Below are 53632 nucleotides of genomic sequence, written 5' to 3' on the forward strand. Positions count from 1 at the left end.
GGGGGGGGGGGGGGGCGGGGGGGGGGGGGGGCGCCGGCCGCGCGCGCCCCCCCCCCCCGGCGCCCCGCCCCCCCGCGGCCCGCCGCGGGCGCGGGGCCCCCCGCCCCTCCTGCACCCAGATGCTGCCCAGCGGCCTGCTGCCGGCGTGCACGCCGACGACCAGCCTGCGGCGCACGCCCAGGTCGGGCCGCTCGGCGATGTCGACGATCTCCTCGCCGGCCCACAACCGCTGGTAGACGCCCCACTCGCGCAGGTGGGCCAGGTAGGCCTCCGGGCAGTTGCGGCCCAGGATCGACTGGCGGCGCAGCTCGTCCACCTCGTCGTCGGACTCCGAGTAGGCAAGCACGCGGTGCGCGGTGTCCTCGATCGTCACCGCGCCGCCGGTCAGCGTGGCGACGGTCTGCGCCAGTGAGAACAGGTCCTGATGGCTGTCGCCGTCGGAGCCCGAGCCCTCGATGACGGCGCGGGCGAGCGTCTCCACCTGGTCCCAGCGCGCGTCCGTGGCGACCCCGAGCACCGCGATCCCGGCCTGCCGCATCGCCTCGACCGGGGCGCCCTTCACCGCCACCGCCGCCGCGCCGCACCGGGCCGCGGCCTCGATCACCGGCACGGCCGCCTCGCCGCGCGCGCCCGCCACCAGCACCAGGTCGCCCGGCCCGACCGGGTCGCCCGGCTCGGCTATGACGACGGCACGCAGCTCGACGTCCAGGCCGCCGGGGGCGGTGACGAGCCCGGTCACCGGGCCGCTGAGCGCGGTCATGACCGCGCGCAGGGTCGCGCCTGTCTTCATGGACACCTCTCCGGGAACCAGGTTCGCATACGAGCAAGTACACAACCTAGTGAGCGTGGCGTCACGGTGCCGTCTCGTCCCAGCCGCGCTTCAGCACGTCGGCCGGTAAGGCACCTCGGGCAGGTGCCGCCCCCACTCCTCGGCCGTCAGCGGCCCGTAGCGCTCGCACACCCACGCCTCGGGCCGCGCCGGAGCGGCCGGCGCCGCCAGGTCGATGGTCAGGACGGTGCCGCGCCCCGCCAGCACCCGCAGCCACCGCCCGTCCGCCGAGATCGCCGCCTGCGCCTGCCGATCGACGGACGCGGGCACCCGCCGGTCGGCGATCCGCGTGCCGTGGTCGAGCCGCCACACCCGCACGCGATCGCTGTCGGTGCTGACCAGCAGCCGCCCGTCCCAGCTGAAGCGCAGATGGCCGGGGGAGGGCCGGTAGCGGCTGTTGTGGGTGGGCACGCCGTCCAGCCCGTAGATCTGGATGCCGGTCTCCTCGGCGATGGCCACCCGCACGCCGTCGGGGGCGAACGTCGTGTACTCCCACGGCATCCTGTCCAGCCACGGCGCCGGCGACGCCTTGCCGGACCGCCTGATCTGCGAGCGCCTGCCGTCGAAGACCAGCGCCAGCCGGTCGCCCGGGCCGATCACCGCGTACTCGCCGACGTAGGCGGCCCGGCGCGCCCGCAGGTCCCATGCCCACCGCTCGCCCGACTGCCTGGCCGCCGCGAACAGCAGCCCGCCTCCCGGGCTGAACCACGCCGACTGCTCGCCGGGCGTGCCCAGGCCCCGGCCGAAGGGGCGGCCCAGCTCGCCGGTACGCGGGTCGTACAGGTACGAGCGGTCCACGCCCACCAGCGCCAGCGTCGCGCCGTCCGGTGACCAGGCCATCGCCCGCACGCTCTGCGCGGGCCCTCCCGTGGTGGTCACCAGCCGGCCGGAGGCCACGTCGTACAGCCGCAGTGTGCTCTCGTCCAGGGCGGCGAGCGTGGCGCCGTCGGCGGTGATGGCGTGCAGCGTGCGCGGCCCCGCGTGCGGGTCGGCGAACACCTCCACCGCCGGATCGGGCGCCGTCAGCGCCCGCCTGCTCTCGGGGATCGGCGCCAGCAGCCAGGCCGCCAGGCCCAGCTTGCGCGCGGTCACCGGGTCGGCCACCCGCACCGCCTCGGCCCGCGAGGCCGCCACCCTGGCCATCGTCTCGTCCAGCCGCCCGTCCGCCACGCCGCGCTGCCAGAGCGCGAGCAGCACGGCCACCATGGCCACCGACAGCAGGCCCGCCGTGGCCGTGCGACGCCTGCGGGCGTGCCGCCGCGTCCGCCGCCGGGTCAGGGCGAGGCCCGCGTCCAGGAACGTCTGCTCGCCCGCGCTCAACGTCACCCGCCGTCGCCCGCCGGCCGCCCACGCCAGCGCCCTGTCCAGCGGCTCACCCTGGAACAGCAGCGACTCGCCGCGCCCGCCCGCCTCCCACCGCCGCGCCGCCTCCGCCAGCTCCCTGTGCACGGCCAGCCCTGCGCGCTCGCCGTCCAGCCACTCCCGCAGCCGGGGCCAGGCCCGTAACAGCGCGGCGTGCGCGATCGCCGGCGGCTCCTCGATCAGCCCGGCCTTCCCGTACGCGGCCAGCACCCCTTCGATCGCCGTCACCTCGTCGGGTTCACGCCCGGCGACCAGCTCGTCCCTGCCGACGCCGGCGACCGTGTCGGCGCCCTCGGAGTCGACGCCCACCAGCCGCAGGAACACGTCCGGCACCAGGTCCTGCTCGGCCGGGCTGAGCGTGGCGTGCACGGCCTCCGCGCGGACGCCGAGCGGCGGGTCGTCCACGGGGTCGGGAGGGAGCAGGCGGCCCTGCTGCGACGGGGGCGCGTCGAGGAGGGACATCAGGAGCTGGCGGGCGCTCGGGCGGCGCTCCGGGTCGCGGCGCAGCGCGGCGGCCACGAGGTCGCGTAACAGACGGTCGAACCGCTCACCGCCGTCCCACCGCCCGCCGTCCCCTGGCTCGCCGGGCGGCCCGTAGGCGGCGAAGACCAGCAGCCGCCCCCAGGCGTGCACGTCCGCGGGCGGCCCGCCACCGTCACCCGACAGCCCCAGCCCGACCAGCCGGGGCCCCTCGCCGCCCAGAACGATCTTGTCCGGCGTCAGCGCCCCGTGCGTGGCGCCCGCCTCGTGCACCGCCGCCAGCGCGGTGGCCGTGGCGGCGGCCAGCCGGTAGAGGTCGTCTCCCGAGTACGGCCCGCGCAGCCGCACCACCTGCCGCAGCGTCGGCCCCTCGATGTACTCGCTGACCAGGTAGGGCGGCTCCCCGTCCAGGCACACCGCGGTGACCCGGGCCACCGACAATGACCGGACCCGGGCGGCGGCCTCGGCGGAGGCGGCCAGCCTGGCCCGCGCGTCGGCGTCAGGCAGGCACGGCATGCCCAGCGCGTGGCGGGCTCCCGACTCGTCGTACGCCTCGCGCACGACGACCTGCCCGCCCCGGTCGAGCCGGGCGCCGAGCCAGTAGCCCCCCAGCCGGTCGGTCATGCGGGATGAGACGCCGCCCTTCTAAGAAAGGTTCACGAAGCGCGCAGCCGTTCGCGGTGCTGCGGCCATTCCTCTTCGAGGATGCCGAACAGGACGGTGTCGCGCCAGGTGCCGTCCGAGCGCTTGCGGTGCCGGCGCAGTGTGCCCTCGTGCACCCCGCCGATGCGCTTGATCGCGTTCTGCGAGCGGAGGTTGAGGTTGTCGGTCTTGAGCAGGACGCGGTTGTAGCCGAGGGAGAAGGCGTGGTCGATCAGCAGCAGCTTGCAGCTCGTGTTCACGGCGGTGCGCCAGACGGCCCTGCCGTACCAGGTCCAGCCGATCTCGATGCTGGCCTCGAAGCCGGGCACGTCGGCGTAGGTGGTCCAGCCGACGGCGCGCCCGCTCTCCTTGAGGATGACGGCGTGCGGCACGTGCACGTCGTCGTCGATCAGCTTCCTGGCGACCTTGCCCAGCTCCTCCTCGGTGCGCGGGGTGTCGATGGGCAGCCAGCGCCACAGCTCCTCGTCACCGCCGCCGGCGGCGAACAGGTCGGGAACGTGGTCCATGGTGAGCGGCTCGAGGCGGACGACGTCGTTCTCGAGCACGGCGGGCGCGGGCAGCTTCGCGGTCATGCCGCACACCCTACGAGACCACTTGTGCCACTTTTATGGCCACATGCCCCTTTTTGCGGGGAACCACCTGTCGACACGCATACCGGCCGGTCGGTAGGCTCACGCCCATGGACTTCGCCTTCGACCAAGTCACCGAGGACCTGCGCGAGCGCCTGCTCCGCTTCATGGACGATTGCGTCTATCCAGCAGAGCCCGCCTTCGAGGAACAGGCTCAGGCCAGCGGCTGGAGCCCGCCGCCCCTGCTGGACGACCTCAAGGACGAGGCCAGGAAGCGCGGCCTGTGGAACCTGTTCCTGCCCGGGGAGCACGGCGCGGGCCTGACGAACCTCCAGTACGCGCCGCTGGCCGAGATCATGGGCCGGAGTCCGTCCCTCGCCCCCGTCGCCACCAACTGCGCGGCGCCCGACACGGGCAACATGGAAGTGCTGTCCATGTTCGGCAGCGAGTGGCAGCGCAAGGAGTGGCTGCGACCTCTGCTCGACGGCGAGATCCGCTCAGCGTTCGCGATGACCGAGCCCGACGTGGCCTCCTCCGACGCCACCAACATCGCCACCTCCATCACCAGGGACGGCGACGAGTACGTCATCAACGGCCGCAAGTGGTTCATCTCCGGCGCCATGAACCCCAACTGCAAGATCTTCATCGTCATGGGGAAGACGAACCCGGACGCGCCCAAGCACCGGCAGCAGAGCATGATCCTCGTCCCCCGCGACACCCCTGGCCTGCACATCAAGCGCGGCATGCACGTCTTCGGCTACACCGACGCCGACCACGGGGGCCATGCCGAGATCGTCTTCGAGGACGTCCGCGTCCCGGCGGCCAACCTCATCGGCGAGGACGGCGGCGGCTTCGCCATCGCCCAGGCCAGGCTCGGCCCCGGCCGCATCCACCACTGCATGCGCCTGATCGGCATGGCCGAGCGCGCGGTCGAGATGATGTGCAAGCGGGCCCTGGCCAGAACGACGTTCGGCAAGCCCGTCGCGCAGCAGGGCGTCGTGCAGGACTGGATCGCCGAATCCAGGATCAAGATCGAGCAGGCCCGCCTGCTCGTACTCAAGACGGCCTGGCTCATGGACACGGTGGGCAACCAGGGCGCCCACACCGAGATCCAGGCCATCAAGATCTCCACTCCCATCACCGTGGAGTGGATCCTCGACAAGGCCGTGCAGGTGCACGGCGCGGGCGGCGTCTCCCAGGACTTCCCCCTGGCCGGCCTCTGGGCCGGAGCCCGCTCCCTGCGCCTGGCCGACGGCCCTGACGAGGTGCACAAGCGGTCGCTGGCCTATCGCGAGCTTAAGAGGTGGATGTGAACGAAGCTGAGATCAGGGAGCGCGTGGCGGCGTTCCTCGGCGAGCACGACCCGAGCGGGGACCGGCTGGAGTTCCTGCGGGCCAGGTTCGACGCCGGGCTGGCGTGGGTGTGGTTCCCCGAGGGGCTCGGCGGGCTGGGGGCTTCCCGGGAGCTGCAGCAGGTCGTCGAGCGGGAGCTGGCCGACACGCCGCAGATCAACGGCGGGAAGCAGGGCATCGGCCTGGGCATGGCGGCGCCGACGATCCTGGCGTTCGGGACCGAGGAGCAGAAGCGCCGGTTCCTGAAGCCGCTGTGGACCGGGGAGGAGATCTGGTGCCAGCTCTTCAGTGAGCCCGGCGCCGGTTCCGACCTGGCCACGCTGGCGACGCGGGCGGTCAGGGACGGCGGCGAGTGGGTGGTGGACGGCCAGAAGGTGTGGACGTCCGGCGCGCACCACTCGCGCTGGGCCATCCTCGTCACCCGCACCGACCCGGACGTGCCCAAGCACCGCGGCATGACGTACTTCGTGTGCGACATGCAGGCGCCCGGCGTCGAGGTGCGCCCGCTGCGGCAGATCACCGGTGAGGCCGAGTTCAACGAGGTGTTCCTGACCGGCGTGCGGCTCTCGGACGACCTGCGGCTGGGTGAGGTCGGCGACGGCTGGCGGGTGGCGCAGACGACGCTGATGAACGAGCGCGTCGCCATCGGCGGGGCGCCCACGCGGCGCGGCGGCGGCGTCATGGCGACCGTGCTGTCGGCCTGGCGCGAGCAGCCCGAGCTGCGCACCCACGAACTGCACCAGCGGCTGTTGTCGCTCTGGGTGGAGGCCGAGGTGACCCGCCTGTCGGGGGCACGCCTGCGCGAGCAGCTCGCCGCCGGGCAGCCGGGGCCCGAGGGGTCGGGGATGAAGCTTTCGTTCGCCCGGCTCAACCAGGCGCTGACCGGCCTGGACGTCGAGCTGCGGCGCGACCTGGGCTACGACGACTGGACCTTCCGCCGTTCTGAGGACGTCGACTTCTACGGCCGCGGCCCCGGCTACCGTTACCTGCGGGCCAAGGGCAACTCCATCGAGGGCGGCACCTCCGAGATCCTGCGCAACATCATCTCCGAGCGGGTGCTCGGCCTGCCTTCTGAACCCCGTGTCGACAAGGACGTGCCCTGGAAGGACCTGCCGCGATGACCCTGCTGTATTCCGAGGTCGAGGAGGAGCTCAGGTCCTCCGTGCGCGGGCTGCTCGCCGACCGCTGCCCGCCCGCGGCGGTGCTCAAGCGCGTCGAGTCGGAGCCTTATGACCTGGATCTGTGGAAGACGCTGGCCGGCGAGATCGGCGTGGCCGGGCTGCTGATCCCCGAGGAGCTGGGCGGCGCGGGCGCGTCGGCCAGCGAGGCGGCCGTGGTGCTGGAGGAGCTGGGCCGGGCGGTGGCGCCGGTGCCGTTCCTGACCAGCTCGGTGCTGGCCACGCGGGCGCTGCTGCCGACCCGTGACGCGCTGCTCGGCGAGCTGGCCGAGGGGCGGCGGACGGCGGCGCTGGCCGTGTCGTTCGCAGCGTCGCCGTACGCGCCGGGCCGCGGCTCGTCGGTGAGCGTGGACGGCGACGGGCGGCTGTCGGGGACCGTCACCGGCGTGGCCGGGGCGGAGGTGGCCGACGTGCTGCTGGTGCCGGTGGACGGCGACCTGTACGCGGTCGAGGGCGCCTCGGTCGAGGTCGTGCCGTCGCTGGACCTGACCAGGCCGGTGGCCACGGTGACGTTCGCGAAGGCGCAGGGGCGGCGGGTCGGGGCGTGCGACCTGGCGGCGGTGCTCAGGTTCGGGGCGGGGCTGCTGGCCTCCGAGCAGCTCGGCGTGGCCGAGTGGTGCCTGGAGACGACGCTGGCCTACGTCAAGGAGCGCCACCAGTTCGCCCGGCCGATCGGCTCGTTCCAGTCGATCAAGCACCGGCTGGCCGATCTCTGGCTGGACGTGGTGCGGGCCAGGGCCGCCGCCAGGAACGCGGTGGCGGACGCGTCGTCCATCTCCGTGGCCGTGGCGCAGGCGTGGAACGCGGGGGTGGCCGTGCACGCGGCCGAGGAGGCCCTGCAGTTGCACGGCGGGATCGGGATGACCTGGGAGCACCCGGTGCATCTGTATCTCAAGCGGGCCAAGGCGACGGAGATCGCGCTGGGCTCGCCGGGCGATCACCGGGCGGCGCTGGCCTCACTCGTCGACGTGCCCGGGCCCTCCTGACAGCGGGGCGTCGAGGGAGGTCAGGAGCAGGTCGGCGAAGTGCTTGCCCACCTGGGCGCCGGTCAGCGGCCCGTCCGCGTGGAACCAGGAGCCCAGGTGGTGCACCGAGCCGAAGAAGAAGTCGACGACCAGCTCGGCCGGGACGCGGGTGCTGAAGACGCCGGCGCGCTGCCCCTCGGCGACGAGGCCGCGGAAGCGCTCGTGGTAGCGGCGGCGCTCGGCCCGCACGGTCTTCTGCGTCTCGGGCGCGAGCAGGTGGATCGACCTGAAGAAGATCTTCGAGTCGTCGAGGTTGGCGGCCGTCGTCTCCACGACGTCGGCCGCGGCCCTGTGCAGCCGCTGCCTGACGGTGCCGCTGCCGTCGGCGATCTGCGTCAGCCGGTCCATCTGCATGCGCAGCACGCGGGCGTAGATCTCGTGGAGCAGATCATCCTTGGAATCGAAATAGTGGTACATGGCGCCCTTGGTGACACCCGCCGCCACTACGATCTCCTGCACCGAGGTGCTCTCGAAGCCGCGCTCGGCGAAGAGCCTGGTCGCCTCGGCCAGCAGGCGCTGTCTGACCGGTTCGTCTTTCACATCGTCCCCCTTGGTCACCGCCTTAGCATACCGACTGGTCGGTTGATGGTCTTGCGGGTACTAATTCCGTCACCTTAGGCTCGCCTTGGTTGGGGAACGGGTATCTCTTGACCGGCGAGGGATCTTCGGCGTGGCAGATCCTGCACAACACCTACTCATTCGGGGAGTTTGCCGTGCCCGGTGGCTCTATCTACGTGCAGCCCAACGAGAAGTACACAGGATCTTCCCCACAGTGGTGGTACGAGAAGTTCTGGCGCGAGGACGCGGCGAACCGGCGTAAGTACCGCTACGTCAAGGCCGGAGTGGGATTCGTCATCGGCGTGGCGCTCGGCCTGAGGTTCGACCTCACGGCCGCCTCCGTCCTGACCGGCCTGCTGCTCGCGGGGATCGTCTACGGCGGAGACTGGTTGCTCGACTGGTACTCCTTCTACCGCACGGCCGTGTGGCGGGGCGCCCGGCGCGGCGAGGCCATCACCGGCCGCCTGCTGCGCCGCTCGCTGCGCCGCCACGGCTACCAGGTCCTGGACGGGCGGGCCATCCGCGGTCAGGCCTCCATCGACCATCTCGTGATCGGCCCCGGCGGCGTATGGATCGTCGACAACGAGTCCTGGGCGCCCGACATCGAGATCGCCTGCTACGTGGGCCGGCTGTTCTTCGGCGAGAAGTACGGCAGCAAGACCGCCAAGGCGCTGGTCGAGAAGGCCGAGGCGTTCGCCGAGCTGCTCACCCGCGAGACCGGCGTGCCGGTCACGATCAACCCCATGATCGCGGTCCACTGCGGCATCCTGCCCAGGAACGGCGTGGTGTCCGCCGAGGGCCTCACCCTGCTCAGGCCGCGCACGGCGGCCCGGGTGATGAAGGCCGCCGACACCGGCGTGCTGAACGACTCGCAGATCGAGCTGCTCGCCCGCACCGCCGCCCGCGAGCTGCAGCGGGTCTAGGAGGTCAGGCCAGCGTCTCGATGAACGCGGTGAGCTGCGAGACGTTGCGGCACTCGTGCATGGGCACGACCGTGCCGTACTCGCTCGCGACCGAGTCGCCCGTGTCCCACTGCTGTCTCGGCTCAGGGTTGAGCCAGTAGGCGGAGCGGGTCCTCGACGCCAGCGACTTCAGCACGTCCAGGGCGGGCGGCTGGTAGTTGGAGCGGGCGTCGCCCAGGATCAGCAGGGACGTCTTCGGGCCGAGCGCGTCGGCGTACCGCTCGGCGAAGCCCTCCAGGCTGTGCCCGTAGTTGGTACGGCCGAAGCGCACCATGTCCGCCTCGTTCACCAGCCGGGTCATGGCCTCGACCACGTCGGAGCCGGGCTGGAAGAACCGGGTGATCTCATCCACGGTGTCCACGAACCCGAACGCCCGCACCTTCGTGAACTGCTCGCGCAGCGCGTACGTCAGCAGCAGCGTGAAGTGCGCGAACGACGAGACCGAGTCGCTGGTGTCGCAGAGGATGACCAGCTCGGGCTTGTGCGGCCGGGGCGGCTTGAAGTGGGTCGTCAGCGGCACGCCGCCGCTCTGCAGCGAGGCCCGCACCGTCCTGCGGAAGTCGAGCCTGCCCCGCCTGCCCTTGCGATGCTTGATCGTCAGGCGCGCGGCCAGCCGCCTGGCCAGCGGGTACACCTCCCTGCGCAGCCTGGCCAGGTCGGCCTTGGTGATGCGCAGGAAGTCGATCTGGTCGAGCGGCGGGCGCACGGCCGAGCGGGCGATCCGCTCGATGCCCCCGTCCTCGGCGATGCGGCGGCGCACGTCGGTGGCCACGGCGTCCTCGAAGCGCTTGATCCCGGCGTTGACCTGCTGGCGCACCGTCTTCTCCGCCAGCCCGCCGCGCTCGCGGCCCTGCAACACGTTGCGCAGGATGGCGGCCATCAGCGTCTCGGGCGACAGGGCGCGCATGACGCTGTAGGAGAACCAGTTCTGCCGGCCGGGCCCCGTCGCCTCCTGCCTGCCGAAGCGCTCCACCATGGCCTCGGCGAACTCGCGCATCTCCTGGTCGGTCGTCGTGCCGGACAGCAGGGCGGCGAGGTGCTCACGCAGCTCCTTGACGCTCGCCGTCGCCAGGTCGGTGGCCCGTACGGCGGACAGGCCGGTCGTCGAGGCCGGGAACCACAGGTCGAACAGCACGTCGAAGCCCGGCCGGTAGGCCGGCTTCTTCACCAGCGTCGCCGCGTACGCCGCCCGCAGCGACTCGCGGTCGGCCAGCTCGATCACCCGCATCGCGTTCGCCGCGTCCAGCCCCTCGGCCACCGAGACCGGCACCCCGGCTGCCCGCAGCGCGTGCACGAACCCGACGTGCCGGTCGACGAGCGACGCCTTGCCGGGCGCGGGCGCCACCGGCTCGGTGGACCCCACGGCCGCCGGCTCAGGCATCGGGAAGCCCCAGCTCCTTGGCCGCCCGCTCGTGGTCGGAGGCGTGCTTGAGCACCACGCCCAGCGTCCCGGCCACGGTCGCCTCGTCCAGCTCGTCGCGCCCCAGCGCCAGCAGCGTGTTGGCCCAGTCGACGGTCTCGGCCACGGACGGCGCCTTCTTCAGCTCCAGCGCCCGCAGCGTCGCCACCGTCCTGGCGAGCTGCTCGGCCAGCTCGGCCCGGATGTCCGGCACCTGCGCCAGCACGATGTCCCGCTCGCGCTCCGGGGTGGGGTACTCGATGTGCAGGTACAGGCAGCGCCGCTTGAGCGCCTCCGACAGCTCGCGCGTCGCGTTGGAGGTCAGCACCACGTACGGCCTGCGCGTGGCCGCGATCGTGCCCAGCTCGGGGATCGTCACCTGGAAGTCGGACAGCAGCTCCAGCAGCAGCCCCTCCACCTCGACGTCGGCCTTGTCGGTCTCGTCGATGAGCAGCACGGTCGGCCTGTCGGACCTGATCGCCTTGAGCAGCGGCCGCTCCAGCAGGAACTCCTCGCTGAAGATGTCGTCGTCGGCGCTGGTGGCCTGGATCCGCAGGAGCTGCTTCTTGTAGTTCCACTCGTACAGGGCCCTGGCCTCGTCGAGCCCCTCGTAACACTGCAACCTGATCAGGTCGGCGCCGGTCGTCTGCGCGACGGCCTTGGCGAGCTGCGTCTTCCCGACTCCCGCCGGGCCCTCGACCAGCAGCGGCTTGCCCAGCGCCGCGGCCAGGAACACCGAGGTGGAGATGGCGTCGTCGGAGAGGTAGTCCACGGCGGCGAGCCGCTCCGTCACTTCGGCGGGCGAGTCGAACATGCATGATCCTGTCTGCCGGGGCTGTTGAGCCTGTAAGCCTGTTCGGCTGTGAGCCGAACTTTATTCTAGCCGGTGATGTGGCACCGATACCGATTCGACCCGGATGCGGATCACCGGTATATTCCTTCCTGCAAGCGCCGCTAGCTCAGTTGGTCAGAGCAGCTGACTCTTAATCAGCGGGTCCGGGGTTCGAGTCCCTGGCGGCGCACCAGGAGCAAGGCCCAAGCCAGACGGCTTGGGCCTTGCTGCTTTGGCCGCGCCCGAGGCTCGCGTGTCGAGGTTTTGTGTATTTTTCTAGAAATTGTCGACCTGCTGGGCGCAGTAATTTGGGTTTGACCGAAGTGATTGCCGTGTAGGACGATTTCTTGGTACTCGATTGCGGGGAACCAAGGGGCGTCTGTGAACGAGAGAGTCCTCATCGCCATCCGCTCGGCCGTGGGTGAACGACGGCACCTTGAATTTACCTACAAAGGCCTCCCGCGCACCGTGGCGCCCTGGGCGCTCGGAGTCACCTCCGCAGGTCAGTGGCGAATGCGAGCCCTGCAAGTAGGCGGGCTGTCCGCCTCGGGCGTGGCCGGAGACGGCCGCCCACGGCTCTTCGACGTCGGCTCCATGTCCGCGGTGGAGTTACTCGCGGAGCAATTCGAGATCCCGGCTGAATATCGCCGTGGCGATCGTGTGTTCGCACACGTCGACATCGAGCTGTGAATTCTGTTCCAGGCAGTTGATCGGATGGCGGGGAAAGCGGTGCAGATCGATTCGTTCAGTATTTCCGGATTCCGATCGTTGGCGGATGTGACCGACATCCCCCTGAGGTGCCCGACGCTCCTCACGGGGCGCGATGACAGCGGCAAGACGGCGGCCCTCACCGCCCTGGCCTTCTTCCTCAAGGCGTACGACCTCACCCCGGACGACGTCCGCAAGGACGCCACGGACGGCCAGGTCGCCGTCACGTGCTCGGTGCGGCTGTCCGAGACGGAGAGAAAGGAGCTCGGTCTCGACGAGCTCGTACGGCTGCGCCGGCGGGGCGCCTCGGCTTCGCGGGCGCTCTACGAGGTGGAGCGTGAGGTGCCCAGGGAGCAGGCGCTGCGCGGTCTCGACGACTCCCTGCCACTGGCCGTGCTCAAGGACCGTGCGCAGACGTTGAGCATCGAGGTCACGGGCGCCAAGAACGTCAAGCAGTCCTACCTCGCGCCGCTGCAGGCACGAGCGGCGGAGGCGGAGACGGTTCTCGACTGGGTGGTGGTCGACGACAACGGTCTGGAGCTCCCCGAGTACTTCCACCTGTCGGGGACGGAAGGCGGCGCTCTGCGTACCCAGCTCACCCAGGCGTTGAGGATCACCTACCGCCGGCTGCTCTCGGATCCGGAGTTCACGGAGCGGGTGAGAGACCTGGAGACGGAGATCTCCCTCAAGCTGGCAGCGGAGCTCGAGGACCTGTGCCAGCTCATCGAGGAGCGGTGCGACGGCTACCGGGGAGTGGTGATCCACCCGATCGTGGCCTACAAGGACGTGCTGTCCGATGTGCAGATCATGGCCGAGCGGGATGGCGAGCGGGTGAATTTCGACAGCGTCGGCACGGGTAGGCAGCGGCAGCTCAACCTGGCGGTGTGGGAGTGGTCCAACGGGCAGTTGTCCTCGACCATTCACGATGGGGTGCGCAGCGGCGTGATCATCACGTACGACGAGCCCGATACGCACCTCGACTACATCCGCCAGCGGGAGTTCATGGACCTGATCAAGGTGCAGTGCGCGGGGCCCGACGTCAGGATGGTCGTCGCCACGCACTCGGTCAACCTGATCGACCGCGTGCCCCTCGAGGACGTCGCGCACCTGCGGTTGCTGCCCAACGGGACGACAGCGGTCGACCGCCTGGCCGACGACTCCGACTCGGGAGCCGGCCGGTTCGTCAGCCGGCTCTCCGACGAGCTCGGGCTGCCCACCAGCGCGGTGCTCTTCGAACGTTGCTTCCTGCTGGTCGAGGGCGCGACCGAGAAGGCGGCCTTTCCCCGGCTCTTCCAGCTCTCGACGGGGCGGCGGTTGCAGGAGTCGGGGATCGTCCTGTTCGATTCGGGCGGGAACAGCAACGTGCTGACCTTCGTCCGCTACCTCAGGGACCTCGGGCGGGACGTGCACGTCCTGGTCGACAGGGACAGCAAGCGCGATCAGCCCAAGATCTTCGACCGGCACAACCTCCTCAACAAGGGGGTCGCCGCCGACCGGATCGACTACGTGGGCGACCCCAACGAGTTGGAGGAGCTGTTCACCGACGAGCAGTGGGCCGCCACCGCCAATGACGCGTGGCCACGTACCGACGGCGCGCTCTGGACGGCCCAGGACATCGCGCGGCTCAGAACGGGCGGCAAGTTCAGCACCGCCCTGTGCGCGTTGCTGCACGACGGCTCTGGGATGAGAGTGCAGAAGCCCACCCTCTTCTCGCATCTCGTTCAGCGGCTGTCCAGCCGTGAGGAAGTGCCCGAAGCGCTGGTGCAGATCTTTCAGCGGCTCGCGGCCTGCTGAGCCGTGGCCTGTCAGGGTTCCCGAGCCCCGGGAACCCTGACGTGGGTCACCTGGGCCCGATGCCTTCCAGGGTGAAGCTCCTGTTCCACTCCCGCACCCACGTGCGGCCGAAGCCTTCCACGCTCTTGAGCGGCGTGGCGCGCTCGTCGAATTTACCGGTCGCCGGGTCGAAGGCCAGCTCGGCGGCCGTGGCCTTCTTCACGTTGTAGGAGTCGAAGTCCGGGTTGAAGGTCTTGTTGCTGAGCCCGCCCGCGTCATCCGTGTAGGCGAAGTCGCCCGTCGCGATGCTCACCGACCGCGTCAGCACGTTGCCCGCCGGGACGTAGACGGAGTCCGGGTCGCTCCACACGTACTCGTCGGTGCAGTCGGTGGTGCCGACCGCCGTGCACACCTGGCCCTGGGAGTCGACGGGGACGTACCAGTCGCGGATGTCCGGGTACTGCTTGCCGTACCGGCGGTACCACTTCTCGACGTTCTCGCGGGTGTTGGTGAAGCCGGTGCCGTCGCCGGCCTTGAGCATGTCGTTGAAGCGTTCGACGACGACCTTCGCGTTGGCCACCGGCAGGCGCTTGCCGCCCTCGTGGTAGAGCTTGTCGTGGCCGATGTACTTGACGTCCTTGAACACGTTGTCCGCCGCCACGTTGGCGTGACCGGACTGGTAGAACAGGCCGTGCTGGACGTTGTCGAAGAGGTTGTGGTGGACGACCATGCCCGACATGCCGTCGTCCATGTAGATGGCCTGGTTGCCGTCCGCGCCGATGTCCTTGAACAGGTTGTACGCCACCACGTTGTTCAGGTACGTGTAGTCCCGGCCCGAGTAGATGACGCCCTGGTCGGAGGCGTGCGTCACGAGGCGTTCGAACCTGTTGTGGCTGATCTCCATGTCGTTGCCCATGATCTGGATCGCCATGTGCGGCGCGTCATGGACGTGGTTGCGGCGGAAGGTGTTGCCGACGCCGTACATGTAGCCGGCCGGCGTGTAGGTGGCCAGCTTCGAGAAGTCGTAGATCTCGTTGTGCTCGACCACGTGGTTCCCGCGTTCGAGCGAGTCGCGGTCGCCGCCGGCCGTGAAGACGCCGCCGCCGCCCAGGTCGTGCAGCCTGCTGTCGACCACGCGGTTGCGGTGGCCGCCGCGGCTGGTGCGGTACTCGGCGATGGCCGTGATCGCGTCGCTGGCCTCGCCGATCGCGACCGCGTCCATGCTGACGTTGAGGATCTCCAGGCCGTCCACGGTGCACGACTCGGCGTCCAGCAGGCGGACGCCGGTGCCGGTGGTGCCGTTCAGCTTCAGGCCCTTGAGGGTGACGTTCCGTACGTTCTCCAGCTCGAAGAACGGGGCGTCGAAGGAGGTGAGGCTGATCTCCTTGCCTTCGACGGTGCCGCCGGGCGGGTAGTAGTAGAGGGTGTCGTGGCTCTGGTGGCGGTCGATGTAGTACTCGCCCTCGGCGTCGAGTTCGCTGAGGACGTTCTGGGCCACGAACGACGACCACTTGTCGGTGGCGACGTACATGGTGGGGTAGCCGGTGGTGATGTCGCCGCCGGCGGCCGAGGTGATGCGCAGGCGGTCGTTGGCGTAGTTGTTGCCGAAATATCCGGACAGCCAGCCGTCGGTCTCGTAGGCCGTGCTGTCGGTGCCGGCCCATTTCTCGTAGCGGGCGGCCAGCTCAGGGGCCTTGACCGTGTAGACGGGGCCGGGAAGCTTCAGCATGTCCTCGTACGGCAGGGTCGTGCCGTCGGCGGTCTTGTCCGAGAAGTAGTCGCGCGCGCCCTTGGGGGCTTGCTTGACGGTGAGGTCGTCGCGGTCGAGCTTGGTGTCACCGTTGGGGTACTGCGCGAGTGTCTGCGTGGCGTCGTCGGTGATCAGCGCGGGGGCGTAGGGCTGCGGCTTCCAGTTGAAGCCGTTCTTGTTGAGCGTGCCGGCGGGGATGCCCTCCGCGCCTAAGTCGTACACCCAGACGTTCGGGGCGGCGGCGGCCGGGACGCGGGTCTTCGACGACCATTTGGCCTCGTCCGCCGGGACGTCGGCGAGCCTGCGGAACTTGTCCGGCGCGAGGGTGGTGACCCCGGCCAGCTCGACCTGCTCGCCGGGGTAGGCGGCGTAGGTGACGTACGACTGGGCCTCGCCGGTCACCTCGATCGTCTTGGACGTCTGGTACACGCCCTCGCGGATGTGGACGGTGCCGGGGTTGCGCGGGCCGGTCTTGCCCGCCAGGGCGTCACGGGCGCGTTCAATCGTGGCGAACGGGTCTTTCGCGGTGCCTGTCGCGTCGTCGTGGCCGTTCTTGGCGACGTACACGACGTTCTTGGCGGGTGGGGTTGCGGTGGCAGGGGGCGTGCTGACGGCGGCTGTCATGACCGCTGCCAGCAGGGGGATCATCGCTCTGCTCGGCATGCTCGGTGCCTCAATCGGTAAAATACTACTGAAGTGACTTCTTGGTGAACCGTAATGCCGGGGGCGTCAGAGTTCAATGGTTTGAACGGGCTCGCTCTGTCGGTGGGGGCTGCTATTCATGGCTCCATACGAAAGGAGCCCCCCCATGGCCACGGTTACCTTCAGGGACGAGAGCGCGACCGGGAAGCCGCTCGACGAGTTCACGCTGCCTGATCTGCCTGAGCGCATCTCGGCGCGTGAGCTCGTCCGGCTGCGGGTGCGGGAGGAGGTCGCCCGGCACAACGGCGATCCGGGGTCCCGCTTCCGGGGGCTCGTCCGGCCGGCGGAGGCCGAGGTGGAGCTGAACGGCAGCCGGGCTCGGCGCATCGACTGGGAGTGTCAGGCGGACGTGGCGGAGCGGGCGTTTCAGCGCAACGGGTTCCTGCTGCTGGTGGGGGAGCGGCAGATCGAGGATCTGGCGGAGATGATCGATCTGACCGTCGATCCGGTGGTGTCGTTCGTCAAGCTCGTGCCGCTCGTCGGAGGGTGAGGGAGCCGTCGGAGGTGGGGGAGCCTACGTGCGTGTATGTGATCCGCGCGGGCGCAGACGCAGGCGCAGGCCGATGACCGCCGCCAGGGTGATCACCAGGCCGGTCAGCATCAGCGGCCGCCCGTCCGGGCCCGCCAGCCCTCCGGCGCCGGTGTCCACCCCGCCGGACGGGGTGTCGGCGGGGGAGGTGGACGTGGCGGTGTTGTCGGGCTCGCTGCCGGCCCCGTCCGGGTCCTCGGTCGTGCCGGCGTCGGCCTCCGGGGTGCCGGTGTCCGTGGGGTCGGAACCCGTCGCGCTGCCCGTGACGGTGAGCGGGTACTCCGTCAGGGCGCCCTTGTCCTTCACCTCGCACTCGACGAGGACGTCCTGAGGCGTCAGGCCGAAGTTGATCGCGCCCGCGTGGACGTTGCCGGTGCCCGGATTGCGAGGGGTCGTCGTCATCGAGGCCGTCGCGGGGATGGCGACCGGCTCGCCGGGGATGACGGTGCCGATGTCGGCGACGCCGGTGGCCGAGGTGAGGCCGTCGATGCCGCTGATCCCGGCGTACACGTACATGTTGAGCTCGCCCTCCATGCCCGTGGCGGGGGCCGTCAGCTCCTTGCCCGTGATGAACACGCCGCTCCACCCGATCGTGAGCTGCTGCCCCGTGGTCGCCTGTGCGGGCACGGTCAGCTCCACGTCCAGGCTGACCTCCTGGGTCTCGTTCGTGGCCGCGGTGGTGCACACGTAGACCACCGTGGCGGCGGCCGCGTGCGCGGGGGCGACGGCGCACGGCAGAATGGTGGCGGCGGCTAAGACGGCCAGGCGGACACGCACGGCGAGTCTCCCTTGAGCTGACGGTGCATGAGAGGGGACGCTCCAGGAGGATCGTATCGGCGCTGGTCGAAGTGGCGAAAAATCCAGAAGATTACGGCCCCGCCAAATGATAGGAAGAACGGCTATGACATCAGGTGTCCGACTTATTCGCAACGACCGGCTCACCGACCAGGTCGAGTACGCCTACGCCGCCGCCGTGGACGCCCCCGTCCGCTCCATCTACGTCGCCGGAGCCTGCCCCCTCGACCTCGACGGCAAGACGGTCGCCGTCGGCGACTACGCCGGGCAGGCCCACCAGGTGATGCGCAACCTCGTCACGGCGCTCGACGGCGCGGGCGCGTCCCTGACCGACGTCGTCAAGACCACCGTCTACGTGGCCTCCACCCGGCAGGCCGACCTGGTGACGGCGTGGCAGGTGTACCGGGAGTACATGGGGGAGCACGACGTCCCCAGCACGCTGCTCGGCGTCACCGTGCTCGGCTACCATGACCAGCTCGTCGAGGTGGAGGCGGTCGCGGTGATCGCCGGCTCGGCGGGGACGGCCTAAGAGGTACGGCTCCACCAGCCCCGCAGCCCGTCGCCTCGGTCGTGGAGGCGTTCGGGCGGCTGGACGTCGCACACCGGGGGATCCGCGTGAACACCATCCATCCCGGCCCGGTCGGCACCGAGTTCCAGCAGGCCGTGGAGCTGGCCGTCAACGGGGAACGCTCTCCGCGGGAGGCGGCGCGGCTCTTCGGCACGCACATCCCGCTGGGTGTTGTTCCTCGCGGCCGACGACAGCTCGTTCGTGACCGGCAGCACCGTGGCGGTGGACGGCGGGATGAGCAGCCAAGGAATGCCATCGTCACCTGTACGAAGAGTAATGTGACTGACACAATTTGCTCATGAGTCTGTTTCGGTCGGCTGAAGGACTGCCCGATCACGGATGCGGCGCGCTGGGCCGGGTGGCACACGGAGCGATGACGGCGCCGTCCGGCCGTCCACGCGAGGAGCCCCGGGGGGCCAGGCTCTTCCTCGGGTACAACACGCTGCCCGATCCGCCGTTCCCCCTCGCCGGGTTCATCGAGTACGAGATGGACCCCAGGACGGCGGAGTACGATCTCGGCTCGGTGCTGCGGCTGCTCACCGAGTCGTTCCGCGCCCAGCCGGTGCCACCGGAGGGAACCTACGACGACTCGCACCGGCGCCAGGCGGCCGTCATGCGGGTGGACGCCATGGTGGTCGTCTTCCCCGGGCGGGCCTTCAGCCCCGAGCACAGCCCGCCCGCCCGCGCCCTGTGGGAGAACCTGGTGGAGGGCTACTACCGCGACGGCGACGCGGAGGCGTGCGCGGGCGCCCGGCACGCGCTGGTGGGGCTGGGGGTGGACCGGGCGGACAGCCGGGTGATCCTCCTGGCCGAGCTGAGCGCCACCGGCGACCACGCGCAGCCCGAGCGGGTGGGCGAGTATCCGGAGGGCACGCTGTACGACCTGCTGGGAGAACTGCTCGACGCCCAGTACCGGTGGACGCGCGCGGCCTTCGGGCTCTGAGCGGCCTTCAGCTTCTGGGCGGCCTTCAGGTTCTGGGCGGGCTTCAGGTTCTGGGCGGGCTTCAGGTTCTGGAGGCTTTCCGGTTCTGGGCGGTGCTCGGGCTCATGAGTGGCCTTCGGGCTGGGGCCGGTGTCGCGGGCTAGGGTGCCGGTATGTCGTTCATCGTCACCACCGGCGCCACCGGACGCCTGGGCGGCCGGGTCGCCGCGCTGCTCGCCGCCGCCGGTGCCGAGCAGCGGCTCGTCTCCCGGCACGCCACCGCCGGCGCCCCCCGCCTCGACCGGGCCACGGCGGCCGACGCCGCGTACGGTGATCGCGCGGCGCTGCGGCAGGCGCTCGACGGCGCCTCGACCGTGCTGTTCGTGTCGGCGTCCGAGAGCGAGGACCGCCTCGACCAGCACCGGACGTTCGTGGACGCCGCCCGCGACGCCCGCGTCACCCACCTCGTCTACGTCTCCTTCTACGGCGCGGCGCCCGAGGCGACGTTCACGCTGGCCCGCAACCACTGGGCCACCGAGCAGTACATCCGCGGCAGCGGCCTCACCTTCACCTTCCTGCGCGACAACCTGTACGCCGACTTCCTGCCGGGCATGGCCGGCAGCGACGGCGTGATCAGGGGCCCCGCCGGGCAGGGACGGGTGGCGGCCGTGGCGCAGGACGACATCGCCGAGGCGGCGGCCAACGTGCTGCTGGCGCCGAAGGCGCACGAGGGCGTCACCTACGAGCTGACCGGGCCGCGGGCGCTGACGCTGGACGAGGTCGCCTCGGCCATCGGGGCGGCGACGGGGCGGGACGTCACGTACCACGCCGAGACGGTGCCGGAGGCGTACGCGTCCCGTGAGATCTACGGCGCGCCCGGGTGGCAGGTGGAGGCGTGGGTGTCGACGTACCTCGCCATCGCCGCAGGAGAGCTCGAAAGGGTCACCGGCGACATTCCCGCACTCACTGGGCACCCGGCCACCAGCCTGGAGGAATTGCTTAGCGCATTCTCCGATTGATCCGCTGCAAATGCGGGCGGGACGATAACCTTCAGGCGTTTATTCGACAGGGCGACGCGGTGGGTCATTGTTCTCATGGGAATTACGCGGGCTCGCCGGCGCGTGAGCGGGCGGGAGCGGTCCTCCGCCGTCATGGTGGCCTGGATCGGGGTGATCGGGGCCGTCTGTTCGGCTGTGATCGCGGGGACGTTCACGCTGCTCAACGATGAGGAGCCGGCGAAACCCGCCGGTGCCATCGGCGGCGACGACATGCGGACGATCGCCGACCCCACGCTGCCCGACGGCTCCAAGCTGGCCGCGGGCACCAAGGCCAGCAAGGTGTGGCTGGTCAAGAACATCGGCAACGCGCCCTGGCGCGGCCGTTACGTCGAGCGGGTCGGGGACGACCCGTGCGTCACCTCCGAGCGGCGGGTCGCCATTCCGGACGCCGACCCCTCGGACACCATCGCCGTCACCGTGCCGATCACCGTGAACGGCCACCCGGGTGACAGATGCGTCGCCGGCTGGCTGATGGTCGACCACCAAGGCCAACCCCTTTTCCCGCGAAAAATCGGCCAACCGCCGAGAAATGGCAATATGTGGTTGGATATCGAAGTTATTTCCACTAAACCCTAGACGGCGAACACCTGCGAGTCGTCCGCGAACGCCTTGAACTCCAGGGCGTTGCCCGCCGGGTCCAGCAGGAACATCGTCCACTGCTCGCCCGGCAACCCCTCGAACCGCAGATACGGCTCGATGACGAACGCGGTGCCCGCCTCCCGGAACCGGTCGGCCAGCTTGTGGAACTCCGGGATGGTCAGGATCAGCCCGAAGTGCGGGACCGGCACGTCGTGGCCGTCCACCGGGTTGTGCACCTGCTCGGTGCGTGCGGGGGCCAGGTGGGTGACGAACTGGTGGCCGTGCAGGTTCCAGTCGATCCAGCGGTCGGAGCTGCGGCCCTGGGCGCAGCCGATCAGCTCGCCGTAGAAGTGGCGGGTGGCGTCCAGGTCGTCCACGGGGACGGCGAGGTGGAAGCGAGGGAGTTCCATGCGGGACCTCTTTCCGATCGGTGGTCCGATTCGTACCCCTTAGTGGCCTTTGACTCTCACCAGCCCTCGTCGAAGTCGCAGATTTTCACCGAGAGGCTCTTCCGGCTGGGGTTCGGGGTGACGATCTCGAAGACCACCTGGTAGGTGCCTGCCTGCTTCCAGGTGATCGACGGGAGGAGGGGCTTGGAGGAAGCGGTGCCCTGCTGCCTGCCCTGGCTCTGGCCGTTCACCAGCCAGCGGTAGCTGTAGGTGCCGGACGCGGCGACCTTGGCCCAGATGTTCATGTCGTAGCGCCAGCAGTCGCCCAGCCTGATGCCCTCATAATCGAACGCCACCGACTTCACGCCCCCGGCCGTGGGCTTCGGGCTGGTGGGCGGCCGGGTCGTGGCCGGTGTCGTGCTCGGTGTTCTGGTGGGCTGCGTGGTGGGGGTCTTCGGCCGTACGGACGGGGTGGGGGTCCTGGTGGGGCGCAGGGGCTTGGCCGACTTCTTCGCCTTGCCCGCCGGGTGGGAGGCGGTGGTGGGGGTGGCGGGTGTGGCGGTGGCGATGGCGGCGGAGCTGGTGCCGTCGCCTGATGAGGTGGGCAGCAGGAACCACGCCGCCGCCGCGCCGCCCGTCACGATGATCGCCGTGCCGGCGGCCAGGAGGGCGGTGATCAGGCGGTCGCGGGACGGGTTGCGGACGGGGCCGGTGGGGGCCTGGGCTAGGTGGCCGTTCCAGGCGGGGGAGGGCGGGTGCGTGGGACCGGCGGCGATCCCACCTTGGCTCCCCACGGTCCCGCGCGGCCCAGGCCGTGCGCCCGCCCCGGGCGATTCAGCCCATGTGCCCTTCGACGGCAACCCAGCCGCATCGCCCATCCCGGGCAGCCCAGCCGCATCGCCGATCCCGGGCAGGCCTGCCGCACGGCCCATGCCGGGCAGCCCAACCCCATCGCCCATGCCGGGCACCCTCGCCCCCGCGAATCCGGGCGCACGGCCTGGATCGGCCGGCGGACGGCCCGCTTCGGCCGGGGCGCCGATGAGGCGGAAGAGGACGTCCTGCATGGCGGGCCGGGCGGCGGGATCCTTCGCGAGGCAGGCGTACACGATGGACCGCAGCGGCTCCGGCACACCGTCCAGGCGCGGCTCCTCGTACTGGATCCTCCTGAGCACGGCAGGCAGCGAGTCGTTGCCGAACGGCGGCGCGCCGGTGGCGGCGAACACCATCACCGACCCCCACGCGAACACGTCCACCGTCGGCCCTGCCACCGCCCCCAGGAACTGCTCGGGCGCCATGTACGCGGGCGTCCCCACAATCGTGCTGGTACGGGTCACCGCGTCGTCCATGGCCCGCGCGATGCCGAAGTCGATGACGCGCGGCCCGTCGCGTCCGAGCAGCACGTTGGCGGGCTTGAAGTCGCGGTGCACCACCCCGGCCCGGTGGACGGCGGCCAGCGCGGTGGCCGTGGCGACGGCCAGACGTTGCAGGTCCGCGCCCTGGTGCAGGCCCGCCGCCGCCAGGGACGGGCCCTCGACGTACTCGGTCACGATGTACGGCCGCCCGCCCAGCGACGCGTCCAGCACCTGCGCGATGCAGAACGGCTCCACCCGCCGCGCGGCGGCGATCTCCTTGGCGAACCGCCCGTCGCCCGCCACGCCCTCGCGCAGCACCTTGATCGCGACCCGTTTCCCATCGGGGGCCACGCCCAGGTACACCACCCCCTGGCCGCCCTCCCCGAGCTGCTCGACGATCCGGTACTGGCCGATGGCGTGGGGCGGCGTCATGAGTAGTCGTCCACGGGGCAGATGTTGATCGTGACGCTCTTGCTGGCGGCGGAGGGCTCCGTGACGCGCAGGGTGATGGTGTGGCGGCCTTCGTCCAGCATGTATTGGCCGGCCGTCACGAACGCCGTGTAGTCGTCCTCGGGGACCCAGGACTTGCGGTTCTCGCGGGTCTGGCCGTCCACGATCCACAGGTAGGAGACCCAGATGCCGGGGCGGGTCGACTCCACCATGGTCTGGAAGTGGATCGGTGGCATGTAGCAACTGCTGTCGGTGGACTGGCCGGGGCCGCCGAACAGCTCGATCTCCAGGATGCTGACCTTGGCGCTCGTGACCGGCTTCTTCGTGGTGCGGGAGGGGGCGGGGCTCCTGGTGGTCGGCGTCTGGGTGGGCTTCGGGGTGCTCCTCGGGGTGGGTGTCCGGGTGGGTTTCTGGGTTTTGCGGGTGGTCTTGCGGGGGCTCGGCGTTGACGACCGGTGTGTGCGCTTGTCGGTCGAGGTGGGGGACGTGGTGGGCGAGGCGGAGGAGACGGCGGCCAGCGACTCGGGGCCGGACTTCCTCGCCCAGGGGGACAACCAGACGACCCCGGCGACCAGCGCCACCACCATGACCACGGCCACACCAACGGCCGCCGGCACCCCAACCCGCGCCAACGTCCCCTTCGACGCCCGATGCCCCGGCCCGACCCCCACCCCGGGCATCGGCCCTTGGTTCGGCATCGGCCCTTGACCCGGCATCGGCCCTCGGCTTGGCACCGGCCCTTGACCTGGCATGTGCCCGGCGCCTTGCACGGGATGGCCGCTCGGCATCGGCCCGCCGCCCGGAATCGGCCCAGCGCCAGGCATCGGTGCGGCGTGCGACCCCAGCCCAGCGTGCGACCCCGGCCCGGCATGCAGCCCAGGCCCAGGGCGTGGTCCCGGCCCCGCGTGTGACCCCGGCCCTGTGTGCGGCCCCGGCCCGGCGTGTGCCCCTGACCCCGGCCCTGGTGTCGCGTTCTGGCCGCTGAGCAGCCGCAGCAGCACATCCCGCATGGCCGGCCGCCGAAGCGGATCCTTGACCAGGCACCCGTACACGATCCCCCGCAACGGCTGCCCAAGATCACCAAGCTGTGGTTCGTTGTGCAGGATCCGGTTGATGATCGCCGGCAACGTGTCCTGCCCGAACGGCGGCGTCCCCGTGCCCGCCCACACCATGACGGACGCCCACGCGAACACATCCGCCGCCGCCCCCACAGCCTGCCCCGCGAGCTGCTCCGGCGCCATGTAGGCAGGCGTCCCCACAATGCTGCTGGTGTGCGTGACCCCGTCGTCCAGCGCCCTGGCGATGCCGAAGTCGATGACGCGCGGCCCACCGGGCCCGAGCAGCACGTTGGCGGGCTTGAAGTCGCGGTGCACGATGCCCGCCTGGTGGATGGCGGTCAGCGCGGTGGCCGTGGCGACGGCCAGACGTTGCAGGTCGGCCCCCGTGTGCAGGCCGGCCTGCTGCAGGGACGGCCCTTCTACGTACTCGGTCACGATGTACGGACGCGGCCCGCTCAGCGAGGCGTCCAGCACCTGTGCGATGCAGAACGGCTCCACCCGCCGCGCCGCCTCGATCTCCTTGGCGAGCCGATCGCTGAGCCCGGCGTGCCCGTCGCGCAGCACCTTGACCGCCACCGCCCGCCCGTCGGGCGCCTGGCCGAGGTAGACGGTGCCCTGCCCGCCGGAGCCGAGCCGGCCGAGCAGCCGATGGGGTCCCGCCGCCGTCGGATCGTCCTCCCGCAGCGGTTCGACATGCGCCATGAGAGAAGTGACTCCTGAGACGGGTGCGGTGGATGTTACGTACGATAGCGACTCATATACGGATTTGGAGTCAAGTCGATTATTTGTCCGAAATCCTTTCAGTGGCGGAAAATCGATCGTGCCGGGGCCTACAGGTGGCCTGTCGTGGCGTGCGTTCGCCCACGGACCGAGGAGGCCCGGCATGCACCGCGACGAGATGTCCTTTTGAGCCGACCAGCAAGCGCCGCAGGGGGTTCCCTCTAGCGAGACGCAGGTCAAGCGCGGCGATCGCCGCGTCGGCCGCGACAAGGAGCTGATCGAGAAGCTCGGCGGCAACGACCCGTGCCCCTGCGGCTCCGGACGCCGCTTTCCGCCGCTGCTGCCGCCCCACCGGCCGGTACGACGACACCCTCGGCCACTACTACGTCCGTGACCGCCGGTGAGCCGAATTCTGTCGGTGGCCTCTGGCAAGGTGACCTTCCAGACCTCGTCGGCCGGCGCCCTTCCACGCCAGGAAGGCACCGGTCCCTTTCACGTCAGGAGGGGGCACCAAACCCTTCACGTCGCGAGGGGCACTGCGGGTTCACCGTGTTGCTGACCGTCGCCACCCTGGTGGTGCCGTCGGTGTGGCGTGTTCGTACGGCGCCGAGCCGGGGCCCGCGTCCGGAAAGGGATGAGCCCTTCGAGCAAGGAGCCCGCCAGGGCGGGAACGCGACGGAAGCTGTCCCTATATATAAGGAACAATGACGCCATGCTGCACGTGCTCCTCGTCCGCTACACCGTCCCAGCCGACGAGGTGACCCCCCACGTCCCAGGCCATGTGGCCTACCTGGAACGCCACCACGCCGACGGGACGTTCCTGCTGTCAGGTCAGACCGTCCCCGACGATCTGGGCGGCGTCATCCTGGCGACCGGTCCGCGCGAGCGGGTGGAGAAGGTGGCGGCGGAGGATCCGTTCGCGGTGGCGGGCGTGGCGGCGTACGAGATCGTCACCGTGAATCCAGGCCGCCTGCACGAGGAACTGCGCGTCCTGCTCACAGGCACCGACCGGTAGTCAGGGGACTGCTCACGAGAAGCGATCGGTAGCCCGCGGCAGCGCCACCGCCACGACGAGCCCGCCGCCCTCCCTGGGCCACGCCCGCACCTCGCCCCCATGCGCGACCGCCACCGACCGCACGATCGACAACCCCAGCCCCGCGCTGGTCCCGGTGACGGAGCGCTCGCCGGCCTGCCGGTGGAAGGGCTTGAAGAGCAGCGGCACGTCGTACGGCGCCACGGCCGGCCCCGTGTTGCTGACCTCCACCTCGACCTTGTCCCCCGACACGGTACGGCTGACGAGCCGCACCCAGCCGGTGCCGTCGTCGAGGTTGTACCGGATGCCGTTCTCCACCAGGTTGTGCACGAGCCGTTCGAGGAGCAGCGCGTCACCGGTGGTCGGGGCTGGGGCGACGACCTCGTACAGGGTGATCTTGGCGTCGGCGGCCTGGTCGGCGGACTGGGCGGCCACGTGGGTGACGATGTCGGCCAGGTCCACGGGCGAGCGGTCGGCGACCTCCTGCTCGGATCTGGCGAGCAGCAGCAGCCCGCTGATGAGGCGTTCGTGGCGAGTGTTGATCTCCAGGAGGCTTTCGCCCAGCTCCTTGACGTCGGAGGAGGCGGTGCGGCGGTGCATGGCCAGCTCGACCAGCGCCCGGTTGAGGGTCAGCGGGGTGCGCAGCTCGTGGGAGGCGTTGGCGACGAACCGGCGTTGCCCGTCGAAGGAGTGGTCGAGCCGCTCCACCATGGTGTCGAACGTGTCGGCCAGGTCCTTGACCTCGTCGGCGGGCCCGGTCAGCGCGATGCGTTCGTGCAGGCCGCGTTCCGCCATGGGGGCGGCGGCGATCTTGCGGGCGGTCGCGGTGACCAGGTGCAGCGGGGCGAGGACGCGGCCGGCGACCCACCAGCCGAGCACCACGGCCGCGCCGCCGACCACGACGAGCGCGATCGTGCCCTGCGTGAGGAGCGAGGTCACGGCGGCGGCGCGCAGCTCCTGCTGCTCCTGCCACAGCCAGTCGACCGCGGCGTCGCCGGAGAGCGTGACGCCGTGCTGCTGGATGTAGAGCTGCTTGAACCGTCCGGGCTCCGTGGGGGCGGCGTAGCGGTCGTCGAAGGTCCGTACGAGCTGCTGGTTGAACAGCAGGTACGTGACGCCGAGCAGCACCAGCCCGGCGAGCAGGAAGACGGCCCCGTACACCACTGTGAGCCGCATGCGCAGCGTGGGCCGCAGGCGGCTGCGCAGCGCCGGCGGGAGCAGGCTCATGCGATCCGGTACCCCACTCCCGCGACGGTCTCCACGACCGGCGGGTCGGCGAGCTTGCGGCGCAGCTTGAGTATGGTGAGGCGGACCGCTCCGGTGAACGGGTCGGCGTGCTCGTCCCACGCCTTCTCCAGGAGCTGCTCGGCGGAGACGACGCTGCCGCCGGCCCGGAGCAGCTCGGCCAGGACGGCGAACTCCTTCTTCGACAACGGGACGAACCGCCCGTTCCTAAACACCTCCCGCCGCGCGGGGTCGAGCGTGATCCCGGCGCGCCGCAGCACGGGCGGCGCGGCGGGCCGCGAGCGCCGCCCCAGCGCCAGCACCCTGGCGGCCAGCTCGGGGAAGGCGAACGGCTTCGTCAGGTAGTCGTCGGCGCCCATGGACAGGCCGGTCACGCGGTCGTCGAGCTGGGCGGCGGCGGTGAGCATGAGCACCCGCGCGTCGCACTCGGAGGCCACCATCTCCCGGCAGACCTCGTCGCCGTGGACGCGCGGCAGGTCCCGGTCCAGCACGACCACGTCGTAGTCGTTGACCGCGATGCGCTGCAGCGCCGCCTCGCCGTCGTGGGCCAGATCGACCGCGTGCGTCTCCTCGCGCAGCCACTCGGCAATCGCGTCGGCGAGCATCGGCTCGTCCTCAACCACCAGCACCCGCATGGCGCACCCCAGGCCTTTCCATCCGCTTACAGAGCCGAGTGTGACGGAGGTGGCATTTGCTCCGAATAAGCGCAAGAACCGGGGGATGCGGAAACGCTGAGGAAACACCGCCCCCTATTGCATCTCCCATCGAACGGCCTTCGTGGCGACGAATCATTCGACAAGGAGAGCTTCATGCGACGACGAGTACTCAGCGCGCTGGTCACAGCACCGTTCGCGCTCACCCTGCTCCTGACGGGCTGCGGCTCGGGTGACACCGGAGCGAAGGTGGCCTCCGCGAACGGCACCGGCGGCCAGGCCTCGACCGGCGCCGGCGCGAAGCCGAGCACGGACCCGAAGGAGCAGTCGCTCAAGTTCGCCCAGTGCATGCGCGAGAACGGCGTCGACATGCCCGACCCCGACTCCAGCGGCAGGGTCATGATGAAGTTCGACAAGAACACCCCGCAGGAGAAGGTGCAGGCCGCCCAGGAGGCGTGCCAGCAGTACGCCCCGAGCGGCACGCGGCAGGGCGGCGGCGACCCCAAGATGGCCGAGAACATGCGCAAGGTCGCCCAGTGCATGCGTGACAACGGCGTCGAGGCCTACCCCGACCCCGAGGGCAACATGATGCGCCTCACTCCCGACGTCGCCGAGGACCCCGACTTCAAGTCCGCGGAGGAGAAGTGCAAGCAGGTGTCCGCCGAGGCCGGCATGGGAGGTTCTTGATGGGCCCAATGACGGACGGGGCCACCATCGACGGCAAGGCGGAGCCGGAGGCCACGCCTGCCCGGCAGCGCCGCCGCCGTGGCAGGGGCAGGCTGGTGGCGGGGCTGCTGATCGCGGTGGCGGTGGCGGGCGGCGGGTTCGTCGCGGTGAACAGCGCGGGCCTGCTCGAAGGCGGCGCCGGCCCGACCAGCTCGGCCGCCGCGCTGCCTCCGGCGACCACGACGGTGTCCAGGCAGACGTTGAACGACACCAGGGACGCCGACGGCGAGCTCGGTTACGGCCCGGTGACCTCGGCCATGGCGCGCCAGCCCGGCACGGTCACCTGGCTGCCGGAGAGCGGCGCGACGATCACCCGCGGCAAGTCGCTGTACCGGGTGGACAACAAGCCGGTCATGCTTTTGTACGGGGACGTGCCCGCCTACCGCGACCTGAAGATCGGCGTGGAGGGCAAGGACGTCGAGAACCTGGAGCGCAACCTCAGCAAGCTCGGCTACGACGGGTTCACGGTGGACGACGAGTACACCTACGACACCTACGAGGCCGTCCAGGAGTGGCAGGAGGACCGCGGCCTGGAGGAGACGGGCGTGGTCGAGCTGGGCCGGGTCGTCTTCGCGCCCGGCAAGGTGCGCGTGGAGAGCCTGGAGACCGAGGAGGGCCAGCCGGCCCAGCCCGGCCAGAAGGTGCTGACGTACACGGGCACGGCAAAGGTGATCACCGTGCAGCTGGAGGCCGAGGACCAGCGGATGGCCAAGAAGGGCGCCAAGGTCGAGGTGACGCTGCCGGACGGCAAGACCGCGAACGGCAAGGTCACCGAGGTGGCCACGGTCATCGTGCCGGGCGAGAGCCAGAACGCCGACCCGGAGACGCGGGTGGAGGCGCTGGTCTCGATCGGGAGCGCCAAGGCGGCCAAGGGGCTGGACAAGGCGTCGGTGGACGTGACGTTCACGGCCTCGCAGCGCAAGAACGTGCTGACCGTGCCGGTGGCGGCGCTGGTGGCGCTGCAGGAGGGCGGGTTCGGCCTGGAGGTCATCGAGGGCGGCGCGTCCCGCTACATCGCCGTCAAGACGGGGCTGTTCGCGGGGGGCCGGGTCGAGGTCTCCGGCGACGGGCTCACCGAGGGCATGACCGTGGGGATGCCGAAATGAGCTACCCCATGATCGCGCTGACGGACGTGTCCAGGACGTATCCGGGCGGGGTGGCGGCGCTGAGGTCGGTGTCGTTGCGGATCGACCACGGCGAGCTGGTCGCGATCGTCGGCCCGTCGGGGTCGGGCAAGTCGACGATGCTGAACGTGGTCGGCACGCTGGACCGGCCGTCGGCGGGGACCATCCAGATCGACGGGTATGACGTCTCGAAGCTGTCGGACAACCAGCTGTCGGCGCTGCGGGCGACCACGATCGGGTTCGTCTTCCAGTCCTTTCACCTGGCCGCCAAGGTGCCGGCGCTGGACAACGTGGCCGACGGCCTGGTCTACACCGGGCTGAGCAGGGCCGAGCGGCGCCGCCGCGCGGCGGTGGCGCTGAAGCGGGTGGGGTTGGAGCATCGGATGGATCATGAGCCGCATGAGCTGTCGGGCGGGGAGCGGCAGCGTGTGGCGATCGCCAGGGCGGTGGCGGGTGAGCCGCCGCTGCTGCTGGCCGACGAGCCGACCGGTGCCCTGGACTCGGTCTCGGGGACCGGGGTGATGGAGCTGTTGCACGAGCTGAACGCGGCGGGCACCACCATCGTGATCATCACGCACGACCGGGAGATCGCGGCCAGCCTGCCGCGTCAGGTACGGATGCGCGACGGCGAGATCATCTCCGACTCGGCAGCCCGCCCACCCGCGAAGCGCGCGGAGCCTACGGAGCACGTGGAATTCGGGGTGGCGTGATGACGGTCATCGAGCGGCCGAGGCTGCTGCCGGCCCGGATGCGGTCGGCGGATGTCATGCGGGTCGGCGCGGTCGGCCTTCGGACGCGCCCGTTGCGGGCGTTCCTGTCGGCGCTGGGCATCGCCATCGGCATCGCGGCCATGGTCGGCGTGGTCGGGCTCTCCTCGTCCTCCGGGGCCGAGCTGGACCGCCAGCTCTCCGCGCTGGGCACGAACCTGCTCACCCTCTCCTCCGGCACGACCCTCACCGGCGAGGCGGCTCAGATGCCGCAGGACGCCGAGGCGATGATCGAGCGGATCGGGCCGGTCGAGTCGGTCTCGTCCATCGGCAAGGTGCCCGAGGCCAAGGTCTACCGCTCGGAGCAGATCCCGGAGGCGCAGACGGGCGGACTGAACACGTACGCGGCCCGGCTCGACCTGCCCGCCACGGTGGGCGCGACCCTGCGCAGCGGCACCTGGCTGAACGCCGCCACCGAGCGCTACCCGGCCGCCGTGATCGGCTCGGCCACCGCCCAGCGGCTCGGCATCGGCGCGGCCGGCCCCGACACGCAGATCGTCGTCGGCGGCATCCGCTTCACGGTCGTCGGCGTGCTGGAGCCCGTGGCGCTGGCCGCGGACCTGGACAGCGGCGTCCTCGTCGGCTGGCCGGTGGCGGAGGAACGGCTCGGTTTCGACGGCCATCCGACCATCCTTTACACCCGCTCGGAGGAGTCCGCGCTGGAGGCCGTACGGGCGGTGCTGGCGGGTACGGCCAACCCGCAGGCGCCCAACGAGGTGGACATCTCCCGGCCGTCCGACGCGCTGGCCGCCAAGCAGGCCACCAGCCAGGCGTTCGCCGGCCTGCTGCTGGGCGTGGGCGGGGTGGCGCTGCTCGTGGGCGGGGTCGGGGTGGCCAACACGATGGTCATCTCCGTTCTGGAACGCCGCGCGGAGATCGGCCTGCGCCGGTCACTGGGCGCCACCCGGGGACAGATCAGGACGCAGTTCCTGGCCGAGTCGTTGCTGCTGTCCGCGCTGGGCGGAACCGGCGGGGTCCTGCTGGGGACGGGGGTGACGATGGGGTACGCGCTCTACAGCGGCTGGCCGTCGGTCGTCCCGCTCTGGGCCACCGCGGGCGGCCTGGCCGCGACCCTGCTCATCGGCGCCATCGCCGGCCTCTACCCGGCCATCCGCGCCTCGCGCCTGTCCCCGACCGAGGCCCTGTCCACACCTTGACCTCTCCAGGGACCTCTCCAGGGCCATCTCCAGGGACATCTCCAGGCCGCCCGGGCCCGCTCGCCCGGGTGGCCTGAGCCGTCCGTCTACTCGGCCGCGTAGCAGGTGGTCTTGCCCACCACCCGCACCCCGCTCCGCTCCCCGGACAGCACGGTCAGCTCGAACTCCAGCCGCGTCCGCGGGTTGCGCAGCACCGCCACGTCCTGGTCGTGGTCGCGCAGGTCGAGATCGTCGACGACCTTGTCGTACCCGAGCGCCCGCAACCGCTCCAGCAGCCCGTCGGTGGACCCGGCCAGATCACTTTCGGCCTGGACGAAATGCCGTAGCTGCCCGGGGACGCAGGTGTCGTCGTCGGCCCGCTTCACCGCCGACAGGTGCAGCTCGGAGGCCCTGATCAGCTCGCCGGCGTCGGCGTCGAGCCGCTTGGTGGCCGCTTCGAGCGTGGGCAGCTCGGACGCCGCAGTGCACGCCGTAATCGCCGCGACACAGAAGAGCACCGCGGACAGGGCGTGACGGCGGGCGCGCACGATGGGACCCTATCGAAGATCACCGTCGGCTAACGAGTTAATTACGCAAAAAGCACGGCGGGGGCAGCTTTACGACGGCATGAAACGGTCTTTCTAGGGCAGATGCACCACGTACGGCATATGGCCGCCCCCACGGAGCCGGATGACCTTCGAAACCGACGACCGCGCACGCGTCACCCTCGTTCCGCACCCCTTCGGCCTGCGTATAAGCGGCGAGATCGACCGCGGCAACCGGCACCTGCTCGCGGGCGCCCTGGCCTGGGCCCTCCTGGCGGGCAGCCACGACATCCGGCTCGATCTGTCGGGGCTGACGTTCATCGACGTGTCGGGCATGCGGCTCGTCGTCGTCGCGGCGGCCCGATTATCCGCGGACCGCACCCTGGTCCTCGACCCGATCTCTCCCGCCGTCCGCCGCATCCTGGCGCTGACCGGCTGGGAACAGGCCCCCGGCCTGCACGTGTGCTCATGAGTCCGTCGCCGTCACGGCCGCCGACCACGCTGCCCCCCGCCGCCCGTCACGGACGCCAGCGGCGCTGGTTCGTCTCCTTCTCGTACGGCTGAGCGTCCGGATAGGTCAGCAACTCGACCGTCCCGCCCCACGGCGTCCGGCAGTAGGCGAACCGATTGCGCTCACCCGACTCGGGCCCCGGCAGCGGCACCGGCTCCGAGAGCCGCACCCCGCCCGCCTCCATGACCAGCCGCAACGCCTCGTCGAGGTCGTCCACGTACAGGGCGACGTGCTGCCACCCCAGATCGCACGGCAACACGGCCCCGCCCTGCCGCGGCCCGCTGAACTCGAACAGCTCGATGCCGGGCCCGCTGGGCAGGCGGAGCATGCGCACCGCGACCTCCGCCGTGCCCTGCGGCACCCCGAGCCGCCGCTCGGTCGCCCAGCCGCCCTTGGGGCCCTGCGCGCGGGGGAGCGTGTCGTAGAGCACCTCGGCGCCGAACGCGCGGGCGAAGAACTCGGTGGCCGCGTCGAGATCGGGCACGGTCACCCCGACGTGGTCGATGCCGCGGACGGTCATGCGCTGCCTCCTGCTCCAGCCGAAAACTGAAGGTCTCGTACGGCCGGCTCCGGTCGTGGCCGGAGAACGCCGTCTCGTTCGGCCGCCTCTGGTCGTGGCCGGAGAACGCCGTCACGTACGGCCGCCTCCGGTCGTGGCCGGGAAGTGCCGTCACGTACGGCCGCCACGGAGCCTCCCGACCAGTCCCAGCTCGTCCACGCACCGCCCCAGCCCCAGCGCCACACACTCCACCGGCCGCTCGGCCCTGCGCACGGGCATGCACAACGTCTCCCGCAGCCGCCGCCCCAGCCCGCGCAGCAGCGCCCCGCCGCCGACCAGGACCGCGCCGCGCTCGCCGAGGTCGGCGGCCAGCTCGGCGGGGCAGCGCTCCACGGTCTCCATGGCCGCCCGCGCGATCGACTCGACCGGCTGCCCGGTGGCCTCGAAGATGTGCTGGACGGGCAGTGTCAGCTCGCGTTCGCGGCCGGTCTCGGGGTCGCGGGCCCGCACCATGACCTCGCCGTCGTACGCGTGCCGCTTGGCCGTCTCGGCCTCGCGGTCGTCGAGCAGCAGCCCGTGCTCGCGTTCGACGAACCGGACGATCGCCCTGTTGACGGCCTGCCCGCCGTACGGCACGGAGCCGGTCGCCACCACGGACTCGCCGGACAGCACCGCGATCCGGGCGGCGTCGCGGCCGATGTCGATCACCATGTGGCCGGTGCGGTCGTCGGGTGACATCCCGCTGCCGAGCGCGGCGGCCAGCGCGTGCGGGACGAGGCGCACGGTCCTGGCGTCCGCCTCGTACGCGATGCCCTGCAGCACTTCGCGGTCGATGGGCGTGGAGTCGCAGGGCAGCGCCATGACGAGGCGCGGCCTGGCGTACGGATGCCAGTGCACCTTGCGCAGGAAGTGCCGGATCATGCGGCGGGCGAGCTCGGCGTCGGCGGGCAGCCCGCCGCTGACGGGCCAGTGCGTGCGCCCGCCGGTCTCGGCGACGGCTTCCGCGCCGAACCCGACGATCTTGCCCGTGAGGTCGTCGCACATCACGACGGAGGGCTCGTCGAGCACGATTCCCTTGCGTTTGACGTAGATCCGCGTGCTCGCCGCACCAAGATCCATCGCCAGGTCACGACCGAGGAGTCTCATCGCGGGATCTATATCCGCACCCGTCTCAACACAACACCAGGAACGGAACGGATCCCCTTTACCTGGTAGTACTGGACCGTGATCGACTACGACCTGGAGGCCGAGCGGTACGACGAGACCAGGGGCGGCCTGCCGCGTGCCCGCGCGGCGGCGGAGGCGGTGCGCGGCCTGGTGCCGGAGCCGTCCGGCACGCTGGTGGACGTCGCCTGCGGCACGGGGCTGGTGACCAGGGAGCTGGCGGCGCGCGGGCTACGGGTGCTCGGCGTGGACGCCGCCGCCGGGATGGCGCGGATCGCCTCGGGGCGGGTGCGCGTGGTGCTGGGGGACGGGCGCAGGCTCCCGGTGGGCGACCGTTCGGTGGACGCGGTCAGCACGATCTGGCTGCTGCACCTGCTCGGCGACGCCCGCCCGGTCATCGCGGAGGCGGCCGGGCACGGGCTCCGGCTGAGCGGGGAGTCCCGGTTCGTCGGTCTCGGGCAGGGCCGTTCGGGCGGTCCCGACCCGGTCTTCCGGTTGCTGGCCTTCACTTCGTGGTGAGCCCGGTTTCGCGTCATAAGCGGTGCCGTGCGAAGCTGTGAACTGTCCCCAACACCATGGAGGTCCTCATGGCGGATACACCGGAGCCGGAAGTCAGCGAAACTCCCGAGGACGAGATGAAGCGCAAGTTCCGCGAGGCGCTGGAGCGCAAGCGCAACCAGGGCGCGGGCTCGGGCGCGGGTGGCAGGGGCGGCGACCCATCAAAGATCCACGGGGCGCACGGCCCGGCTGCGAGTAAAAGATCGTTCAGGCGCAAGAGCGGCGGCTGAGGCTGAAATTCGCGCGGGGGTACGGCATGCCGTGCCCCCTTTTTTCTTCCCGCGCCAAGGTAGATCTTTGTGGCGATTCATGGCGAATAGTTGGCAGATGTCCGATTCCGTGGCTAAGGTAATCGCCATTACCAGCCGGTGACCTAGTCCTTACCCCAGAGGGACCACCGGTTGGCGCCGAATCCCGAACCCTCGGGAACCGGGGAACCACCTCCGTTGGGGTGAATCCGGCCCTGTGCCGGTAGGGCATCTCCACGCCCGAACCCGTCAGCTAACCCGGTAGGCGTGATGGAGAGGACAAGTTACTTCATGCATCAGCGCGTCGTACCCCCGGACCGCGTCTTGCCGGCCGCCCACTGAGCGGCCCCCTTCCCCAAAGGCTCGTATCTTGCGCTCCGCGTAGCGATATCGCGGCGTTCTGCTGCGCCGCGCCCTTTTTCCGTGAGTGCAACCTCCCTGTCCCCCAGTGAAGGGTTTTGCTGCTTCATGTCTGCCCGTTTTGGCCTGCGTTCCCTCGCCGTGCTCACCGCCTCCACCGTCGGAGCGCTGACCATCGCCGGCACCGCCGCCCACGCCGACTCCGACACCGACCAGAAGATCCTGCTCAAGGGCTCGACCACCGCCTCGTACTTCTGGGACGACGCCTCCGGCCGCGCCGGTGACACGGGCCTGCCGGCCAGCGGCAAGCCGATGCAGAAGGGGCTGGCCGCCAGCCCGAGCTGGCCGCTGCTGACCGAGGGCTACGTGGTCTACAAGGGCAAGAAGATGCCCTTCTTCGTCGGTGACCGCGGGCCTGGCACGCCGTCCAACCGCGGCATCATGCTGGACCTCGACGCCAAGACCTTCGCCGAGCTGACCGGCGGCGAGTTCAACTCCAGCACGCTGGGCGTGGACGGCATCGGCGGCGAGGGCCACATCGACGTCGACTACGTCATCACCAAGTGGGGCTCCGGGGTGGGCAAGAAGAACTACCCGGTGCCGTTCTCCACCGGCGCGTGGGCCGAGCGCGACACGAACCCCGCGACCCCGCCGCAGCCCGAGGAGGACCCCTCCGCCGCCGGCGGCCAGCTCCTCAACGCGCCCGTGGACGAGCCGAAGGAGTCGGGCATGGTCGGCGGCGCGCTGACGGCCGGTGTGCTGTCCATGGCGGGCGGCGGCCTGGTCCTCGGCGGCGAACGCCTCCGCGCCCTCCTGGTGCGCTGACCACGGCGCTCGCGCTCCTCGGGCAGTGACCTTTACGCGGCGACCACCAGAATGACATTCTGGTGGTCGTGACCATGCGCGCAGCCGCCAACGGCATCGACATCGCCTACGAGAGCTTCGGCTCACCGGCGGGGCGTCCCCTGCTCCTCATCATGGGGCTCGGCGCCCAGCTCATCCAGTGGGACGAGACGCTCTGCGAGCTCCTCGCCGAGCAGGGACACCACGTCGTACGGTTCGACAACCGCGACGCCGGCCTGTCCACGCACCTGCACGAGCACGGCGCGCCCGCGATGGGAGCGGCGCCGCCCTACCTGCTGGACGACCTGGCCGACGACACCGCGGCCCTCATGGACGTGCTCGGCTGGACGGCGGCCCACATCGTGGGCGCCTCGATGGGCGGGATGATCGCCCAGACGCTGGCGATCCGGCACCCCGAGCGGGTGCTGACCCTGACCTCGATCATGTCCACGCCCGGCCCGTCCATCGCCCCGCCCACGGAGGCCGCCGCCGCGATCCTGATGGGCAGGCCGGCCCAGGGCCGCGAGGCGGTGCTGGAGCAGGCGGTGCGCACCTGGTCGACCATCGGGTCGCCGGGCTACGAGGTGGACCAGGAGCGGATCAAGGCGCTGGCGGGGCTGGCGTACGACCGCTGCTTCGACCCGGCGGGCACGGCCAGGCAGCTCGCCGCGATCATGGGGTCGGGTGACCGTACGGCGGCGCTCGCCCGGGTCAAGGTGCCCACGCTGGTGCTGCACGGGGAGGCGGATCCGCTCGTGCCGCTGGTGGGCGGGCAGGCCACGGCCGCGGCCATCCCGGGGGCGCGGCTGGTGACGTACCCGGGGATGGGGCACGACCTGCCGCGCGAGCTCTGGCCGAGCTTCGTCACGGAGATCACCAAACTGACGTCGGCGTGAGCCCCCGCCGGTGGCCCGCTCCTCGCGGAGCCGGGCCACCGGAACGGGCGTCAGACCTCCAGCTTCTCCTCGATGCCCCGGAGTTGGTGGCGGGCCATCGCCAGATTTGACCGATTACGGTCGAGCGCCAGGTACAGGAACAGGCCCTTGCCGCTGCGACCGGTGATCGGGCGGATGATGTGGTACTGGTTGGTCAGCGTGATCAGGATGTCCTCGATGCTGTCCTTGAGCCCGAGCGAGTCGATCGTGCGGAGCTTCGCCTTGACCACTTCCGTGTTGCCCGCCGCGGCGACCTGGAGGTCCATGTCCTTGGAGCCGCCGAGCGCGCCCAGCGCCATGCCGCTGCCGTGATCGACGATGGCGGCCCCGACGGAGCCGTCGATGGTCATCATCTCCTTGAGCGACACGTCCATGCCGGCCATGTTCTGTCTCCTCTCATCGTTGTCGAGCTGCGACGGCGGCCACCGCGGCAGCCGTCTTCCTGCCCTCCAGCCGCAGCAGCCCGACGTTCGCGCCGGGTCCGGCAAGGACTGTGAGGACGATGGTGGGCCCGGCGGCGTAGAACGCCGTGAAACCGGCCGTGCCGGAGATGAGCGTCTCCTCGAACGCACCCTGGCCGGTGATGACCAGCATGCGTCTGCTCATCGCGAGCAGCGCCGCCGAGAGTGCCGCCGCCTGCTCTCCGGCCTTTCCCGCGAGGTCGCAGGCGAGTTGCAGGCCGTCCACGGTGCAGGCGACGCTTCCTTGTATGTCCGGAGTGCGCTCGCGCAGGAGCGTCATCTCCTCCAGAACCTCTTGTCCTAGCTCCACCGGTGGCCTCCTCCTGAGTGAGGGGAACCTCACGACAGCTCCTCAAGCGCCTTCTTCAGCCGCATCAGCAGCGCCAGATCGGTCGGGTCGCCCGTCACGGGCGGGCCCAGCGGCTGGGTCCGCGCCCCCGGGTCGTGCGGCGGATGCTCGCCATCGGTCCGCCGTTGGGGCAGGTCGGGCGCGGCGAGCAGCCCGGAGGCCGCCAGCCGCCGCACCGCCAGCAGCACGGGGTACGCGGGCCGGCCCATCTGCTTGGCCAGCTCCAGCGGGGTCGCCTTCTGGTCGGCCCTGGCGATGACCTCCCACTGGAGGCGGTCCAGCGTCACCGCGTGCCCGGGCAGCCGCACCATCGGCCGCACGGGGAGGCTGTCCACCTCGGCGGAGGGCCAGATCTGGGCGAGCTGCGCCCGCCGTCGCGCGCATTCCCGCACCAGACCCGGCACGTCGAAGAACCACTGCCCGCCCAGCCAGTGCCGCTCCCCTGGCCGGAACTTGGGGCGCGCCCCGCTGACCGGCAGCAGGAAGAACGCCGCGTCCAGGACTCCGCCGAGCACCGCGTACTGCAGCTCGCCCTGGGTGAGCGGCCCGCCCTCGGCGAGCAGCCGCTCGGTGCCGCCGTCGGTCTGCAGCCGCCGCAGCGCGGCCTCGCTCATCAGCCCCCTGGCCGCGAGCAGCCGTTCCACGCTGGGGGTCTGGGCGCACTCCATGTACGTCACGCGCCCGTCGTGCAGGAAGATCGTGCCGCTCCTGCCGACCTGGAGCGCGCCGGTGGAGTGCTCGCGGGCGAGCCCGGCCAGGAGTGTGTCGAGCTTGGTCATGGGTCACGTCGCGAGCCGGCTGGAGATGGTGCGCAGGCGGTGCCTGGCCAGTGCAAGGTTGGATCGTTCCAGGTCAAGGCGTACGTAGATGACCAGCGGTCCTTCGAAGACGGTCTCCATCAGCCGGAGCAGATGGTGGCCCTTGTCGGTGGTGACGAGCATGTCGTCGATGCGCACGACGTCACCGGGGCAGGTGCGGGCCAGGCCGTCGGTGGTGGCGCGCAGGGCTTCGGTCAGAGCGGCGGCCGACCGGTCCGCGTCCACGCCGACGGCCGTGCTGAAGGCCACCGCCATGCCGCTCGTGTGGTCCACCAGCATGGCGTCCAGCGCGCCCGGTATGGACATGACTTCCGCCAGGCAGCCGTCGATTCCCAGCACGTGACCTCCCTCACCGTGGTGGAACGCAGTCAGCGTAGGGCGAAGGAGGCACGTCCACATGACGGCCGGTCGCAGGTGAGGGGGTTTTATATCGCCGCGAAGTAGAAAAACACTACTACTACGGAAAAACGTATGATTTATGAGAATTTCTCGCGGCAGCGCATGATCTCGCCGACGTTGCGTTCGGCCCAGTCGGCCACCACGGAGATCGGCCCGTGCAGCGAGCGGCCGAGGTCCGTCAGCGCGTACTCCACCCGTGGCGGCACCTCCGCGAAGACCTCCCGCGTCAGCAGCCCGTCCTGCTCCATGGCCCGCAGTGTCTGCGTCAGCACCTTGGGCGTGACGCCGCCGATCCGTGTCCTGAGCGCGGTGAAGCGCATGGGCCCGCCGTCCAGGCAGAGCAGCACCAGTGCCGACCATTTGTCGCCGATGCGATCCAGAACCACCCTGGTCGGACAGTTAGGGTCGAAGACATCACCGGTATCCATAAGGTACTTATAGCACGATGAAGTAACCAGTATCCGATGGATACTCTTGCGGGCATGAAGATCCTTCTATTCGGCGCGACCGGCATGGTCGGGCAGCGCATCGCCGCCGAGCTGCGCGACCGTGGCCACGAGGTCACCGGCCTGAGCCGCTCCGGTCCCGTCAAGGGCGACATCAACGACACCGCGACGCTGGCCGAGGGGCACGACGTGATCGTCTCCGCCGTCGCTCCGCCGCGCGACGGCAGCGAGCCCGAGCCGCCCTTCCTGGCGGCCAACCGCGCGCTCATCGACGGCGCGCGGGCGTCCGGCGTGCGCCGGGTGATCGTCGTGGGCGGCGCCGGCAGCCTTCAGGTGGCCCCCGGCCAGGACCTGGTCGACACGCCCGACTTCCCCGACCTCTACAAGAAGGAGGCGCTGGCCGGCCGGGCGCTGCTGCGCCTGTACCGCGAGGTCGAGGACCTCGACTGGACGTTCGTCTCGCCGGCGGCGCAGATCGCGCCGGGGGAGCGCACCGGCGCCTACCGGCTCGGCGGCGACCTGCTGATGACCGACGCCGAGGGGCGCAGCTTCATCACCGCCGAGGACTTCGCCGTCGCGATCGCCGACGAGGTGGACAAGGCCGCCCACCCCCGTCAGCGCATCTCGATCGCCTACTGATCGGCCTCTTCCGGCAGCAGCGCCCGCTCGTCGGGCTTGTGCACGAGCACGTTGCCCACGTACGACTTCGCCGCCGCCGCCAGCCCGACGTCGCCGCCCTCCTGCTCCGACAGGAACCAGCGGTGGTCAAGGATCTCGTGGAAGAGCTGCGCGGGCTCCAGCTTCCCGCGCAGCCCGGCGGGGATGGACTCCACGGTGGGCTGGAACACCTCGGCCAGCCACCGGTGCGCCACTATCGCCTCGTCCTCGTGCCGCAGCCCCTTGGCCACCCGGAAGCCGTCGAGGTCGTTGAGCAGCCGGCGGGCCTGGTTCTCCTCGACGTCGAGCCCGGTCAGCCGGAGCAGGCGCCGCTGGTGGTGGCCGGCGTCCACGACCTTGGGGCGGACGATGAGGCGGCCCGTGCCGACCTTGCGCCGCACCATCATCTCGGCCACGTCGAAGCCCAGCAGGTTCAGCCGCCTGATGCGCTGCTCCACGCGGTGCCAGTCGACCTCTTCGATGATCTCGCTCTCGTTGATCTCGTTCCACAGGCGGTGGTAGCGGGCGACGATGTCCTCGGCGGTCTCCATGGGGTCGATCGACGGGTGCAGCAGCCCGCCGGCCTCCAGGTCGAGCATCTCGCCGAAGATGTTGGTGTGCGCGGTCTCGATGTCGGTCAGCCGCTGCCCCTCGCTGATCATCGGGTGCATCTCGCCGGTCTCGGCGTCCACCAGGTAGGCCGCGAACGCCCCCGCGTCGCGCCGGAACAGCGTGTTGGACAGCGAGCAGTCGCCCCAGTAGAACCCGTTCAGGTGCAGCCGCACCAGCAGCACGGCCAGCGCGTCCAGCAGGCGGGTGAGCGTGTCGGGGCGCAGGGTGCCCGACATGACGGCGCGGTAGGGCAGCGAGAACTGCAGGTGGCGGGTGATCAGCGCCGCGTCCAGGCCCTCCTCGCGGCCGGTGACGTACGCGACCGGCTCCACGGCGGGGGCGTCGAGCCTGGCCAGGTCCCACAGGAGCTGGTATTCCCGCTTGGCGTAACGCTCGCTGATCTCCTTGATCGCGTACACCTTGCCGGACAGCCGGGCGAAGCGCACCACGTGCCGCGAGATGCCGCGCGGCAGATCGACCAGATGGTGTTGCGGCCAGTCTTCGAGAGGGGTCTCCCAGGGGAGGCGGATCAGGTCAGGGTCGCCTAGCGCGCCAGTGATCTGCAGGGGCATTTGCTCAGGATATGGTGCACCGGTGGACGAGTTTCTCAAGTGGTACTTTTCCGACCGTCCGGTCGTCGCAGCCTCACTGGGGGCCGACGGTTACGATCACACCCTCGGCGACTTCACCGCCTCCGCCTGGCAGGCCCGCGAGCGTGAGCAGGTGCTCTGGCTCGACCGCCTGTCCGCCGCCGAGACGCCCACCCTGGACGACGCGATCGACAGAGATCTCGTCCTGTCGCAGCTCAGAGGCTCCATCGCGCTGACCTCCTGGCCCGAATGGCGGCGCGACCCGAGCGTATACCTCGGGGCGATCTTCACCTCCATGTACGCGCCGTTCCAGCGCCGGCTCAAGCCCGAGCCCGAGCTGGTCGCCTCCGCGCTGCTCCGCCTGGGCGAGGTGCCCGGCGTGCTGGCCGCCTGCCGCGCCAACCTGGACCCCGACCTGGCCGCCCCGCTGCTCGTCGAGCGCGGCCTCGGCCAGGCGCGCACCGGCCGCAACTTCCTGACCCGCACGATCCCGTCCATGGTCGAGGACGAGAGCCTGCGCGCCAGGCTGGCCGAGGCCGCCGAGCCCGCCGCCCGGGCCTTCGACGAGCTCGTCGCCTTCCTCGAAGGCTTCGAGTGCGGCGGCACCTGGCGGATGGGGGAGCGGCTCTACTCCACGCTGCTGCGCGAGCGCGAGCTGCTCGGCTACGGCGCCGCCGAGCTGCACGAGAAGGGCAAGGCCGCCTGGGCGGAGCTGGACGCGCGGATGCGCGAGGTGGCGCTCCAGGTCAACGGCACCCAGGACTGGCGGGCCGCCATGGAGCACCTCATGGACGACCACCCGCCGACCCTGGCCGACATGCGGGCCGAGTACGAGGCGGAGACCCTGCGGGCCCGCGCCTTCGTCAAGGAGCGGGACCTGGTGACCTTCGCCGACGGCGAGGAGTGCCAGGTGCTGCCGTCGGCCGAGTACACCCGCCCTGTGCTGTCCGTGGCCCACTACCTGGCGCCGCCGCCGCTCAGCGCGTCCAGGACCGGCGTCTTCTTCGTGCCGTACACGCCGGACGACTTCACCCCCGAGCAGGTACGCCAGCGCCTGCGCACCAACTCGCGGGCCCAGATGCCCTCGATCGCCGTGCACGAGGCCTACCCCGGGCACCACTGGCACCTGTCGTACATGGCGGGCAACCCCAGGACGGTCAGGAAGGTCTTCAGGACGCCGTACTTCACCGAGGGCTGGGCCCTGTACGTCGAGAAGCTCCTGCACGAGCAGGGCTACTTCGACACCCCGGCCACCGAGTTGGCGCACCTGGACTGCCGCATCTTCCGCGCCGCCCGCATCGTCGTGGACACCGCGCTGCACTGCGAGGACATGACGATCGAGGAGGCCGAGACGCACATGGCCACCAAGGCGTCGCTGTCGCCCGGCACGGCGCAGGGCGAGGTCAACCGCTACTGCGCCTGGCCCACGCAGGCGCCCTCGTACCTCACGGGCGCGATCGAGATCGACCGGATCAGGGAGTCGTTCCAGGGCACGCCCAAGGAGTTCCACGACCGGATCGCCGGGTCGGGCGGGCTCCCGCTCGGGCTGGCCGAGCAGGCGGCGCTGGCATAGCGGCGGGGTGGGCCGGGCGTCCGGCCTTCCCGCGCCGTCACAGCGGCGGGGGGTTGAGCGTCCGCTCGACCACGGCGGCGAGCTGCTCGTCCGTCAGGACGGCCGGCTTGCCGACGCTCAGCCCCCGCACGTACACCTCGCACAGCCACTCCAGCAGCCGGGTGGCCTCGAACGCCTCCTCCAGCGTCGCCCCGATGGTGATCCCGCCGTGGTTGGCCAGCAGGGCGGCGCGCTTGCCCGCCATCGCCTCGCGCACGTTCGCGGCCAGCTCGGGGGTGCCGTACGTGGCGTACTCGGCGACCTTCACCACCCCGCCGAGCAGCAGCGCGTTGTAGTGCACGGGCGGCAGCTCGGTCATCGTCGTGGCCACCACCGTGCCGAACACGGAGTGCGTGTGCACGATCGCCTGCGCGTCGGTGGTCTGGTAGATGGCCAGGTGCATGGGCGTCTCGCTGGACGGCCGAAGCTCGCCCGCCACCCGGCGGCCGGTCGTCAGGTCCACCACGGGGCACATCTCGGGCGTCAGCCGGTCCAGCGCGGCGCCCGACGGCGTCACGGTCACCAGGTCGCCCTCGCGCACGCTGAGGTTGCCGGAGGTGCCGATGACGAGGCCGAGCTCGATGGCACGCCGGCCGTATTCGCACAATTGCTCGCGAAGGCTCATGAGCCTGGACAGTAGTGGGTGATTCTGGCCGGTCGCTACAGCCGTTCCAGAGTCTGGAGCATCAGCCGCTCGACGTCGTCGCGGCCGAGCCGGTCCGGGTACAGCAGGAGCCGCAGGCTGAGCCCGTCCATCAGGGCGAGCAGCCGCTCGGCCACGTCGTCCAGGTCGTCGTCCATCGCCAGCTCGCCGGCCTCGCGCGCCTGCCCGAGCAGCTCGCGTACGGCGGCCCGCAGCTCGCCCGCCTCCGCCCGCTGCACCTCGGCCAGCCGCTCGGCGGCCAGGCTCCGGCTCCAGAAGCTCACCTCCAGCCGCGTCTCCCCGGCCCGCTCGTCGTCCAGCGGCAGGTTGTCCAGCAGCACCTCGCGCAGCGCCGCCAGCCCTGTCAGCCCCGCCACCTTGCCGGTCAGCCGGTCCCTGATGCGCCGGTGCGAGCTACGCAACGCCGAGAGCAGGATCTCGTCCTTGTCGGCGAAGTAGTGGGCCAGCACGCCGTTGGAGTAGCCGGCCTCCTTGGCGATGGCCCGGGTGGTGGCGGCGTCGATGCCGTCCCTGACGATCACCCGGCTGGCCGCCGACAGCACCTCGCGCCTGCGCTCATCGTGGTCAACGATCTTCGGCATGGGGACACCTCTTGACGTTTTATTCGGACGTCTGTCTATTTAAGAGCATGACCGTCGTCACAGTCGGCGTCCACATCGTCGACATCCTCGCCAGACCCGTCGAGCACATCCCCCAGGGCCAGGACACGGTGCTGGTCGACCAGATCCGCCTCACCGCGGCGGGCGCCGCCGCCGGCACGGCCGTGGACTTGGTCAAGCTCGGCAACGACGTGATCACCATGGGCGCGATCGGCGACGACGAGCTCGGCGACTTCCTGCTGATGATCCTGGCCAAGCGCGGCGTCGACACCTCCCGCCTGGTGCGCAGGACAGGCGAGCAGACCGCTGCCTCGATCCTGCCCATCAGACCCGACGGCGGGCGCCCCAGCTTCCACGTTCCCGGCGCGAACCTCGGCGTGACCCTCGCCGACCTCGACCAGGGCCTGCTCCGCTCGGCGCGCGCCATCCACCTGGGCGGGACGGACGTCACCTTCGGCCTCGGCGACCCGGCCTTCTTCGCGCTCCTCGACGAGGCGCGCTCGGCCGGCGCCGTCGTCACGATGGACCTGCTCTCGGAGATGCCCGACCTGCTGGGGATGGCTCGCGCGTTCCTCCCGCACGTGGACTACGTGCTGCCGAACGAGTCGCAGGCCATGCTCATGACCGGCACGGACGACGTGGAGAGCGCCGCCCGCGCCCTGCTCGCCGACGGGCCGCGCGGCGTGCTGGTCACGCTCGGCGCCTCGGGCAGCCTGGTCATGACCGCGCAGGGCACGGAACGCGTACCGGCCCTCAAGACGGACGTCTCCGACACCACCGGCTGCGGCGACGCGTACTGCGCGGGCTTCCTCACGGGCCTGCTGCACGACCAGGACGTCATCACGGCCGCCCGCTGGGGCACGGCCGCCGCCGCCCGCGTCGCCACCGGCCTCGGCTCCGACGCCGGCCTCACCGACCTGCCCGACACCCTCGCCCTCCTCACCTAGGACCTCCTCCATGACCACAGACGCCGACCTCCGCCAGCGCGCCGCGAAAGTCGTCCCCGGCGGCATGTACGGCCACCTCAACGCGGCCCTCTTCGCCCCCGGCTACCCCCAGTTCTTCGAGCGCGGCGAGGGCTGCCGGCAGTGGGACGTCAACGGCCGCTCCTACCTCGACTTCATGTGCAGCTGGGGCCCGGTCGTGCTGGGTCACCGGCACCCGCGCGTCGAGGAGGCCGCCGCCCGCCAGGCCATGCTCGGCGACTGCCTCAACGGCCCGGGCGCCGTCATGGTGGAGCTGGCCGAGCTGCTGGTGGACACCGTCCCCAGCGCCGACTGGGCGATGTTCTCCAAGAACGGCACGGACGCCACCACGCAGGCCCTCATGGTCGCCAGAGCGGCGACGGGCCGCACCAAGGTGCTGATGGCGCACGGCGCTTACCACGGGGCGGACCCGTGGTGCACGCCGTCCCTGGCGGGCACGACGCCGAACGAGCGGGCAGACCTGGTGGAGTTCGACTACAACTCCCTGCAGTCCCTGGAGGCCGCGGCGGCGACCGTCGAGGGCGACGTGGCCGCGATCATCGTCACGCCCTTCAAGCACGACTCGTTCGAGGACCAGGAGCTGGTGGAGCCGGTCTTCGCCCGCGGCGCCCGCGCCCTGGCCGACCGCCTGGGCGCGGCGCTGGTGATCGACGACGTGCGGGCGGGCTTCCGCATCGACCTGCGCGGCTCGTGGGAGCCGTACGGGGTGCGCCCCGACCTGACGGCCTGGTCGAAGGCGATGGCCAACGGCTACCCGATCGCCGCCGTCACCGGCACCGACGCCCTGCGCGGCCCCGCGCAGACGCTGTACTCGACCGGCTCGTTCTGGTTCTCCGCCGTGGCCATGGCGGCGGCCAAGGCCACCATCGAGACCCTCCGCGACGAGGACGGCATCGGCGCCATGGAGCGGGCGGGCACGCAACTGCGCGAGGGCCTGTACGCCCAGGCCAAGACGCACGGCTTCGTGGTCAACCAGACGGGCCCCGTGACGATCCCGTGGCTCAGCTTCGACGGCGACGCCGACCTGTCGGTGGCCATGCACTGGAGCGACGCCTGCCTGCGGCACGGGGTGTACATCCACCCGTGGCACAACTGGTTCATGTCGGCGGCCCACACCGAGGCCGACGTGGCGGCGGCCCTGGAGGGCACCGACCAGGCCTTCGCCGAGACCCGCGCCCACTTCGGCTGACCCCGCACCACCCCTCGCCCGGCGGCGCGCGCCGCTGGGCGAGGCCCTCGGCGGAGGCGGATCCTCCCTCACCCCGTAATGCTCCCGGCATCGCGGACATGAGGTTGAGTGTCGAACGCCCCCAAGTGAGGAGCCCACGTGGGAGAAGATCCCGAGAGGCGCTTCGAGGAGCTCTACGAGACCTCGTACCGCCCCCTGCTCGGGTACACGTTGCGCCGCTGTCCCGACCCGGACGACGCGGCGGACGTCGTGGCCGAGACCTTCACGGTCGCCTGGCGCCGCATCGAGGCGGTCCCGCGCGGGGACGAGGCCAGGCTGTGGTTGTTCGGCGTGGCCAGGAAGGTGCTGGCCAACCACCGGCGCGGCGAGCGCCGGCACGAGCAGCGCACCGCCGCGCTGCGCGCCGAGTTAGCCGCTTCACCGCTCGTCGCGGACCTGCCCGGCGAGGACCTCTCCGAGCTCGGCCGGGTGTTCAGAGCCCTGCCGGAGGACGACAGGGAGCTGCTCGCGCTGGTCGCCTGGGAGCGGCTCAGCCCGGCCGAGATCGCCACGGTCCTGGGCACGTCGGCCAACGTCGTGCGGGTCAGGCTCTACCGCGCCCGCAAGCGCTTCGCCCGGAGGCTGGCCGAGGCGGGCGTCCACCACTCGCGCGTCGTCGCGTTCGAAGGGAGCAGGCTGTGAACATCGCCGATCTGGCCCGCGTGCGGGACGAGGACCTGGCCGGGGACCCGGCGGGGCAGGCCGCGGAACCCGGGGCGCGGGCGCTGATGGAGTCGATCATGCTGGTGAAGCGCGAGCCCGCCCGCCGCCGCCTGCCGCTGCGGCGCGGCCTCTGGCCGGCGGTGGCGGCAGCCGGGCTGGCCGCGGCGCTCGTCGTCTGGACGCCGTTCTGGGGGCCCGCCACCGAGTACGCGAACGCCGCCGTCTCGCTCAGGACCGGCCCCGAGCAGATCGAGGTCGAGATCAACGACCCCGCCGCCGACGTGGCCAGGTTCACCGAGGCGTTCCAGGCGATCGGCCTGGACGTCGAGGTGCGCGAGGCCCCGGTCGCGCCGCAGGACGTGGGCAAGCTGATCGGCCCGGCGCTCACGTCGGGGCGGTTCCCTCCGGGCACCGGCGTCACGATCTCCCAACGGGAGGAGGGCTGCCGCTCGGCGTGGTGCGGCACGATCTCCATGCCCGTCGGCGTCACGGGCAAGCTGTTGATCGGGATCGGCCGCCCGGCCGCCCCCGGCGAGCTCTACGCCACGCCGGTGCAGGTCGACGTCGATCCGGGCGCGGGCGTCATCAAGGGCTACCGGCCCGCCGGCGAGCGGGTCGCGCGGGTCAGCGCCGACCTGGAGCGGGCCGGGATGAAGGTCGGGTACGTGGTGATGTGGGACAACCCGGACGGCACCGGCGGCGGCTACCACGTCGAGCCCGAGCACGTCGAGGACGACTGGACCGTGCAGCACGTCCAGCGGATCGCCTCCGACGCCGTGATGGTCTTCGTCAAGGCCCCCGCCGACGTGCCCAAGGACTCGCTGCCGATGATCCAGCCGCTCGAGCCCAACTGGTGGAAGGACTAGGAGCGCCGCTTCGACTCCTCGGCCGCCCAGGTGAAGACGCCCTTGGCCATGAGGGACAGCTCGCCCGCCGCCCTGGTGGCGAAGACCTCCGCCCGTACGCGGTGCACGCCCGCGTCGTCAGGAGCCGCCAGGGCGGCCATCTCCGCCAGGTGCCCGGCCAGCCGCTCGTCCCCGTCGGCCAGGGCGCGCAGGGCGGCGTCGGCGAGCGCGGAAGGGCCGCCCGCGAGTTCGGCGACGGATTTCGCGAGAACGGATTCAGGGGCGGGTTTGAGATGGGCCGGATTTCCGTCGTACCAGCCACCGTAAAGGCGCCACAGATTGCGTACGACGAATTCCGGCTCGTCATATCGGGCCCGCAGATAGGGCCGGTCGGAAAGGTGCTCCGGCGGTTTCACGGAATGGGTGATCTCGTCGAGCCTGGCCCCCGCGTTGAGCAGTTCGAGGGTCTGCGTGACCAGCGAGTCCAGCCATTGCGCGGTCTCCAGCAGCGCCTGCCGGATGCGGTCGCGGCCGAAGATCGGGGCGCCGTGACTGGGCAGCATGATCTCGGCGTCCATGGCGGCCATCAGCCGCAGCGCGTGCACCCATTCCCGGGGATAACGCTGCACTTTCTGCGGGTTCCCGCAATTCGGCGTCACCCAGATGAACAGGTCGCCGGGCAGCAGCAGCCGGTGCTCGCGCACGTAGCCGATCGTCGCGTCGTCGGTCTCGCCCTTGGCGTGCACCAGGTCGAAGGTCAGGTCGCCGCGCCGCACGGTCAGCGCGTCGGTGTAGGTCACGTCGGGATGGCGGTAGGAGCCGGGCCAGCGCAGGTTCGGGGCCTGGAACTGCCGCTGGTTGATGACCGCGTTGTAGCCGTTGGTCAGCAGGTAGCGCTCGAAGCGATCGACCACCGCCCTGTGGGCGTAGACGGTGGCTCGCGGGCCCTCCTCCTCGAACGGAGCCGTGCCGAAGACGTGGTCGATGTGGCCGTGCGAGTAGACGGCGGTGGTCAGCGGCGCGCGTGACCACGCGCGCACGTCCTCGTGCAGCCTCGCCGCCGAGAACGGGCTGCTGGTGTCGAACAGGACCAGCTCGCCCTCCGTCTCGAAGGTGACGACGTTCCCGAAACCCGACCACCAGCCCACTCCGTCGGCGACGGTCAGGACGCCTTTCCCCGTCATGCCCGCATCGACGATGCTGTCGTCCGCGTCGCCTCGCCACACCCGGTCGGCGTACTTCTCAATCATGCGACCCACTCTGCTTCTAGAACCTCGTTCTAGGCAAGGCATCACGGCAAGGTCACGTCTCGATCGCACCCCCTTGACGGGCGTCGGAGCCCGTTCGTACGTTGCGGGCAATCGTTTAGGAAACTTTCCTAATTCAGGGAGCCCCCCATGACGCACCCGGGCGAGATCACCAGGCGCCAGCTCATCCGCAGGATCGGCATGACCGCGTTCGTCGCCGGCCCCGGCGCGGGCCTGCTCGGCGCCTGCGCCACCGCAGGCACGGGCGGAGGCGAGGCCACCGCCGCACCCGCCACCTCGCTCGCGGCCTCCGCGAACCCGGCGAACCCCTTCGGCGTGGACGCCAAGAAGCCGCTCGAAGTGGCCATCTTCAGCGGCGCGTACGGCGACGCGTACGCCAAGGACCTGCACGAACAGCTGTACAAGAAGACGTTCCCCGAAGCCGCGATCACGCACACGGCCACCCAGGAGATCGGCACCCAGCTCCGCCCCCGCCTGGTCGCCGGCGACCCGCCCGACGTGATCAACAACTCGGGCCCCAAGTCGATGGACCTGGCCGCGCTCGCCGCCGAGGGCCACCTGGCCGACCTGACCCCGCTGTTCGACGCCCCCTCGATCGACGACCCGGCCAAGAAGGTGCGCGACACCGTCACGCCCGCCGTGCTCGACAACGCCAAGGTCACCGGCAAGGACCTGGTGCTCAACTACACCGTGTCGCACCGCGCGCTCTGGTACAACGCCAAGCTGTTCGCGGACAAGGGCTGGGCGGTGCCGCAGACCTGGGAGCAGTTCGTCGCGCTGGGGGAGACGGCCAAGCAGGAGGGCATCCTGCTGTTCGCCTACCCCGGGCAGAAGGGCCCGTACTACCAGCTCTGGAACGTCCTCTACACCGCCGCGAAGATCGGCGGGAACCAGGTCATCCTGGACATCGACAACCTCGTCGACAACGCCTGGAACGCCGAGCCGATGAAGCGCGCCGTGACCATCTGGGTGGACGTCCAGGCGAAGTACGGCGACAAGGCCTACTTCGGCCTCGACCACACGCAGACCCAGATCAAGCAGCTCCAGAACAAGCTGCTCTTCTACCCGGTCGGCTCCTGGATCGAGACCGAGATGGCCAAGGACAAGCCGGACGACTTCGAGTACGCCATCGCCCCCATCCCCGAGGTCACCGGCTCCGACAAGCTGCCGTACGGCGCCATCCAGGTCGGCGTCGGCGAGAACTTCGTGGTCGCCGCCAAGGGCAAGAACCCGCAGGGCGGCCTCGAGTACCTGCGCATCATGCTGTCGAAGGAGGGCGCGCGCGGCTTCACCGAGATGACCAAGAACGTCACGGTCGTGAACGGCGCCGCCGAGGGCGTGGACCTGCCCGCCGGGCTCATGAGCGCCGCCCGCGCCCAGGACAAGGCCGGTCAGAACATCATCACCGAGGCCCGCTTCGAGGGCTGGTACAAGGAGCTGTTCGACTACGGCACCGAGCAGATCAACGTGGTCATGGCCGGCCGTGTCACACCCGAGGAGTTCTGCGCCAACATGCAGAAGAAGGCCGACGCCGTCAAGAAGGACGAGTCGGTCACGAAGCAGACGCGGAGCCAGTGACCGATGCGGCGGCTGCGCACATACGGTTTCGTCGCCGGCTTCCTCGCCGTCCCCCTCGTCCTCTACACGGTCTTCGTCATCAGCCCCTACGCGCAGGCGTTCCAGCTCGCCCTGACGAGCTGGAACGGCTACAGCTCGGTCGTCCGCTACGTGGGGCTCGACAACTTCGGCCGGCTGCTGGAGGACGAGGTCTTCTGGCGGGCCCTGCGCAACCACGGGATCCTGCTGCTGGTGCTGCCGGTCGCGACCATCGTCATCGCGCTGCTGTTCGCCTTCCTGCTCAACCTCGGCGGCGGCACGCGCGGCGCCGGCATGGCGGGGGTCTGGGGGTCCGGGTTCTACCGGGTGGTGTTCTTCTTCCCCCAGGTCCTGGCCGTCGCCGTGGTCGGGGTGCTGTTCCAGGCCGTCTACCGGCCCGACGCGGACGGCGTGCTCAACGGCATCCTGGCCCGTTTGGGCCTCGGCCCCGTCGGCTGGCTCATCGAGCCGGACCTGGCGCTGTGGTCGATCATCGCGGTGATGGTCTGGCAGGCGGTTGGCTTCTACGTGGTGCTGTTCTCCGCCGGCATGGCCGCCATCCCCAAGGACTACTTCGAGGCGGCCGCGCTGGACGGGGCGGGCCGCGTCCGGCTGTTCTTCTCCATCACGCTGCCGCTGCTGCGCGACACCGTGCAGGTCGCCTGGATCTACCTGGGCATCGCGGCCTTCGACGGGTTCGCGCTCATCCAGGTGCTGGCGGGCGACAAGGGCGAGCCCGACGGCGCCACCACCGTCCTGCCGATCACCATCTACAACACCGCCTTCTCCTACCAGAAGGTCGGGTACGCGTCCGCGATGGGCGTGGCGCTGTTCTTCCTCACCGTGACGTTCGCGGTGCTGACCTTGCGTACGACCAGAGGTGAGAGGGTTGAGCTGTAGCGATGGGCTCGCGTAAGGAGAAGGGGCCCGGGGCGCTGAGCGCGCTGTCGCACGTGGCGCTGGCCGTCTGGGCCCTGCTGATCGTCGCGCCGCTGCTGTGGACGTTCCTCGCCTCGTTCAAGAACAACACCGAGATCTTCGGCGACCCGCTGCAACTGCCCGGCGCGCTGCGGCTGGACGCGTGGGGCAGGGCCTGGGACAAGGCGCACATCGGGCAGTACATGCTGAACACCGTCGTCGTGGTCGTCCTCGGCACGGCGGGCACCATGCTGTTCGGGTCGATGGCGGCGTACGTGCTGGCCCGCTACCGGTTCGCCGGCAGCAGACTGATCTACTACTACTTCGTGGCCGGGCTGGCCTTTCCCGTCTTCCTGGCGCTCGGGCCGCTGTTCTTCGTGGTCAAGCAGGTCGGGCTGCTCAACAGCCACGTCGGCCTGGTGCTGGTCTACATCGCCTACTCGCTGCCGTTCACGGTGTTCTTCCTGGCTGCGTTCTTCCGCACGCTGCCGGTGGCGGTCGCCGAGGCCGCGCTGATCGACGGCGCCTCCCACACCCGCACGTTCTTCCAGATCATGGTGCCGATGGCCAGGCCCGGCCTGATCAGCATCACCATCTTCAACGTGCTCGGCCAGTGGAACCAGTACCTGCTGCCGCTCGTCCTGCTCGCCGGCGCGCCGGACAAGTGGGTGCTCACCCAGGGCATCGCGCGCATCTCCACCCTGGCCGGCTACGAGGCGGACTGGCCGGGCCTGTTCGCCGCCCTGTCCATCACCATCCTCCCGGTCATGGTCGTGTACATCGTCTTCCAGCGGCAGATCCAGTCGGGGCTCAGCTCGGGCGCCCTGAAGTAACGTGAGAGACATGAACGTCGAGAGCAAGCTCAACGACCTGCCGCGATGGCGGCGCGAGGGCGACGAGATCAAGCGCACGATCACCGCGCCCGACTTTCCCACCGCCATCCGCATCGTCGACGAGATCGCCGTCAAGGCGGAGGAGCTCAACCACCATCCCGACATCGACATCCGATGGCGCAGCCTCCACCTGACGCTCACCACCCACGACCAGGGCGGCCTCACCGACCTCGACTTCACGCTGGCCGCCGTGATCGACGACATCGCGGCAAAACACGGCGAGCGAGCCGAATGACCGTACGTAGCGAGCCGCTCACTCGTTAGAGTGGTGGCCTCTCGGAGCCCCGTTGCCGGAGGGGCTCGACCCGTGGGAGGTCCCATGCGCGTGCCCGCGTCCCTGCTCGCCCTGATGACCGCGACGGCCGCGCTGGCCGGGGCGTGCGCGGGCCCGCCCGCCCCCGTCCAGAACGCCAAGACCGCGCAGGACGAGACGGTCAACCTCAACTCCGCCGGCGAGTTCAGCGCCGACGACCCCGGCGCCGTCGCCTACGACCGCAAGCTCGCCCCCGAGGGCGCCCAGGCCAGCGTCACCATCGAGTCGGGCGGCGGCCAGACCCGCACCTCGCTCGTCGTCGAGGGCCTGCTGCCCGACCGCCGCTACGGCGCCCACCTGCACGTCAAGCCGTGCGGCGGCAAGCCCGAGGACTCCGGCTCCCACTACCAGCACCACCCCGGCCGGATCGACGCCGTCAGCGAGGTGTGGCTCGACTTCACCACCGACGCCGAGGGTGCGGGCCGTTCCAGCGCCCGCAACGACTGGTCGCTGGAACGTGCCAAGCTGCCCGGCGCCCTCGTCATCCACGCGCAGCCGACCATCACCTCCGGCGCCGAGGCGGGCCAGGCGGGGGCGCGGATCGCCTGCCTGACCCTGCCGTAGCGGCGCCGCTCACCTGATCGCGGCTGCCACCCGGCTCTCGATGAGATGAGGGCCCGCGCGTGAAGTCGCGCGGGCCCCGGGCGGAGGGTCGATCAGGCGTGCTGGGCGGGGATGCTCCCGAGCCGCCCTGCCTGGAAGTCCTCGAACGCCTGCACCAGCTCGGCCTTGGTGTTCATGACGAACGGCCCGTAGTGCGCCACCGGCTCCCCGATGGGCTCACCGCCGAGCACGATCACCTCCAA

The 53632-nt window shown here is 70.7% G+C and carries 59 protein-coding genes, 1 tRNA gene, 1 pseudogene and 1 riboswitch (1 of these 62 cut by a window edge); of the genes and pseudogenes, 35 read left to right on the plus strand and 26 right to left on the minus strand.

What is annotated here, in order from left to right; translation table 11 throughout:
* The 3 genes and pseudogenes from FXF51_RS12575 to FXF51_RS12585 form a co-directional block, all read right to left on the minus strand.
* Nucleotides 1–790: pseudogene (locus FXF51_RS12575) on the minus strand (hypothetical protein); the annotation flags it as partial.
* A 90-nt stretch (nt 791–880) separates the two neighbouring features.
* Nucleotides 881–3295: a hypothetical protein gene (locus tag FXF51_RS12580; protein WP_148434499.1), complete on the minus strand. Its 2415-nt coding sequence runs from the start codon at nt 3293–3295 to the stop codon at nt 881–883.
* 32 nt (nt 3296–3327) lie between these two features.
* On the minus strand, nt 3328–3906 hold the full coding sequence (locus tag FXF51_RS12585) for a GNAT family N-acetyltransferase (RefSeq protein ID WP_148434500.1): 579 nt from the start codon (nt 3904–3906) through the stop codon (nt 3328–3330).
* Between the two features lie 107 nt (nt 3907–4013).
* Between FXF51_RS12585 and FXF51_RS12590 the strand changes: the two genes are divergently transcribed.
* From FXF51_RS12590 to FXF51_RS12600, 3 genes are read left to right on the plus strand one after another with little or no spacing between them, the layout of a single operon-like run.
* Nucleotides 4014–5216, plus strand: coding sequence for an acyl-CoA dehydrogenase family protein (locus tag FXF51_RS12590; RefSeq protein WP_148434501.1), 1203 nt, complete (start codon nt 4014–4016; stop codon nt 5214–5216).
* Nucleotides 5213–6376 (plus strand): acyl-CoA dehydrogenase family protein, encoded by a 1164-nt coding sequence (locus FXF51_RS12595; RefSeq protein ID WP_148434502.1) that lies wholly within the window; start codon nt 5213–5215, stop codon nt 6374–6376. The genes FXF51_RS12590 and FXF51_RS12595 overlap by 4 nt, the downstream gene beginning before the upstream one ends.
* The gene (locus FXF51_RS12600; protein ID WP_148434503.1) at nt 6373–7419 is read left to right on the plus strand and encodes an acyl-CoA dehydrogenase family protein; all 1047 of its coding nucleotides are present in this window, start codon (nt 6373–6375) and stop codon (nt 7417–7419) included. Before FXF51_RS12595 ends, FXF51_RS12600 begins: the two co-directional genes overlap by 4 nt.
* Here the strand turns inward: FXF51_RS12600 and FXF51_RS12605 are convergent.
* Nucleotides 7390–7998 carry a TetR/AcrR family transcriptional regulator gene (locus FXF51_RS12605; RefSeq protein WP_262379477.1) on the minus strand — a complete coding sequence of 203 codons (609 nt, stop codon included), beginning with the start codon at nt 7996–7998 and terminating at the stop codon, nt 7390–7392. The two genes, FXF51_RS12600 and FXF51_RS12605, sit on opposite strands and share 30 nt — an antisense overlap.
* Nucleotides 7999–8171: 173 nt before the next feature.
* Here FXF51_RS12605 and FXF51_RS12610 point away from each other — a divergent pair, with 173 nt between their 5' ends.
* Nucleotides 8172–8939 carry a nuclease-related domain-containing protein gene (locus FXF51_RS12610; RefSeq protein WP_148434505.1) on the plus strand — a complete coding sequence of 256 codons (768 nt, stop codon included), beginning with the start codon at nt 8172–8174 and terminating at the stop codon, nt 8937–8939.
* 4 nt (nt 8940–8943) lie between these two features.
* Here the strand turns inward: FXF51_RS12610 and FXF51_RS12615 are convergent, their stop codons facing one another.
* On the minus strand, nt 8944–10359 hold the full coding sequence (locus tag FXF51_RS12615; protein WP_148434506.1) for a vWA domain-containing protein: 1416 nt from the start codon (nt 10357–10359) through the stop codon (nt 8944–8946).
* Nucleotides 10352–11191: an AAA family ATPase gene (locus FXF51_RS12620; RefSeq protein WP_148434507.1), complete on the minus strand. Its 840-nt coding sequence runs from the start codon at nt 11189–11191 to the stop codon at nt 10352–10354. The genes FXF51_RS12615 and FXF51_RS12620 overlap by 8 nt, the downstream gene beginning before the upstream one ends.
* 134 nt (nt 11192–11325) lie before the next feature.
* Here FXF51_RS12620 and FXF51_RS12625 point away from each other — a divergent pair.
* The 3 genes from FXF51_RS12625 to FXF51_RS12635 all read left to right on the plus strand — a co-directional run bounded on the left by FXF51_RS12625 (nt 11326) and on the right by FXF51_RS12635 (nt 13711).
* Nucleotides 11326–11402 (plus strand) — tRNA-Lys (locus FXF51_RS12625).
* A 188-nt stretch (nt 11403–11590) separates the two neighbouring features.
* Complete coding sequence (locus FXF51_RS12630) at nt 11591–11899, plus strand: WYL domain-containing protein (protein WP_187414334.1); 309 nt, start codon at nt 11591–11593, stop codon at nt 11897–11899.
* 87 nt (nt 11900–11986) lie between these two features.
* Nucleotides 11987–13711, plus strand: a complete 1725-nt coding sequence (locus FXF51_RS12635) for a TOPRIM nucleotidyl transferase/hydrolase domain-containing protein (RefSeq protein ID WP_148434509.1) — start codon at nt 11987–11989, stop codon at nt 13709–13711.
* 46 nt (nt 13712–13757) lie between these two features.
* Here the strand turns inward: FXF51_RS12635 and FXF51_RS12640 are convergent, their stop codons facing one another.
* Nucleotides 13758–16103, minus strand: a complete 2346-nt coding sequence (locus FXF51_RS12640) for a right-handed parallel beta-helix repeat-containing protein (RefSeq protein ID WP_148434510.1) — start codon at nt 16101–16103, stop codon at nt 13758–13760.
* A gap of 145 nt (nt 16104–16248) precedes the next feature.
* Here FXF51_RS12640 and FXF51_RS12645 point away from each other — a divergent pair, with 145 nt between their 5' ends.
* Nucleotides 16249–16632 carry a hypothetical protein gene (locus tag FXF51_RS12645; RefSeq protein ID WP_148434511.1) on the plus strand — a complete coding sequence of 128 codons (384 nt, stop codon included), beginning with the start codon at nt 16249–16251 and terminating at the stop codon, nt 16630–16632.
* A 24-nt stretch (nt 16633–16656) separates the two neighbouring features.
* On the opposite strand, the gene FXF51_RS12650 is transcribed toward FXF51_RS12645, so the two are convergent.
* Nucleotides 16657–17448: a hypothetical protein gene (locus FXF51_RS12650; protein WP_148434512.1), complete on the minus strand. Its 792-nt coding sequence runs from the start codon at nt 17446–17448 to the stop codon at nt 16657–16659.
* Between the two features lie 124 nt (nt 17449–17572).
* Here FXF51_RS12650 and FXF51_RS12655 point away from each other — a divergent pair, with 124 nt between their 5' ends.
* The 5 genes from FXF51_RS12655 to FXF51_RS12675 all read left to right on the plus strand — a co-directional run bounded on the left by FXF51_RS12655 (nt 17573) and on the right by FXF51_RS12675 (nt 20590).
* Nucleotides 17573–17995 carry a RidA family protein gene (locus FXF51_RS12655; RefSeq protein ID WP_148434513.1) on the plus strand — a complete coding sequence of 141 codons (423 nt, stop codon included), beginning with the start codon at nt 17573–17575 and terminating at the stop codon, nt 17993–17995.
* Nucleotides 17996–18094: 99 nt separating this feature from the next.
* The gene (locus FXF51_RS63730) at nt 18095–18316 is read left to right on the plus strand and encodes an SDR family oxidoreductase (protein WP_148434901.1); all 222 of its coding nucleotides are present in this window, start codon (nt 18095–18097) and stop codon (nt 18314–18316) included.
* Between the two features lie 16 nt (nt 18317–18332).
* Complete coding sequence (locus tag FXF51_RS12665) at nt 18333–18977, plus strand: hypothetical protein (RefSeq protein WP_148434514.1); 645 nt, start codon at nt 18333–18335, stop codon at nt 18975–18977.
* A 152-nt stretch (nt 18978–19129) separates the two neighbouring features.
* Nucleotides 19130–19975, plus strand: coding sequence for an SDR family oxidoreductase (locus FXF51_RS12670; protein ID WP_148434515.1), 846 nt, complete (start codon nt 19130–19132; stop codon nt 19973–19975).
* 132 nt (nt 19976–20107) lie between these two features.
* Entirely contained in the window at nt 20108–20590 is a 483-nt protein-coding gene (locus tag FXF51_RS12675; RefSeq protein WP_187414336.1) for an NBR1-Ig-like domain-containing protein, read from the plus strand.
* Here the strand turns inward: FXF51_RS12675 and FXF51_RS12680 are convergent.
* Genes FXF51_RS12680 through FXF51_RS12690 form a run of 3 tightly spaced genes read right to left on the minus strand, consistent with a single transcriptional unit; the run spans nt 20587 to nt 24544 of the window.
* Complete coding sequence (locus FXF51_RS12680) at nt 20587–21003, minus strand: VOC family protein (protein WP_148434517.1); 417 nt, start codon at nt 21001–21003, stop codon at nt 20587–20589. The two genes, FXF51_RS12675 and FXF51_RS12680, sit on opposite strands and share 4 nt — an antisense overlap.
* Before the next feature lie 56 nt (nt 21004–21059).
* Nucleotides 21060–22766: a serine/threonine protein kinase gene (locus tag FXF51_RS12685; protein WP_148434518.1), complete on the minus strand. Its 1707-nt coding sequence runs from the start codon at nt 22764–22766 to the stop codon at nt 21060–21062.
* A complete protein-coding gene (locus FXF51_RS12690; protein ID WP_187414337.1) occupies nt 22763–24544 on the minus strand; it encodes a protein kinase domain-containing protein in 1782 nt (593 codons plus the stop codon). The genes FXF51_RS12685 and FXF51_RS12690 overlap by 4 nt, the downstream gene beginning before the upstream one ends.
* Nucleotides 24545–24839: 295 nt before the next feature.
* Here FXF51_RS12690 and FXF51_RS63735 point away from each other — a divergent pair, with 295 nt between their 5' ends.
* On the plus strand, nt 24840–24956 hold the full coding sequence (locus FXF51_RS63735; protein ID WP_372513656.1) for an SEC-C metal-binding domain-containing protein: 117 nt from the start codon (nt 24840–24842) through the stop codon (nt 24954–24956).
* 318 nt (nt 24957–25274) lie between these two features.
* Nucleotides 25275–25577, plus strand: a complete 303-nt coding sequence (locus FXF51_RS12700; RefSeq protein WP_148434519.1) for a YciI family protein — start codon at nt 25275–25277, stop codon at nt 25575–25577.
* A 12-nt stretch (nt 25578–25589) separates the two neighbouring features.
* On the opposite strand, the gene FXF51_RS12705 is transcribed toward FXF51_RS12700, so the two are convergent.
* Both FXF51_RS12705 and FXF51_RS12710 read right to left on the minus strand, forming a co-directional pair.
* Nucleotides 25590–26822 (minus strand): sensor histidine kinase, encoded by a 1233-nt coding sequence (locus tag FXF51_RS12705; RefSeq protein WP_148434520.1) that lies wholly within the window; start codon nt 26820–26822, stop codon nt 25590–25592.
* Nucleotides 26819–27475, minus strand: a complete 657-nt coding sequence (locus FXF51_RS12710; protein WP_148434521.1) for a response regulator transcription factor — start codon at nt 27473–27475, stop codon at nt 26819–26821. Before FXF51_RS12710 ends, FXF51_RS12705 begins: the two co-directional genes overlap by 4 nt.
* 174 nt (nt 27476–27649) lie before the next feature.
* Here FXF51_RS12710 and FXF51_RS12715 point away from each other — a divergent pair, with 174 nt between their 5' ends.
* Genes FXF51_RS12715 through FXF51_RS12730 form a run of 4 tightly spaced genes read left to right on the plus strand, consistent with a single transcriptional unit; the run spans nt 27650 to nt 31267 of the window.
* Nucleotides 27650–28180 carry a hypothetical protein gene (locus FXF51_RS12715; RefSeq protein ID WP_148434522.1) on the plus strand — a complete coding sequence of 177 codons (531 nt, stop codon included), beginning with the start codon at nt 27650–27652 and terminating at the stop codon, nt 28178–28180.
* Nucleotides 28180–29325, plus strand: coding sequence for a peptidoglycan-binding protein (locus FXF51_RS12720; protein WP_262379478.1), 1146 nt, complete (start codon nt 28180–28182; stop codon nt 29323–29325). Before FXF51_RS12715 ends, FXF51_RS12720 begins: the two co-directional genes overlap by 1 nt.
* Entirely contained in the window at nt 29322–30053 is a 732-nt protein-coding gene (locus tag FXF51_RS12725) for an ABC transporter ATP-binding protein (protein WP_316247618.1), read from the plus strand. Before FXF51_RS12720 ends, FXF51_RS12725 begins: the two co-directional genes overlap by 4 nt.
* A complete protein-coding gene (locus FXF51_RS12730) occupies nt 30053–31267 on the plus strand; it encodes an ABC transporter permease (RefSeq protein WP_262379479.1) in 1215 nt (404 codons plus the stop codon). Before FXF51_RS12725 ends, FXF51_RS12730 begins: the two co-directional genes overlap by 1 nt.
* 86 nt (nt 31268–31353) lie before the next feature.
* On the opposite strand, the gene FXF51_RS12735 is transcribed toward FXF51_RS12730, so the two are convergent.
* A complete protein-coding gene (locus FXF51_RS12735) occupies nt 31354–31794 on the minus strand; it encodes a hypothetical protein (RefSeq protein WP_148434523.1) in 441 nt (146 codons plus the stop codon).
* A gap of 142 nt (nt 31795–31936) precedes the next feature.
* Here FXF51_RS12735 and FXF51_RS12740 point away from each other — a divergent pair, with 142 nt between their 5' ends.
* Entirely contained in the window at nt 31937–32263 is a 327-nt protein-coding gene (locus tag FXF51_RS12740; RefSeq protein ID WP_148434524.1) for an STAS domain-containing protein, read from the plus strand.
* A 46-nt stretch (nt 32264–32309) separates the two neighbouring features.
* Here FXF51_RS12740 and FXF51_RS12745 read toward each other — a convergent pair whose 3' ends face one another.
* Nucleotides 32310–32822, minus strand: a complete 513-nt coding sequence (locus FXF51_RS12745; RefSeq protein WP_148434525.1) for a VOC family protein — start codon at nt 32820–32822, stop codon at nt 32310–32312.
* Nucleotides 32823–32972: 150 nt separating this feature from the next.
* Nucleotides 32973–33947, minus strand: a complete 975-nt coding sequence (locus FXF51_RS12750; RefSeq protein ID WP_148434526.1) for a rod shape-determining protein — start codon at nt 33945–33947, stop codon at nt 32973–32975.
* A gap of 78 nt (nt 33948–34025) precedes the next feature.
* On the opposite strand from FXF51_RS12750, the gene FXF51_RS12755 reads away from it, so the two are divergent.
* The 4 genes from FXF51_RS12755 to FXF51_RS12770 all read left to right on the plus strand — a co-directional run bounded on the left by FXF51_RS12755 (nt 34026) and on the right by FXF51_RS12770 (nt 36870).
* Complete coding sequence (locus FXF51_RS12755; RefSeq protein ID WP_148434527.1) at nt 34026–34484, plus strand: class I SAM-dependent methyltransferase; 459 nt, start codon at nt 34026–34028, stop codon at nt 34482–34484.
* Nucleotides 34485–34552: 68 nt separating this feature from the next.
* Entirely contained in the window at nt 34553–34753 is a 201-nt protein-coding gene (locus FXF51_RS12760) for a DUF5302 domain-containing protein (protein WP_148434528.1), read from the plus strand.
* A 165-nt stretch (nt 34754–34918) separates the two neighbouring features.
* A riboswitch (cyclic di-AMP (ydaO/yuaA leader) is annotated at nt 34919–35054 on the plus strand.
* A gap of 185 nt (nt 35055–35239) precedes the next feature.
* Nucleotides 35240–35956 carry a hypothetical protein gene (locus tag FXF51_RS63740; RefSeq protein WP_411268356.1) on the plus strand — a complete coding sequence of 239 codons (717 nt, stop codon included), beginning with the start codon at nt 35240–35242 and terminating at the stop codon, nt 35954–35956.
* A gap of 74 nt (nt 35957–36030) precedes the next feature.
* Nucleotides 36031–36870 carry an alpha/beta fold hydrolase gene (locus tag FXF51_RS12770; protein WP_187414369.1) on the plus strand — a complete coding sequence of 280 codons (840 nt, stop codon included), beginning with the start codon at nt 36031–36033 and terminating at the stop codon, nt 36868–36870.
* A gap of 50 nt (nt 36871–36920) precedes the next feature.
* On the opposite strand, the gene FXF51_RS12775 is transcribed toward FXF51_RS12770, so the two are convergent.
* The 5 genes from FXF51_RS12775 to FXF51_RS12795 all read right to left on the minus strand — a co-directional run bounded on the left by FXF51_RS12775 (nt 36921) and on the right by FXF51_RS12795 (nt 39322).
* Complete coding sequence (locus FXF51_RS12775) at nt 36921–37292, minus strand: hypothetical protein (RefSeq protein ID WP_148434530.1); 372 nt, start codon at nt 37290–37292, stop codon at nt 36921–36923.
* 13 nt (nt 37293–37305) lie between these two features.
* A complete protein-coding gene (locus tag FXF51_RS12780; protein WP_148434531.1) occupies nt 37306–37680 on the minus strand; it encodes a roadblock/LC7 domain-containing protein in 375 nt (124 codons plus the stop codon).
* A 29-nt stretch (nt 37681–37709) separates the two neighbouring features.
* Entirely contained in the window at nt 37710–38498 is a 789-nt protein-coding gene (locus FXF51_RS12785; RefSeq protein ID WP_148434532.1) for a transcriptional regulator, read from the minus strand.
* 3 nt (nt 38499–38501) lie between these two features.
* Nucleotides 38502–38876 (minus strand): roadblock/LC7 domain-containing protein, encoded by a 375-nt coding sequence (locus FXF51_RS12790; protein WP_148434533.1) that lies wholly within the window; start codon nt 38874–38876, stop codon nt 38502–38504.
* A gap of 137 nt (nt 38877–39013) precedes the next feature.
* A complete protein-coding gene (locus FXF51_RS12795) occupies nt 39014–39322 on the minus strand; it encodes a winged helix-turn-helix transcriptional regulator (protein ID WP_262379480.1) in 309 nt (102 codons plus the stop codon).
* Nucleotides 39323–39418: 96 nt separating this feature from the next.
* Here FXF51_RS12795 and FXF51_RS12800 point away from each other — a divergent pair, with 96 nt between their 5' ends.
* Complete coding sequence (locus FXF51_RS12800; RefSeq protein ID WP_148434535.1) at nt 39419–40021, plus strand: NAD(P)-dependent oxidoreductase; 603 nt, start codon at nt 39419–39421, stop codon at nt 40019–40021.
* On the opposite strand, the gene FXF51_RS12805 is transcribed toward FXF51_RS12800, so the two are convergent.
* On the minus strand, nt 40015–41223 hold the full coding sequence (locus FXF51_RS12805) for a DUF4032 domain-containing protein (protein WP_148434536.1): 1209 nt from the start codon (nt 41221–41223) through the stop codon (nt 40015–40017). The genes FXF51_RS12800 and FXF51_RS12805 overlap by 7 nt on opposite strands.
* Before the next feature lie 22 nt (nt 41224–41245).
* Here FXF51_RS12805 and FXF51_RS12810 point away from each other — a divergent pair, with 22 nt between their 5' ends.
* Entirely contained in the window at nt 41246–42814 is a 1569-nt protein-coding gene (locus FXF51_RS12810; protein WP_148434537.1) for a DUF885 domain-containing protein, read from the plus strand.
* A 37-nt stretch (nt 42815–42851) separates the two neighbouring features.
* On the opposite strand, the gene FXF51_RS12815 is transcribed toward FXF51_RS12810, so the two are convergent.
* On the minus strand, nt 42852–43478 hold the full coding sequence (locus FXF51_RS12815; protein ID WP_148434538.1) for a class II aldolase/adducin family protein: 627 nt from the start codon (nt 43476–43478) through the stop codon (nt 42852–42854).
* Between the two features lie 35 nt (nt 43479–43513).
* On the minus strand, nt 43514–44098 hold the full coding sequence (locus FXF51_RS12820) for a TetR/AcrR family transcriptional regulator (RefSeq protein ID WP_148434539.1): 585 nt from the start codon (nt 44096–44098) through the stop codon (nt 43514–43516).
* 47 nt (nt 44099–44145) lie between these two features.
* On the opposite strand from FXF51_RS12820, the gene FXF51_RS12825 reads away from it, so the two are divergent.
* The 4 genes from FXF51_RS12825 to FXF51_RS12840 all read left to right on the plus strand — a co-directional run bounded on the left by FXF51_RS12825 (nt 44146) and on the right by FXF51_RS12840 (nt 47859).
* Nucleotides 44146–45063, plus strand: coding sequence for a carbohydrate kinase family protein (locus FXF51_RS12825; protein WP_148434540.1), 918 nt, complete (start codon nt 44146–44148; stop codon nt 45061–45063).
* 10 nt (nt 45064–45073) lie between these two features.
* Nucleotides 45074–46291, plus strand: coding sequence for an aminotransferase class III-fold pyridoxal phosphate-dependent enzyme (locus FXF51_RS12830; protein WP_148434541.1), 1218 nt, complete (start codon nt 45074–45076; stop codon nt 46289–46291).
* A 138-nt stretch (nt 46292–46429) separates the two neighbouring features.
* On the plus strand, nt 46430–46972 hold the full coding sequence (locus tag FXF51_RS12835; RefSeq protein ID WP_148434542.1) for an RNA polymerase sigma factor: 543 nt from the start codon (nt 46430–46432) through the stop codon (nt 46970–46972).
* Complete coding sequence (locus FXF51_RS12840) at nt 46969–47859, plus strand: hypothetical protein (protein WP_148434543.1); 891 nt, start codon at nt 46969–46971, stop codon at nt 47857–47859. Before FXF51_RS12835 ends, FXF51_RS12840 begins: the two co-directional genes overlap by 4 nt.
* On the opposite strand, the gene FXF51_RS12845 is transcribed toward FXF51_RS12840, so the two are convergent.
* The gene (locus tag FXF51_RS12845; protein ID WP_148434544.1) at nt 47856–49088 is read right to left on the minus strand and encodes an alkyl sulfatase dimerization domain-containing protein; all 1233 of its coding nucleotides are present in this window, start codon (nt 49086–49088) and stop codon (nt 47856–47858) included. The genes FXF51_RS12840 and FXF51_RS12845 overlap by 4 nt on opposite strands.
* A gap of 147 nt (nt 49089–49235) precedes the next feature.
* On the opposite strand from FXF51_RS12845, the gene ngcE reads away from it, so the two are divergent.
* The 5 genes from ngcE (at nt 49236) to FXF51_RS12870 (ending at nt 53390) form a co-directional block, all read left to right on the plus strand.
* Complete coding sequence (ngcE, locus tag FXF51_RS12850; protein ID WP_148434545.1) at nt 49236–50684, plus strand: N-acetylglucosamine/diacetylchitobiose ABC transporter substrate-binding protein; 1449 nt, start codon at nt 49236–49238, stop codon at nt 50682–50684.
* Between the two features lie 3 nt (nt 50685–50687).
* Complete coding sequence (locus FXF51_RS12855; RefSeq protein WP_148434546.1) at nt 50688–51602, plus strand: carbohydrate ABC transporter permease; 915 nt, start codon at nt 50688–50690, stop codon at nt 51600–51602.
* A 2-nt stretch (nt 51603–51604) separates the two neighbouring features.
* On the plus strand, nt 51605–52453 hold the full coding sequence (locus FXF51_RS12860; RefSeq protein ID WP_148434547.1) for a carbohydrate ABC transporter permease: 849 nt from the start codon (nt 51605–51607) through the stop codon (nt 52451–52453).
* A gap of 10 nt (nt 52454–52463) precedes the next feature.
* Entirely contained in the window at nt 52464–52748 is a 285-nt protein-coding gene (locus FXF51_RS12865; protein WP_148434548.1) for a 4a-hydroxytetrahydrobiopterin dehydratase, read from the plus strand.
* An 84-nt stretch (nt 52749–52832) separates the two neighbouring features.
* Nucleotides 52833–53390, plus strand: a complete 558-nt coding sequence (locus FXF51_RS12870) for a superoxide dismutase family protein (protein ID WP_148434549.1) — start codon at nt 52833–52835, stop codon at nt 53388–53390.
* 92 nt (nt 53391–53482) lie between these two features.
* Here the strand turns inward: FXF51_RS12870 and FXF51_RS12875 are convergent, their stop codons facing one another.
* On the minus strand, nt 53483–53632 hold the 3' portion of the coding sequence (locus tag FXF51_RS12875; RefSeq protein ID WP_148434550.1) for a pirin family protein. The gene runs 822 nt beyond the window's last position; only the last 150 of its 972 coding nucleotides appear in the window; its start codon lies beyond the right edge, outside the window; its stop codon occupies nt 53483–53485.

The organism is Nonomuraea sp. PA05 (assembly GCF_008086045.1).
GTDB lineage: Bacteria > Actinomycetota > Actinomycetes > Streptosporangiales > Streptosporangiaceae > Nonomuraea > Nonomuraea monospora.

Coding starts and splice junctions, on each gene's coding strand:
- FXF51_RS12580 (WP_148434499.1), bottom strand. CDS start 3,295: ATGACCGACCGGCTGGGGGGCTACTGGCTCGGCGCCCGGCTCGACCGG.
- FXF51_RS12585 (WP_148434500.1), bottom strand. CDS start 3,906: ATGACCGCGAAGCTGCCCGCGCCCGCCGTGCTCGAGAACGACGTCGTC.
- FXF51_RS12590 (WP_148434501.1), top strand. CDS start 4,014: ATGGACTTCGCCTTCGACCAAGTCACCGAGGACCTGCGCGAGCGCCTG.
- FXF51_RS12600 (WP_148434503.1), top strand. CDS start 6,373: ATGACCCTGCTGTATTCCGAGGTCGAGGAGGAGCTCAGGTCCTCCGTG.
- FXF51_RS12615 (WP_148434506.1), bottom strand. CDS start 10,359: ATGCCTGAGCCGGCGGCCGTGGGGTCCACCGAGCCGGTGGCGCCCGCG.
- FXF51_RS12620 (WP_148434507.1), bottom strand. CDS start 11,191: ATGTTCGACTCGCCCGCCGAAGTGACGGAGCGGCTCGCCGCCGTGGAC.
- FXF51_RS12640 (WP_148434510.1), bottom strand. CDS start 16,103: ATGCCGAGCAGAGCGATGATCCCCCTGCTGGCAGCGGTCATGACAGCC.
- FXF51_RS12645 (WP_148434511.1), top strand. CDS start 16,249: ATGGCCACGGTTACCTTCAGGGACGAGAGCGCGACCGGGAAGCCGCTC.
- FXF51_RS12655 (WP_148434513.1), top strand. CDS start 17,573: ATGACATCAGGTGTCCGACTTATTCGCAACGACCGGCTCACCGACCAG.
- FXF51_RS12665 (WP_148434514.1), top strand. CDS start 18,333: ATGAGTCTGTTTCGGTCGGCTGAAGGACTGCCCGATCACGGATGCGGC.
- FXF51_RS12670 (WP_148434515.1), top strand. CDS start 19,130: ATGTCGTTCATCGTCACCACCGGCGCCACCGGACGCCTGGGCGGCCGG.
- FXF51_RS12675 (WP_187414336.1), top strand. CDS start 20,108: ATGGTGGCCTGGATCGGGGTGATCGGGGCCGTCTGTTCGGCTGTGATC.
- FXF51_RS12680 (WP_148434517.1), bottom strand. CDS start 21,003: ATGGAACTCCCTCGCTTCCACCTCGCCGTCCCCGTGGACGACCTGGAC.
- FXF51_RS12685 (WP_148434518.1), bottom strand. CDS start 22,766: ATGACGCCGCCCCACGCCATCGGCCAGTACCGGATCGTCGAGCAGCTC.
- FXF51_RS12690 (WP_187414337.1), bottom strand. CDS start 24,544: ATGGCGCATGTCGAACCGCTGCGGGAGGACGATCCGACGGCGGCGGGA.
- FXF51_RS12700 (WP_148434519.1), top strand. CDS start 25,275: ATGCTGCACGTGCTCCTCGTCCGCTACACCGTCCCAGCCGACGAGGTG.
- FXF51_RS12705 (WP_148434520.1), bottom strand. CDS start 26,822: ATGAGCCTGCTCCCGCCGGCGCTGCGCAGCCGCCTGCGGCCCACGCTG.
- FXF51_RS12710 (WP_148434521.1), bottom strand. CDS start 27,475: ATGCGGGTGCTGGTGGTTGAGGACGAGCCGATGCTCGCCGACGCGATT.
- FXF51_RS12715 (WP_148434522.1), top strand. CDS start 27,650: ATGCGACGACGAGTACTCAGCGCGCTGGTCACAGCACCGTTCGCGCTC.
- FXF51_RS12720 (WP_262379478.1), top strand. CDS start 28,180: ATGGGCCCAATGACGGACGGGGCCACCATCGACGGCAAGGCGGAGCCG.
- FXF51_RS12725 (WP_316247618.1), top strand. CDS start 29,322: ATGAGCTACCCCATGATCGCGCTGACGGACGTGTCCAGGACGTATCCG.
- FXF51_RS12730 (WP_262379479.1), top strand. CDS start 30,053: ATGACGGTCATCGAGCGGCCGAGGCTGCTGCCGGCCCGGATGCGGTCG.
- FXF51_RS12740 (WP_148434524.1), top strand. CDS start 31,937: ATGACCTTCGAAACCGACGACCGCGCACGCGTCACCCTCGTTCCGCAC.
- FXF51_RS12745 (WP_148434525.1), bottom strand. CDS start 32,822: ATGACCGTCCGCGGCATCGACCACGTCGGGGTGACCGTGCCCGATCTC.
- FXF51_RS12750 (WP_148434526.1), bottom strand. CDS start 33,947: ATGAGACTCCTCGGTCGTGACCTGGCGATGGATCTTGGTGCGGCGAGC.
- FXF51_RS12760 (WP_148434528.1), top strand. CDS start 34,553: ATGGCGGATACACCGGAGCCGGAAGTCAGCGAAACTCCCGAGGACGAG.
- FXF51_RS63740 (WP_411268356.1), top strand. CDS start 35,240: ATGTCTGCCCGTTTTGGCCTGCGTTCCCTCGCCGTGCTCACCGCCTCC.
- FXF51_RS12770 (WP_187414369.1), top strand. CDS start 36,031: ATGCGCGCAGCCGCCAACGGCATCGACATCGCCTACGAGAGCTTCGGC.
- FXF51_RS12775 (WP_148434530.1), bottom strand. CDS start 37,292: ATGGCCGGCATGGACGTGTCGCTCAAGGAGATGATGACCATCGACGGC.
- FXF51_RS12785 (WP_148434532.1), bottom strand. CDS start 38,498: ATGACCAAGCTCGACACACTCCTGGCCGGGCTCGCCCGCGAGCACTCC.
- FXF51_RS12800 (WP_148434535.1), top strand. CDS start 39,419: ATGAAGATCCTTCTATTCGGCGCGACCGGCATGGTCGGGCAGCGCATC.
- FXF51_RS12805 (WP_148434536.1), bottom strand. CDS start 41,223: ATGCCCCTGCAGATCACTGGCGCGCTAGGCGACCCTGACCTGATCCGC.
- FXF51_RS12815 (WP_148434538.1), bottom strand. CDS start 43,478: ATGAGCCTTCGCGAGCAATTGTGCGAATACGGCCGGCGTGCCATCGAG.
- FXF51_RS12820 (WP_148434539.1), bottom strand. CDS start 44,098: ATGCCGAAGATCGTTGACCACGATGAGCGCAGGCGCGAGGTGCTGTCG.
- FXF51_RS12825 (WP_148434540.1), top strand. CDS start 44,146: ATGACCGTCGTCACAGTCGGCGTCCACATCGTCGACATCCTCGCCAGA.
- FXF51_RS12830 (WP_148434541.1), top strand. CDS start 45,074: ATGACCACAGACGCCGACCTCCGCCAGCGCGCCGCGAAAGTCGTCCCC.
- FXF51_RS12845 (WP_148434544.1), bottom strand. CDS start 49,088: ATGATTGAGAAGTACGCCGACCGGGTGTGGCGAGGCGACGCGGACGAC.
- ngcE (WP_148434545.1), top strand. CDS start 49,236: ATGACGCACCCGGGCGAGATCACCAGGCGCCAGCTCATCCGCAGGATC.
- FXF51_RS12855 (WP_148434546.1), top strand. CDS start 50,688: ATGCGGCGGCTGCGCACATACGGTTTCGTCGCCGGCTTCCTCGCCGTC.
- FXF51_RS12860 (WP_148434547.1), top strand. CDS start 51,605: ATGGGCTCGCGTAAGGAGAAGGGGCCCGGGGCGCTGAGCGCGCTGTCG.
- FXF51_RS12865 (WP_148434548.1), top strand. CDS start 52,464: ATGAACGTCGAGAGCAAGCTCAACGACCTGCCGCGATGGCGGCGCGAG.
- FXF51_RS12870 (WP_148434549.1), top strand. CDS start 52,833: ATGCGCGTGCCCGCGTCCCTGCTCGCCCTGATGACCGCGACGGCCGCG.